Source organism: Arthrobacter sp. CAN_A1 (assembly GCF_015751665.1).
GTDB lineage: Bacteria > Actinomycetota > Actinomycetes > Actinomycetales > Micrococcaceae > Arthrobacter_D.
The window spans coordinates 1-57,199 of record NZ_JADOUR010000001.1; the positions used below are offsets into that span (position 1 = coordinate 1).

Annotated in this window: 53 protein-coding genes and 3 tRNA genes (1 of these 56 cut by a window edge); 13 read left to right on the forward strand and 43 right to left on the reverse strand. The window is 64.8% G+C overall.

Translation table 11 applies throughout. The features are described 5' to 3' along the window. The 31 genes from IWX62_RS00005 to IWX62_RS00155 form a co-directional block, all read right to left on the reverse strand. The coding region (locus IWX62_RS00005; protein WP_196839810.1) for an S-layer homology domain-containing protein at positions 1–563 on the reverse strand (563 nt) is incomplete at its 3' end. Between the two features lie 1,374 nt (positions 564–1,937). After that, complete coding sequence (gene csrA / locus IWX62_RS00010) at positions 1,938–2,240, reverse strand: carbon storage regulator CsrA (protein WP_196839312.1); 303 nt, start codon at positions 2,238–2,240, stop codon at positions 1,938–1,940. A gap of 57 nt (positions 2,241–2,297) precedes the next feature. Continuing rightward, a complete protein-coding gene (locus tag IWX62_RS00015) occupies positions 2,298–3,272 on the reverse strand; it encodes a hypothetical protein (RefSeq protein WP_196839313.1) in 975 nt (324 codons plus the stop codon). Beyond that, positions 3,247–5,298 (reverse strand): flagellar biosynthesis protein FlhA, encoded by a 2,052-nt coding sequence (locus tag IWX62_RS00020; RefSeq protein WP_196839314.1) that lies wholly within the window; start codon positions 5,296–5,298, stop codon positions 3,247–3,249. The genes IWX62_RS00015 and IWX62_RS00020 overlap by 26 nt, the downstream gene beginning before the upstream one ends. Further along, entirely contained in the window at positions 5,298–6,404 is a 1,107-nt protein-coding gene (locus tag IWX62_RS00025) for an EscU/YscU/HrcU family type III secretion system export apparatus switch protein (RefSeq protein ID WP_196839315.1), read from the reverse strand. The genes IWX62_RS00020 and IWX62_RS00025 overlap by 1 nt, the downstream gene beginning before the upstream one ends. Then, positions 6,404–7,162, reverse strand: coding sequence for a flagellar biosynthetic protein FliR (locus IWX62_RS00030; RefSeq protein ID WP_196839316.1), 759 nt, complete (start codon positions 7,160–7,162; stop codon positions 6,404–6,406). Before IWX62_RS00030 ends, IWX62_RS00025 begins: the two co-directional genes overlap by 1 nt. Before the next feature lie 2 nt (positions 7,163–7,164). Then, positions 7,165–7,440 carry a flagellar biosynthesis protein FliQ gene (fliQ, locus tag IWX62_RS00035; protein ID WP_026551948.1) on the reverse strand — a complete coding sequence of 92 codons (276 nt, stop codon included), beginning with the start codon at positions 7,438–7,440 and terminating at the stop codon, positions 7,165–7,167. Beyond that, complete coding sequence (gene fliP / locus IWX62_RS00040) at positions 7,437–8,258, reverse strand: flagellar type III secretion system pore protein FliP (protein ID WP_196839811.1); 822 nt, start codon at positions 8,256–8,258, stop codon at positions 7,437–7,439. The genes fliQ and fliP overlap by 4 nt, the downstream gene beginning before the upstream one ends. A 71-nt stretch (positions 8,259–8,329) precedes the next feature. Further along, a complete protein-coding gene (locus IWX62_RS00045) occupies positions 8,330–8,884 on the reverse strand; it encodes a FliO/MopB family protein (protein WP_196839317.1) in 555 nt (184 codons plus the stop codon). Then, positions 8,885–9,589, reverse strand: coding sequence for a flagellar motor switch protein FliN (fliN, locus tag IWX62_RS00050; protein ID WP_196839318.1), 705 nt, complete (start codon positions 9,587–9,589; stop codon positions 8,885–8,887). It lies immediately after the preceding gene. Continuing rightward, a complete protein-coding gene (locus tag IWX62_RS00055; RefSeq protein WP_333483115.1) occupies positions 9,586–10,494 on the reverse strand; it encodes a flagellar motor switch protein FliM in 909 nt (302 codons plus the stop codon). The genes fliN and IWX62_RS00055 overlap by 4 nt, the downstream gene beginning before the upstream one ends. A 199-nt stretch (positions 10,495–10,693) precedes the next feature. Beyond that, positions 10,694–11,485 carry an OmpA/MotB family protein gene (locus IWX62_RS00060; RefSeq protein WP_196839319.1) on the reverse strand — a complete coding sequence of 264 codons (792 nt, stop codon included), beginning with the start codon at positions 11,483–11,485 and terminating at the stop codon, positions 10,694–10,696. After that, positions 11,482–12,273, reverse strand: coding sequence for a motility protein A (locus tag IWX62_RS00065; RefSeq protein WP_196839320.1), 792 nt, complete (start codon positions 12,271–12,273; stop codon positions 11,482–11,484). The genes IWX62_RS00060 and IWX62_RS00065 overlap by 4 nt, the downstream gene beginning before the upstream one ends. Before the next feature lie 3 nt (positions 12,274–12,276). Continuing rightward, complete coding sequence (locus IWX62_RS00070) at positions 12,277–12,534, reverse strand: flagellar FlbD family protein (RefSeq protein ID WP_196839321.1); 258 nt, start codon at positions 12,532–12,534, stop codon at positions 12,277–12,279. 124 nt (positions 12,535–12,658) lie between these two features. Beyond that, positions 12,659–13,828, reverse strand: a complete 1,170-nt coding sequence (locus IWX62_RS00075; protein ID WP_196839322.1) for a flagellar hook protein FlgE — start codon at positions 13,826–13,828, stop codon at positions 12,659–12,661. A gap of 27 nt (positions 13,829–13,855) precedes the next feature. Continuing rightward, entirely contained in the window at positions 13,856–14,284 is a 429-nt protein-coding gene (locus IWX62_RS00080) for a flagellar hook assembly protein FlgD (RefSeq protein ID WP_196839323.1), read from the reverse strand. A 48-nt stretch (positions 14,285–14,332) separates the two neighbouring features. Continuing rightward, positions 14,333–15,865 carry a flagellar hook-length control protein FliK gene (locus tag IWX62_RS00085; protein WP_333483116.1) on the reverse strand — a complete coding sequence of 511 codons (1,533 nt, stop codon included), beginning with the start codon at positions 15,863–15,865 and terminating at the stop codon, positions 14,333–14,335. Continuing rightward, positions 15,865–16,602: a C40 family peptidase gene (locus IWX62_RS00090; protein WP_196839325.1), complete on the reverse strand. Its 738-nt coding sequence runs from the start codon at positions 16,600–16,602 to the stop codon at positions 15,865–15,867. Before IWX62_RS00090 ends, IWX62_RS00085 begins: the two co-directional genes overlap by 1 nt. Beyond that, complete coding sequence (locus tag IWX62_RS00095; protein ID WP_333483117.1) at positions 16,599–17,030, reverse strand: hypothetical protein; 432 nt, start codon at positions 17,028–17,030, stop codon at positions 16,599–16,601. The genes IWX62_RS00090 and IWX62_RS00095 overlap by 4 nt, the downstream gene beginning before the upstream one ends. After that, positions 17,027–18,352, reverse strand: a complete 1,326-nt coding sequence (locus tag IWX62_RS00100; RefSeq protein ID WP_196839326.1) for a FliI/YscN family ATPase — start codon at positions 18,350–18,352, stop codon at positions 17,027–17,029. The genes IWX62_RS00095 and IWX62_RS00100 overlap by 4 nt, the downstream gene beginning before the upstream one ends. Continuing rightward, a complete protein-coding gene (locus tag IWX62_RS00105) occupies positions 18,349–18,948 on the reverse strand; it encodes a FliH/SctL family protein (RefSeq protein WP_196839327.1) in 600 nt (199 codons plus the stop codon). Before IWX62_RS00105 ends, IWX62_RS00100 begins: the two co-directional genes overlap by 4 nt. After that, positions 18,938–19,981: a flagellar motor switch protein FliG gene (fliG, locus tag IWX62_RS00110; protein ID WP_333483118.1), complete on the reverse strand. Its 1,044-nt coding sequence runs from the start codon at positions 19,979–19,981 to the stop codon at positions 18,938–18,940. The genes IWX62_RS00105 and fliG overlap by 11 nt, the downstream gene beginning before the upstream one ends. Next, a complete protein-coding gene (gene fliF / locus IWX62_RS00115) occupies positions 19,978–21,603 on the reverse strand; it encodes a flagellar basal-body MS-ring/collar protein FliF (protein ID WP_196839328.1) in 1,626 nt (541 codons plus the stop codon). Before fliF ends, fliG begins: the two co-directional genes overlap by 4 nt. Beyond that, complete coding sequence (fliE, locus tag IWX62_RS00120; protein ID WP_196839329.1) at positions 21,603–21,917, reverse strand: flagellar hook-basal body complex protein FliE; 315 nt, start codon at positions 21,915–21,917, stop codon at positions 21,603–21,605. The genes fliF and fliE overlap by 1 nt, the downstream gene beginning before the upstream one ends. Beyond that, entirely contained in the window at positions 21,917–22,309 is a 393-nt protein-coding gene (locus IWX62_RS00125; RefSeq protein WP_196839330.1) for a flagellar basal body rod protein FlgC, read from the reverse strand. Before IWX62_RS00125 ends, fliE begins: the two co-directional genes overlap by 1 nt. Next, positions 22,309–22,650: a flagellar basal body rod protein FlgB gene (locus tag IWX62_RS00130; RefSeq protein ID WP_196839331.1), complete on the reverse strand. Its 342-nt coding sequence runs from the start codon at positions 22,648–22,650 to the stop codon at positions 22,309–22,311. Before IWX62_RS00130 ends, IWX62_RS00125 begins: the two co-directional genes overlap by 1 nt. 139 nt (positions 22,651–22,789) lie before the next feature. Next, the gene (locus tag IWX62_RS00135) at positions 22,790–23,095 is read right to left on the reverse strand and encodes a hypothetical protein (RefSeq protein ID WP_196839332.1); all 306 of its coding nucleotides are present in this window, start codon (positions 23,093–23,095) and stop codon (positions 22,790–22,792) included. Next, on the reverse strand, positions 23,088–23,516 hold the full coding sequence (gene fliS / locus IWX62_RS00140; protein ID WP_333483119.1) for a flagellar export chaperone FliS: 429 nt from the start codon (positions 23,514–23,516) through the stop codon (positions 23,088–23,090). Before fliS ends, IWX62_RS00135 begins: the two co-directional genes overlap by 8 nt. After that, positions 23,513–24,901, reverse strand: coding sequence for a flagellar filament capping protein FliD (gene fliD / locus IWX62_RS00145; RefSeq protein ID WP_196839334.1), 1,389 nt, complete (start codon positions 24,899–24,901; stop codon positions 23,513–23,515). The genes fliS and fliD overlap by 4 nt, the downstream gene beginning before the upstream one ends. 145 nt (positions 24,902–25,046) lie before the next feature. Then, positions 25,047–26,240 (reverse strand): flagellin N-terminal helical domain-containing protein, encoded by a 1,194-nt coding sequence (locus tag IWX62_RS00150; protein WP_196839335.1) that lies wholly within the window; start codon positions 26,238–26,240, stop codon positions 25,047–25,049. Between the two features lie 128 nt (positions 26,241–26,368). Beyond that, positions 26,369–27,184, reverse strand: coding sequence for a sigma-70 family RNA polymerase sigma factor (locus tag IWX62_RS00155; protein ID WP_196839336.1), 816 nt, complete (start codon positions 27,182–27,184; stop codon positions 26,369–26,371). Positions 27,185–27,364: 180 nt separating this feature from the next. On the opposite strand from IWX62_RS00155, the gene IWX62_RS00160 reads away from it, so the two are divergent. The 4 genes from IWX62_RS00160 to IWX62_RS00175 are packed head-to-tail and all read left to right on the forward strand — an operon-like array spanning position 27,365 to position 30,529. Further along, the gene (locus IWX62_RS00160) at positions 27,365–27,850 is read left to right on the forward strand and encodes a flagellar protein FlgN (protein WP_196839337.1); all 486 of its coding nucleotides are present in this window, start codon (positions 27,365–27,367) and stop codon (positions 27,848–27,850) included. An 8-nt stretch (positions 27,851–27,858) separates the two neighbouring features. Beyond that, entirely contained in the window at positions 27,859–29,265 is a 1,407-nt protein-coding gene (gene flgK / locus IWX62_RS00165) for a flagellar hook-associated protein FlgK (protein WP_196839338.1), read from the forward strand. Positions 29,266–29,270: 5 nt separating this feature from the next. Beyond that, entirely contained in the window at positions 29,271–30,146 is an 876-nt protein-coding gene (gene flgL / locus IWX62_RS00170) for a flagellar hook-associated protein FlgL (protein WP_196839339.1), read from the forward strand. Further along, the gene (locus tag IWX62_RS00175) at positions 30,143–30,529 is read left to right on the forward strand and encodes a flagellar assembly protein FliW (RefSeq protein ID WP_196839340.1); all 387 of its coding nucleotides are present in this window, start codon (positions 30,143–30,145) and stop codon (positions 30,527–30,529) included. The genes flgL and IWX62_RS00175 overlap by 4 nt, the downstream gene beginning before the upstream one ends. Positions 30,530–30,619: 90 nt before the next feature. On the opposite strand, the gene IWX62_RS00180 is transcribed toward IWX62_RS00175, so the two are convergent. The 3 genes from IWX62_RS00180 to IWX62_RS00190 all read right to left on the reverse strand — a co-directional run bounded on the left by IWX62_RS00180 (position 30,620) and on the right by IWX62_RS00190 (position 32,341). Then, a complete protein-coding gene (locus tag IWX62_RS00180) occupies positions 30,620–31,456 on the reverse strand; it encodes an aldo/keto reductase (protein WP_196839341.1) in 837 nt (278 codons plus the stop codon). A 98-nt stretch (positions 31,457–31,554) separates the two neighbouring features. Next, a complete protein-coding gene (locus tag IWX62_RS00185; protein ID WP_196839342.1) occupies positions 31,555–32,007 on the reverse strand; it encodes a hypothetical protein in 453 nt (150 codons plus the stop codon). An 88-nt stretch (positions 32,008–32,095) separates the two neighbouring features. Then, positions 32,096–32,341, reverse strand: a complete 246-nt coding sequence (locus tag IWX62_RS00190) for a hypothetical protein (protein ID WP_196839343.1) — start codon at positions 32,339–32,341, stop codon at positions 32,096–32,098. A gap of 395 nt (positions 32,342–32,736) precedes the next feature. Here IWX62_RS00190 and IWX62_RS00195 point away from each other — a divergent pair, with 395 nt between their 5' ends. Further along, positions 32,737–33,477 (forward strand): GAF and ANTAR domain-containing protein, encoded by a 741-nt coding sequence (locus IWX62_RS00195; protein ID WP_196839344.1) that lies wholly within the window; start codon positions 32,737–32,739, stop codon positions 33,475–33,477. A gap of 110 nt (positions 33,478–33,587) precedes the next feature. On the opposite strand, the gene IWX62_RS00200 is transcribed toward IWX62_RS00195, so the two are convergent. From IWX62_RS00200 to IWX62_RS00210, 3 genes are all read right to left on the reverse strand, one after another. Continuing rightward, entirely contained in the window at positions 33,588–33,776 is a 189-nt protein-coding gene (locus tag IWX62_RS00200; protein ID WP_196839345.1) for a YbdD/YjiX family protein, read from the reverse strand. Continuing rightward, the gene (locus IWX62_RS00205; protein ID WP_196839346.1) at positions 33,776–36,085 is read right to left on the reverse strand and encodes a carbon starvation CstA family protein; all 2,310 of its coding nucleotides are present in this window, start codon (positions 36,083–36,085) and stop codon (positions 33,776–33,778) included. Before IWX62_RS00205 ends, IWX62_RS00200 begins: the two co-directional genes overlap by 1 nt. Before the next feature lie 201 nt (positions 36,086–36,286). Then, the gene (locus IWX62_RS00210; protein WP_196839347.1) at positions 36,287–37,270 is read right to left on the reverse strand and encodes an NAD(P)H-quinone oxidoreductase; all 984 of its coding nucleotides are present in this window, start codon (positions 37,268–37,270) and stop codon (positions 36,287–36,289) included. A 62-nt stretch (positions 37,271–37,332) separates the two neighbouring features. Between IWX62_RS00210 and IWX62_RS00215 the strand changes: the two genes are divergently transcribed. From IWX62_RS00215 to IWX62_RS00225, 3 genes are all read left to right on the forward strand, one after another. Next, positions 37,333–37,420, forward strand: a tRNA-Ser gene (locus tag IWX62_RS00215). 237 nt (positions 37,421–37,657) lie between these two features. Further along, complete coding sequence (locus IWX62_RS00220; RefSeq protein ID WP_333483120.1) at positions 37,658–40,756, forward strand: ExeM/NucH family extracellular endonuclease; 3,099 nt, start codon at positions 37,658–37,660, stop codon at positions 40,754–40,756. 249 nt (positions 40,757–41,005) lie between these two features. Then, a complete protein-coding gene (locus IWX62_RS00225) occupies positions 41,006–43,591 on the forward strand; it encodes a 5'-nucleotidase C-terminal domain-containing protein (protein WP_196839348.1) in 2,586 nt (861 codons plus the stop codon). 58 nt (positions 43,592–43,649) lie between these two features. Here the strand turns inward: IWX62_RS00225 and IWX62_RS00230 are convergent, their stop codons facing one another. Continuing rightward, a complete protein-coding gene (locus tag IWX62_RS00230) occupies positions 43,650–45,578 on the reverse strand; it encodes an FAD/NAD(P)-binding protein (protein WP_196839349.1) in 1,929 nt (642 codons plus the stop codon). 105 nt (positions 45,579–45,683) lie between these two features. On the opposite strand from IWX62_RS00230, the gene IWX62_RS00235 reads away from it, so the two are divergent. Both IWX62_RS00235 and IWX62_RS00240 read left to right on the forward strand, forming a co-directional pair. Then, positions 45,684–47,777: a prolyl oligopeptidase family serine peptidase gene (locus tag IWX62_RS00235; protein ID WP_196839350.1), complete on the forward strand. Its 2,094-nt coding sequence runs from the start codon at positions 45,684–45,686 to the stop codon at positions 47,775–47,777. Between the two features lie 64 nt (positions 47,778–47,841). Continuing rightward, positions 47,842–47,929 (forward strand) — tRNA-Ser (locus tag IWX62_RS00240). Positions 47,930–48,103: 174 nt separating this feature from the next. Here IWX62_RS00240 and IWX62_RS00245 read toward each other — a convergent pair. Continuing rightward, positions 48,104–50,218, reverse strand: coding sequence for a RecQ family ATP-dependent DNA helicase (locus tag IWX62_RS00245; RefSeq protein ID WP_196839351.1), 2,115 nt, complete (start codon positions 50,216–50,218; stop codon positions 48,104–48,106). A gap of 120 nt (positions 50,219–50,338) precedes the next feature. Between IWX62_RS00245 and IWX62_RS00250 the strand changes: the two genes are divergently transcribed. Beyond that, the gene (locus tag IWX62_RS00250; protein ID WP_196839352.1) at positions 50,339–51,745 is read left to right on the forward strand and encodes a phosphomannomutase/phosphoglucomutase; all 1,407 of its coding nucleotides are present in this window, start codon (positions 50,339–50,341) and stop codon (positions 51,743–51,745) included. Between the two features lie 6 nt (positions 51,746–51,751). On the opposite strand, the gene IWX62_RS00255 is transcribed toward IWX62_RS00250, so the two are convergent. The 3 genes from IWX62_RS00255 to IWX62_RS00265 are packed head-to-tail and all read right to left on the reverse strand — an operon-like array spanning position 51,752 to position 54,951. Continuing rightward, entirely contained in the window at positions 51,752–52,540 is a 789-nt protein-coding gene (locus IWX62_RS00255) for an alpha/beta fold hydrolase (protein WP_196839353.1), read from the reverse strand. Next, a complete protein-coding gene (locus IWX62_RS00260) occupies positions 52,537–53,064 on the reverse strand; it encodes a PadR family transcriptional regulator (RefSeq protein WP_196839354.1) in 528 nt (175 codons plus the stop codon). Before IWX62_RS00260 ends, IWX62_RS00255 begins: the two co-directional genes overlap by 4 nt. A gap of 57 nt (positions 53,065–53,121) precedes the next feature. After that, positions 53,122–54,951, reverse strand: coding sequence for a phosphoenolpyruvate carboxykinase (GTP) (locus tag IWX62_RS00265; protein WP_196839816.1), 1,830 nt, complete (start codon positions 54,949–54,951; stop codon positions 53,122–53,124). Between the two features lie 396 nt (positions 54,952–55,347). On the opposite strand from IWX62_RS00265, the gene IWX62_RS00270 reads away from it, so the two are divergent. Together IWX62_RS00270 and IWX62_RS00275 are read left to right on the forward strand one after the other, a co-directional pair. Beyond that, positions 55,348–55,420 (forward strand) — tRNA-Arg (locus tag IWX62_RS00270). 107 nt (positions 55,421–55,527) lie between these two features. Beyond that, the gene (locus IWX62_RS00275) at positions 55,528–56,943 is read left to right on the forward strand and encodes a dihydrolipoyl dehydrogenase family protein (protein ID WP_196839355.1); all 1,416 of its coding nucleotides are present in this window, start codon (positions 55,528–55,530) and stop codon (positions 56,941–56,943) included. Here IWX62_RS00275 and IWX62_RS00280 read toward each other — a convergent pair. Then, positions 56,940–57,199, reverse strand: the 3' end of a protein-coding gene (locus tag IWX62_RS00280; RefSeq protein ID WP_196839356.1) for a SixA phosphatase family protein. 265 nt of this gene lie beyond the right edge of the window; only the last 260 of its 525 coding nucleotides appear in the window; its start codon lies off the right edge, out of view; it ends in the stop codon at positions 56,940–56,942. The genes IWX62_RS00275 and IWX62_RS00280 overlap by 4 nt on opposite strands.

The window sequence follows — 57,199 nt, forward strand, 5'->3', positions numbered from 1 at the left end:
GTCGAAATACCCTGGGCCGAGAGCCAGGCCATTTCCTTATAGAACTGCTGCTTCGTGGACACATCGGTGAACGGCGACCTCGCCGGCGGAACGTAGGCAGGAGAGCCAGCAGCCCGGTAGAGGAAGGCGGCCATGGCATCACGGTTGATCGGCGTCAGAGGCTTGTAGGAACGGGTGCCATTGCCGTTGTCCCAACCGGTCGAAATACCCTGGGCCGAGAGCCAGGCCATTTCCTTATAGAACTGCTGCTTCGTGGACACATCGGTGAACGGCGACCTCGCCGGCGGAACGTACTCAGCACCCTTGGTGCTGAACGTCGTCTGCCAGCTGGCGGTAGCGCCTTCGGCGAGTGAGTAGCCCTGCTTCGCCCGAGCCGTGACGCTAATCAAACCCGTCACGGTAACCGTGCCGGTGGTCGGGTACGTGCCGGCACTCCGGACCGAGCCGTTGACCAGATACTCCACGTTGGGGGTCGCCGGAATGGTGTAGGTGTCTCCTGCGGTACCGTCCATGTCCAAGAAGGTGGGAGGCGTAGGAACCAGTTCGTTCGCGGTGAAGGTCATCGTCCACGTAGCCGTGGCTCCGGTGGTGATCTCATAGTCGATCATGGGCTTAGCGATAACAGTGACACTGCCCTGAGCGCTATGTGTTCCAGAGGTTTTCACGGAGTCCCCGACCCAGTACTCCACACCAGGAGTGGTTGGGATGATGTAGACGCCCCGGCCGTTGTCAAAGAAGTCGACGAATGTCACAGGCAAAGGAATCACCTGGTACGGGGGATGCGCATCGCTGAACCGGTGATCCCAGCCGGTACGCGGACCTCCCGGTGAATATCCGCTATGGGCCTGAGCCCGAAAATAATGGGTGTCGTCCCCTTGGCGGGGGTACCTTCCCGGGGCTAGAACCACCTCTTGTGACTCACCGTCTTTCCGAAACATATAGTCCAGATGAGGAGTAGACGGGATAACGAACGCGTCTTCGGCACTGCCAGGCCGATCCTCAATGACAACCGGCTCCGCGATGGCTGTCCAGTAAACCACCATGAAATCCAGCTGGGACAGGTTGGACAGTGGAGGAGGCGGGGTCAGAGTCGCAGGTTTAGTGGACCTGACGCTTCCAGTGCGGCCATAAACCGTTTCAGTGCCGTCCTGCCCAACCACTACGACCTGGGTGAGAATGTGGTCCCCCGGGGACAACTGATCTGGCGTGACTTGAAAGCTCGCTTCGCGCCCCGGGTATATCGTGAAGAAAAGATCTCTCGAGTTATAGTCATTTACGAAATGGACCTGGATTTCAGTAATGGGAGCATCGCCAGCAGTTTCCCACTCGAAAGTAATATATTCACCAGGTTTGGCCACATCGGGGCTGGGACGCACAAGTCGAGACAATCCCGGAGCCTGCCCTTCCGCCTCTGGAGTGAACGCCTCGGACACATGCGACAGGCTTGCCGCCTCCGTTGATGCCGTGGCGGTAGTAATAGTTTCAGTTTCTTGCGCCGGCACCGGGGGTAAGTTCTCGTTCGCCACAGCTGCGATTGGGATGCTTAAGGCAAGGACGCTGGCCGTAAACACGGCGAGTAAAAGGTGGCGAAGTGACGTTCTCATGTGAGTCTCTGTTCTCTAACGCCCTATGGGCTTTCCCCGATAATACTAAGCTTTCTGGAACTGCATCCGAGTACGAATTATCGCGCTATGTTTTCCGCGTGAAGGACGGAAGCCGCTAAACGATTGAGTTGGCGCTCGGGTTTACCAACTCGGACCAGCCGGACGAAAAAGATGCTCAATAGCGTCACGTGGCTGTGTCTCGTAGTAGTCCAGCAGCCATCACCGAATCGTCAGGGACAGTCCGTCCTTGGGCATACCGGACACCCGTCAGCGAACTGGGTATGGGGCTGGGAGTTTCCCTACCATCGTCTAGGTTCCTCACCGAGACGCTGATTAGGCGGGGTCGGCAGGCTTCGAGGGGGCAGACAGTCCAGGCGCGGCAGGCTTCGCGGGTTCAGCGGGCGTCGTCGGCAGGCCCAGCAGGGCCTTGATCCGCGCCTCGGCTTCGGGGTCGGGCTGGGCGGCTGCGAGGTTGGCCTCGACGACCGCGCGCAGCACTTCCTCCCGCTGGATCTTCACGCCGCGCGGCGCGTCAATGCCGATCCTGATCCCTTCGCCACGGGAATCGAGCACGGTGACAACAATGTCGTCCCCGATCAGGATCTGTTCCCCAATTTTGCGTGTAAGCACCAGCACCCGCTTACTCTATCCCAGCTATCGGGCGTCTTTCGGGACCGGGCATCGGTTCGGCGCTCACAGCACCGGCGAGGTGGCTCGCCGCCCGTCCACCCAACCCACCGGGATGCCGAGCGTGTTGACGCTCTCCGGTGACGACGTCGTTGCCGCACCGACCACCGCCACAGCGGTGACGGGCAACTCCCGCGTCACCTCCGCCACCCACGCGGCCGTGTCCATCGGCTTGCGGCCCGCGTCCACGACAATCCAGACCTGATCCGCACCCAGCCCGGCAATGGTCGCAACACCTCCCGCCAACTCAGCGCCAAGGCGGGCACCATTCAGCCCGACGGCGGCGAACACCGGGAAGCCGCCCTCGACTCCCCCAGCCCGCAGCGCCGCCGCGGCCAGCCGGTCGGTCACCGGAGCACCCGAATCCCGTGTACCGGCCGCACCGGGATGGGCCGCACGGCGCCCGTTGACCTCCCCCTCACCAATCGCCCGCACCGCTGCACGACGATGCCTGTCGCTCACCAACTCCTCAGCCATCGAGCGTGCCACTGCCAGCGGATCCGTTCCCAGCCCGACGACGACCGTCAGGTCCCCGGGTCGGGTGGCCGGTGCGGGCACCGGGACAGCGGCGGGCTGCTGCGCCACCGTCTTGGATGCGGCATCCGTGTTGAAGATCAGGTTGTCCATCAGGGCAGCGAACAGGTCGGAGTCGGTGGACACCAACGGCTCAGCGACCTCCACCCCGTGCAGGGAGGCCTCGGCGTCGTCGGCCTCAGCGAGCAGTGCGGCTATCCCCGATCCCCTCCGCTGCGGCGTCACCGGATGTCCAGCACTGCGCCGCCCAGTGGGCGGGACGATGGGCATCGCCGCAGGAACCTCGACTGTCACCTCATAGTGCCGTTGGGCAAAGAAACCCCGGATCCCGCCCACGGTGACCAACTCGGCAGCGGTGATCCGCGCCCGCGGACCATGCTCGGCGAACGCCTGCGAGCGCAGAGCCTCCAGCGAAGGGCCCCTAAGACGAAATCTTTGCGGTTCCACGCACCACCCCTACTGTCTCAATGTTCACGTTCGCACTGGTGACTTCCTGGTAGGAGAGGACCGGCAGCCCACCGGATTGGGCGGAGACCAGCCGCCTGATCGCGGGGCGCAGCGCCGGAGCGCACACCAGCACCGCGGAGTGCCCGTTGGCTTCCGCCGACGCGACGGCGTCCTTCACCGAGGTCAACACGGCCTCGGTGCGAGCCGCATCCAGGAGGATCTGGCTGCCCTGGTCAGAAGGGCGCAAACCCTCAAGCATCGACTGTTCCAGCAGCGGGTCAATCATGATCACGCGGAGCAGGTTGCCGTCCTGGTACTGAGCGGTCAAGGCCGGGCCGAGGGCGTGCCGTGCGGCTTCGATGAGTCCTTCGGGGTCCACCGACACCTTGGCCCGCAACGTGAGGGACTCGTAGATCCGCGGAAGATCGTTGATGGGGATCTGCTCGGCGAGGAGGCCCTGAAGCACCCGCTGCACTTCGGCGAGGGACAGCATCCCCGGGATCAGCTCCTCCACAGCTGAGGGACTGACCTCGCGGACGCCGTCGGTCAGCACCCGCACATCCTCGCGGGTCAGCAGCCGGGCGGCGTTCCCCGTGATGATGGATGAGAGGTGGGTGACCAGCACCGAAACCCTGTCGATCACCGTGGCGCCGGTCATCTCGGCGTTGTGCCGCAGCTCAGCGGGGATCCATTTCCCGGCCAACCCAAACACGGGCTCCACCGTGGTGACCCCGGGCAGCGACGCCAGGTTCTCGCCCAGGGCAAGGACCTTCCCCCGGGGTGCTTCTCCGCGGCCCGCCTCCACCCCGGCAATCCTGATCACGTAGGTGGCCGGCGGCAGGTCGAGGCTGTCGCGGGTGCGGACGGGTGGCACCACCATCCCCAGGTCCAGGGCGATTTTCCGGCGCAGGGCCCGGACCCGGCCCAGCAGGTCATCCGATGATCCGGTCACCACGTCCACCAGGTCCGGTGCCAACAGGATCTCGAGCGCGTGGACCCTCATCTGTTCGATCAGGTCCTCGGTGCTGTCGGTGCTGCTTGGGGCAGCGAGCTCAGCGGCGGCGGCGTCGTCGCTGGCGCGCTTGGCGTCGTCGTCCTTCTTGATGCGCTGGGCGATGAAGATCAGTCCGGCGCCTACCAGGATGAATGGCAGCACCGGCATACCCGGAATCAGGGCCATCACGACGGCGGCACCACCGGCGATGCGCAGCGCGGTGCGTGACTGGCCCAGCTGGGCCGAGGCGGTGGAGCCCATGTCGGACTCGGCGTTGGACCGGGTAACGATCATGCCGGTGGAGACGGCCATCAGCAGCGCCGGGATCTGGGTGACCAGGCCGTCTCCGATGGTCAGGAGGCTGTAGGTGTTGACCGCATCACCGATGGACATGCCGCGCTGCAGCATGCCGATGGCAATCCCGCCGATCAGGTTGATGATGATGATGATCAGCCCGGCGATCGCGTCGCCCTTGACGAATTTGGAGGCGCCGTCCATGGCACCGTAGAAGTCCGCTTCGGCGGACACCTCGGCCCGTCGTTCACGTGCCTGGGTGTCGGTGATCAGGCCGGCGTTGAGGTCGGCGTCAATGGCCATCTGCTTACCGGGCATGGCATCGAGGGTGAAACGGGCCCCCACTTCGGCGACGCGCTCGGCACCCTTGGTGACCACCACGAACTGGATGACGACGAGGATCAGGAAGATGACCGCACCGATGATCAGCGACCCGCCCACTGCCACATGCCCGAACGCCTCGATCACCTGGCCCGCGTAGCCGTCGCCGAGGACCAGCCGGGTGGAGGCGACGTTGAGGCCCAGCCTGAACAGCGTCGCGACCAGGAGCAGGGACGGGAACACCGAGAAGTCCAGCGGCTTGCGCACAAACATGCTGGTCAGCAGGATCACCAGGGCGAGCAGGATGTTGACGATGATCAGCACGTCCAGCATGGGCGCCGGGATAGGCACCACCAGGAGCATAATGATCCCCACCACGCCGATGGGCACAAAGAGTTTTGATAGTGACCGGTTCATCAGTACGCTCCGCTGGAGGTGGAAGTGGCTACGGGGGGCAGTGTGTGTTGGCCCAGCACGGAGCCTCTGGTTTTCAGTGACATGACAAAGGCAAGGACCCGGGCGACGGCGTTGTAGTGGTCGGCGGGGATCTCCTGCCCCAGCTCGCAGGCGGCGTGCAACGCACGGGTCAGGGGAACGTCGCGGACGAGAGGTACGCGGCGCGTTTCGGCTTCCTCACGGATTCGCGCGGCGATGAGCCCTGCTCCCTTCGCCACGACGCGGGGCGCCGACTTCCCCGGCTCGTATTTGAGGGCGACCGCGAAGTGGGTGGGGTTGACCAGTACGACGTCGGCATCGCCGACGGCGGCAATCATCCGGTTCCTGCTCATCGCGAACTGGCGGGCGCGCCGCTGGGATTTGATCAATGGGTCGCCCTCGGAGCTTTTGTTCTCGTCCTTGACCTCTTTTTTGGTCATCCGGGTCTTCTTGCGGTTCCGCCGCTGCACCACCAGGACGTCGAGCGCGGCCAGGGCGAGACCGGCGACGACGGCGGACTGCAGCAACGTGACGGCGCCGCCGCTTCCGGCCGCGAGCAGGGCGGAGACGGGCAGTCCCCCTGATGACATGAGCACGGGCAGCAGCGACTGCACCACCAGCCATAGGACGGCGCCGACGACGGCAGTCTTCAGGAGTGCTTTGGTCCCCTGCCATAGGGCCTGGCCGCCGAAAGTCCGCTTGACTCCCGCCAGGACGTTGAACTGCTCAAACTTGCCACGGAACTTTTTGAAGTTGATGCCACCCTGCAGCGCTGCGGTCCCGAGGACGGCCACCACGACGACGGTGAAAAACGGGGTAAGGATGTAGGCGAGGGAGTCGAGGCCGTCAACGAGCGCCTTGACGGCCAGGGCCGGTTCGGGGCTGGCGATGATCGCCCTGAAGGTGAAGATCTGGTCGGTGCCGGCCTCGGCTGCGCGGGTAATGGTGGCCGGTATCATGACGGCGGCCGCGCCGACGCCCATCCACGCGGTGAAATCCTCCGATTTGGAGAGTTGGCCCTTGGAACGGACCTCCTTCATCCGCTTCGGTGTGGCGTCCTCGGTTTTTTCTTCAGCGCTGTCGGCCATTACCCCACCCCCATCACAAGCCGGACCGCGTTGTCGACCAGGGTCGAGACAATCCGGGGCAGGGCAACAAACAGGGTGGCAGCCAGGAGCAGCGTCACCAGGATCTTCAGCGGGAACCCGAGGGCGAACGCGTTGAGGGCCGGCGCCACCCGGGTCAGGAGGCCCAGCCCGACGTCGGCGAGAAACAGGATGACGATCAGCGGACCGGCGATCTGCACGGAGGCAAGGAACATGTTGGTGACCGAACCGGTGATCGCCTCGACGGGAGAGGACAGGTCAAGCCCGCCGCCGATCGGCAACGCCGAGAAGGTCCGGACCAGGCCGGCGATGATCAGTTGGTACCCATCGGAGGCAAACAGCAGGGCGAGGGCGGTCATCTGGAAGAGACGGGTGAACTGGGCGCCGTTGACCATGGACTGCGGGTCGAACCCCTGGGCCAGGGAGAACCCGCCGAAGAGGTCGATCAGGCTACCGGCCGCCTGGATGGCGGAGAACACCACCAGCACCAGGAAACCCAGCGCGGCCCCGACCACCAGTTCGAGGACCAGCGCGGTGATGTACCCGGCAGTACCAGGCGATTCGTAACCGGCGGCGACCTGCGGTGAAACGGCCAGGGCCAGGCCGATCGCCAGCATCGCCTTGATCCGTGCGGGGATGGCGTTGTAGGAAAACGGTGGGGCGATCACCAGGAATGCGATCATCCGCACCCCCGCCAGCATGGTCGCCTCGATGCGGCCCTGGTCCAGGACCACTTCCATGGTCAGCCGCCCATCAGAAGGCCGGGGATTTTCTCGAACATCTCCTGGGTGAAGGACACCATTTCGGAGATCATCCAGTGCCCGCAAACCAGTAGGGCAACCGCCACTGCGGCAGCCTTCGGCACGAAGGAGAGGGTCACCTCCTGGATCTGGGTGATCGACTGCAGCAGCGAAATGGCGAAACCGACCACCAGGGCGGTAATCAGAATCGGTGCGGAGAGCTTCGCGGCGAGCCAGATGGCCTGGAGTCCAATGTCGAGGACGGCGCTGGTATTCATCCGGACACCTGATAGCTGCCGATCAACGAGGTGATGATCAGCCCCCACCCATCCACGAGCACGAACAGCAGGATCTTGAATGGGAGGGAAATCATGACGGGCGGAAGCATCATCATGCCCATGGACATCAGGGCCGCAGAGACCACCAGGTCGATGACCAGGAACGGCACAAAGATGACGAATCCGATGATGAACGCCGCCCGCAGCTCAGAAATCATGAACGCCGGGATGAGGGTGGCGAGCGAAACGGAGGTCGGGTCCTCCGGGTTTTCCTGGCCCGCGGCACGGGTCATCAGGGCCAGATCCTCTTCCCGGGTGTTGCCGAGCATGAAGGTCCGGAGTGGTCCCGACCCGACGTCGGCCGCTTCGCCGAGCAGCAGATCGCCGTTGAGGAAGGGCTGGACAGCGAGGTTGTTAATCTCGCTGAGGACGGGCGCCATGATGAAGATCGAGAGGAAGAGGGCCAACCCGGCCAGCACCTGGTTGGGCGGGATGGACGGCAGCGACAGGGCGTTCCGGGTCATGGCGAGCACTACGAAGATCTTCGTGAAGGAGGTCATCATGAGCAGCAGCGCCGGGGCCACCGAGAGCAGGGTGATCCCCAGCAGCGTGACGATGGCCCCGCTGGGGCCACCGTTGACGCCGTTGATCTCCACTGACAGGCCGTCCGCGTCCTCGGGCGCTACCGGGTCGAGCGGGTCGGTGGGCGGCAATGGGTCGATGGGGGTCGCGAACGCGGCCAGCGAGGTCAGCAGCGGGATCAGGCCCGCAAGCAGCACGGTCAGCACCACGATCGCTGCGACGGCGCGTCCGCTCAGGCGGGAGTGCGTCGTCGTGCGGGGCGTGGGTGCTGCGTGGTGTGAGGACCGCCCAGTGTGGACGGAACGGTTCACCCCGTCCGTCCCTGGCGGAGTGCTGCGGCGGTCTGTTTCCAGGTGTCCGGGGACAGGATTGATCCGGCCAGCGGCGACGGCCCCTGGGCCGCGGGGGTGCGCGCGGCCCGGCGCCCGGACCGTTTGGCGTCGGTGCGGGAGGCCGCAGGACGGGATACGGCGGCACGGGTGGCATCGGGTGCCGAATGCCGGGCGTGGGGAGCCCCGGTAGCTGTGGCAAGGCTCAGCACGCGGGCAAAGGTGGCGCCGTCGACGTCGGTGCGGCCGTCGTCGTCGGACAATGCGGGCACCGAGGTGAGTCCGGGGGCGGCGCTGGTGTGGAGGACGTTCACTGACTGGTCGGTCACGCCGAGGAGGAAGCGCCGGCCGTCGGCTTCAATCATGACGACCGATGCCTTGGGGCTGATGCCCTGGCGGGTGACGACGGTGACCGGGTCGGCTTTGTTGCCGGTCCGGTTGAACCGGGAGATTTTGCGGTGCAGGTACCAGAGCAGTCCAAGCACGACAGCGAGGGAGAGAATGACCCTCAGCCCGAGGACCACGGCGTCCATTTAGAAGGATCCCTCAGCGACGTCGAGGATCCGGGTGATGCGGACGGCGTAGTCCTGGTCGACGACGACCACCTCGCCGTGGGCGATCAGCCGTCCGTTGAGGAGGACATCGGCGGGTGCACCGGCCGAGCGGTCTAGTTCAATGACGCCGCCCGGTTCCAGGTCGAGCACGTCGCGCACTGACATCCGGGTGCGGCCAATCTCCACGGTCATGGACATTTCGACGTTGTTGATCCGACCCAGTTTCCCGGCTGCGGAGCTGCTGGCGAACGGTCCGCCGAAGGATTTGGTAGCGCCGCTGCGGATACGGATGGCGAACCAGCCCTGCGCCCGGCCGTTTCCGGTGAGCTCGAAAATGGTGGCCTCGGGGTCGGCGAAGAGCGCCGTCGCGTCCCCGGTCAGGGTGGCCCCCAGAACTCCGGCGCCGAGGACAGCCGTTGCGGCCTCCAGCGCGGGGCGGAGGATGTCCGATGGGGACACCAGCGGAGAGTCGGTTCCTGCGGCCTCAACCGGGACGCTGCCATCGGCGAGGATGAGGGCGACGTCGGCCGACGTTGCCCCAACAAAGGACCCGGACAGTGCCGACGCTGCCAGACCGGACGGCATCTGCCGGGTGGTGCTGAGACTGGCCCGCGCGGGAACCGAGGTGGGTAGCAGTTCGACGAGCGCGTCGGCTGCCGCCTGGGAAAGGTTGGTGGTGATCATGTCGTTTTCTCCTCGGTGTTCACAACAACACAAGCCAGGCGAGAGCCGTTGACTCCTGCCGCCGCGTGGGCCAGCCAGTTGCCGTTGACCATGACGTTCAGCGGTCGGTGCTGCGGGTGGGGCAGGGGCAGAACATCCCCGACGGCGAGGTCGAGGATGCGGCCGGGTTTAACGGTCACCGGGGCGAGCTGGAGTGCAACCTCGACCGGCACGTTGGCGAGCTGAGCCTGCACCAGCTCGCGGGCGTTGCCGCGGTCGGACGCCGGATTCGCCTCGCCGAGCTGGGGGATCAGGAGATCGGCGGGGATGGCGACAGTTGCCTTGGAGGTGCGCTCCCCTACCCGGATCTCAAAGCCAGCGACGATCATCAGGTCGGCCGTCGGAGCTGCCTGCGCGAACTGTGAGTTGTAGTGGATTGAGTCGACGGTCATGTGCTTGGTCAGCAGGGACCCCAGGGAGTAGTGCAGCCCCTCCAGCCCGTCATCCATCAGCCGGTGGACCAGTGCCTGCTCAATCTGCGTGAATTTACGGTCGCGAGCTGCTGTGGTGCCGTGGCCGCCGAGCATGTGGTCGACCCAGTACAGGGCCGCCGACGTCGGGAACTGGATGACCGCTTTCGCGGCCAGCCCCTCGATGGAGCACAACACCATGGCTGTGGTGTGCGGCAGGGACGCGGCGTACTCGTTGTAGGACTGCATCAGGACGTGATCGGACGCGACCTGGCAGATCACCCGCACCTTGGCGGTCAACTGGGTGGCCCACTGGCGCGCGAACGTCTCGAAGGCCAGTTCAAGCACCCGGGAATGCTCACGTGCCAGTGTGGTGGGGCGGCGGAAGTCATAGACATCCACCTGACGTCCCGCTGCTGCGGGCACGCCAATATTAAGGTGTTCCTGGACCGTCACAGCAGCAACTATCGGCACCCGCCGATGGTGCGTTAGGAGAACCCAGGTAACGGTTGGGCGTCAGCCCCACCCCCTGTCGCCGAACCGTCAGATACGGCGGGCCCGGGGCCCCTGGACCCACCACACCTCACCGTTCGGCGGGAGGCGTGGAGGGGTGGGAAGGATCAGGGAGAGCCGGGAGTCGGGAGGGGTGCAGGGGTCAGGTGCTGGCGGCGACCTCGGGGATCAGTTCCCGGACGGCTTCGGACTCATCAGACAGCACCACGATGTCAACCCGTCGGTTCAGCTTCAGCTCTTCCTCGGTGATCCCCGGCGCCAGCGGCCGGGTTTCGCCGTGGCCCACCGCAGCGATTCGCGGGCCTGGCACCCCACCCTTCTCCACGAGGTGGCGCAGCACGTTGACCGACCGTTCGGTGGACAGCTCCCAGTCTCGGGGCGCAAGGAAGGTTTCCGGCAGCTTCGCCGTATGGCCCTCGACCGAGACCTGCCGCTCGGTACTGGCCAGGACGGGACCGACCGAGTCGAGCACCTGACCGGTCCGTTCGGTGAGTTCGGCCCGGTCCGGGAGGAAGAACGTTTCGGAGCTGACCAACCGGATGGTGAGGCCCCGTTCGTCCAGCTCAAAGCGCACCGAGTCCTGCAGTTGGTCCTCGAGGAGTCCCTCCTCGATTTTGCGCTGGACCTCGCGGAGATCGTCCACTTCCTGCAGCGCCAACTCCATGTCGGTGAACCCTTCGAGGCCCTCGTCGATCATGTCGGCCGGGACCACCACGCCCTCGGCGGTATCCACGGCCCCCACCTCGACCTGCCCGAATCCGGTGGCCAGTGAATTGCGCAGCTGCTCAAACTTTGCCTGGTCCACGGTGGACATGGCGAAGAGCACGATGAACAGGCACATCAAGACTGTGACCATGTCGGCGTAGGAGACGGCCCAGCGTTCGTCGACGTGGAACTCTTCAGGCGGCTCGGCCTTCCTGCGGGGCCTGCTCATGCTGCTTTGTTCTCGGCCTTCTCTTTGACGCCCTTGGCCGCCTTGCCCGGAGGTACCAAGGCGGTAAGGCGTTCAGTGAGCAGCATCGGCTGAGCACCTTCCTGGATGGCCATGATTCCTTCGAGCTGAAGGTTCATCCGGTCAACCTCTAGTTCGTTCAGGCGACCGATGCGGCTGCTTATCGGCAGCCAGATGAAGTTCGAAGACAATAGGCCCCAGAGGGTTGCGACGAAGGCTGCCGCGATCATGTGGCCGAGTTCGTCCGGCTTGTTGAGGTTCTCCAGGACATGGGTCAGGGACACCACGGTGCCGACGATGCCGACTGTCGGGGCGTATCCGCCCAGGGCTGCGAAGAACTTCGAGTTGCCCCTGCCTGTCTTGTTCTTGGTGGCAATCTCGTCTTCCATCATGGTCCGAAGGTCATCTCCTTCGGTGCCGTCCGCGATGTTCTGCAGTGCCTTCTTCAGAAACGGGTCCTTGGCCTCGTTGGCGTTTTGCTCCAGGGCGAGCAGACCTTCGGACCGGGCTGTCTCAGCGAACCCAACCAGCTCCTGGACAGTCTCCTCAAGTTTGATCTTGCTGCCTTTGACCGCGGGGCCCACGGCTTTGAACGCCGAGATGGTGTCCTTCATGGTGAACGAGGCCAGGCCGATGGCAATGGTGGCGCCGAACACAAGGATCATGGGGGCCGGCAGCAGGACGGACTGAACGTGAGCGCCCTCCAGGAAAATCATCGCGTAGAGGGATCCAAACGCGAGCAGAATGCCGATGATTGTTGCCGGATCCATGGGCTACTTTCCTGCCGGGTGACGAGGGATGGCGGCGAGCTTGGCAACCGGCTGCGGGGTATCCGCCAGATCCCAGGCCATGCGTAGGACGGAGGCGCGATACCCGCGGATGATCTCGATCACATCTTCGAGAGGCTCGCACACGATCACGAAGGATCCATCCACCATGGACAAGGTGGTGTCCGGGTTGGCATGGATCTTCTCGATCAGATCCGGGTTGATCGCGAACTGCGACCCATTCAGGTGCGTGACGACGATCATCGGCCGGTTCCTCAAGGTTGGGGGCCGTCGCCGGCCGTTTGTAGTACATATCGACGGCCCCGGCCCTTTCGTAAGGGTTCGGGGCCGTCGTTGGTGCTGTTTCAGCTCAGTGGGGGCGAAAAGACTACCGCTTCAGGTTGGACAGTTCCTGCAGGACCTCATCCGAAGTGGTGATAATCCGGGCGTTCGCCTGGAAACCACGCTGCGCCACAATCAGGTTGGTGAACTCCTGGGACAGGTCGACGTTGGACATTTCCAGCATCCCTCCTGCCACTGATCCGAGCCCGTCGGCACCGGGTGCGCCGACCGCTGGGTCGCCGGAGTTTACGGTGGCCCGGTAGGAGGACCCGCCGGTCTTTTCCAGCCCGCCCGGGTTCACGAAGTTGGCCAGGGCAATCCGGCCGAGGGGTTCACGTCCGCCGTTGCTGAAGGCGCCGATCAGGGTGCCGTCCGGCGAGAGGGTGAACGATTCGAGGGTGCCAGCTGACCGGCCGTTCTGTTCCGCCAGGGAGATGGTGGAGAGTTGGGCCACCCCGGTGACTTCGGTCAGGTCGACGGCGATGCCACCGACGTTCAGCGTGCCGCCGGTGGCGACGTTTCCGTCGGCGTCGAACGTCAGTGCGCTGTTCCCGGTTTGGGCGCCATCGGCACCCGCAACATCCCAGCCAGCGCCGGTCTTCGTGAAGGTCAGGGTCAGGGTGCGTGCCTCGCCGGTGGCGTTGAAGACCTCAACGTCCTGGATGATCTCGGTGCCATCAGCGGCGTCCGAGGGAAGGTTCCCGACGGCGCCTGCCGTGGTGGTTTGCGCGGGAGCCGACACGGCCTCCCGTGGCACGGTGATGTCGCCGATCGCACCGCCGGCCACCTCACCGTTGACGGCACCCCAGCCCTGGACGATCGCCCCGTCGGGTGAGACCAGCCGGCCGGCGGCGTCGAAGTCGAAGGACCCGGCCCGCGTGTAGGTGGTTTCACCGCCGGACTGGGTGACGAAGAACCCCTCACCGGCCACCATCATGTCCGTGGCCCGGCCGGTGGCCTGCGCCGACCCCTGGGCGAAGTTGGTGGAGATGCCGGCCACCTGGACGCCGAGCCCGATCTGCGCCGGGTTGGTTCCGCCGACCGCCTGCTGGGGGCCGCCGGCTCCCTGGGTGAGCTGGGACAGGGTGTCCTGGAATTGGGCGGAGGACGCCTTGAACCCGGTGGTGTTGACGTTGGCGATGTTGTTGCCGGTGACGTCGAGCATGGTCTGGTGTGAGCGGAGGCCGGAAATTCCGGAGTAGAGCGAGCGCAGCATGGGATGGCCTTTCGGAGGGAGGGGGTGTCAGAGGGTTTCGGCTGCCGGCATGACTACACCGGAAATCTGGTCGAGCGGAATGGTGGCGTCCCCGACGGTGACGGTGGGGACGGGTCCGGCGAAGGAGACGGCAGTGGCCGAGCCGACGATGGTGTCGCCGGCGTCGTCGGTGTAGCTGATCTCTTTACCCAGCAGGGTTGACGCTGACGTCCGCATTTCGAGGAAGAAGTTCTCCTCGATGGTGCCGGTCATCTCAGTGATTTTCTCCATCATGGCCAGCTGAGTGGTTTGCGAGATCATCTGGTTGGTGTCCATCGGCGAGCTGGGGTCCTGGTTGCGGAGCTGGCTGACCAGCAGTGACATGAACACCTCGCTGTCCATGGCCTGCTTGGGGGTGCGCTGAACCTGCTCCCCCTGGAACGTGGGTGTTGCGGCTTCAACCGCTTCAATTGGCACGGGATGTTGTCCTTTGTTCTGGGCGAGAGGGGCGTACGGGGAGAGCGTCTAGGCGAGCAGGTCGAGAGTTGACTGATTCCACCACAACCGTCCGGACCGGGTGGCCGGGTCATCGGGCGGGATCCCACCCGATGACCCGGGTGGCACTGGCAGGTGGTGGCTGCGGTCCCGTCGCGCCGGGTCCTGCCAGTCCGGGTCACCGCCGGCCGGGCCGCCGTCAGACGGATCTTTGGTGGAGACATCAAGGCTGGCGTTCAGGCCGGGGGTGGCGAGGTCTCTGCGCAGGTCCGGGAGCATGCCCCGTAGTGCCTCCCGCGCGGTGTCGGTGGGTGCGAATAGTTCCACCCGCATGCCCTCGGCGGTGACGACCGCCCGCACAGTGACCGGGCCGAGCTCGTCCGGCGCGACCCGGACCGTGATGAGGTGTTCGCCCGGCGCAGCGGAGGTCAGGCTGAAAACCGGTTTGTACAGCTGCGTAGCGAGCGGCGCGTGCTGCGGTGCGGGCACCGATGGTACGGGAACTGCGGGGGCAGCGGTCAGGGTGGCTGGTGCCTGCTGCACCGGGAGCGCCCCAGCAACCTGGGCGGGCTGAAGCTGAGCGCCCGACGACGACGCCTCCCGATCAATCCCTGCGCCGCGCACTGTCGCAGGCTGAGCCACGGCAACAGCCCCGGGCAGAGATCCGGTGCCGGCCCCGACCGGAGTGGTTGCTGAGGATGCCGGGGTTACTGGGGTTGCTTGAGTTGCCGGACCTGCTTGAGGTTCCGTCGTGGTACCCGGCACTTGCCCGGACGAGGCCGGTTGGATGGCCGGTGCAGTCGTAGACTGGACGACCGGTGCGCCCGATGCGGGCACACGGGCGGCGTCCGCGACCGCGGGGACTCCTACTGATGGTGCGGGGGTGGCTCCGGCGGTGTTTGTCGCACCCGCGGCCACGACACCCGGCGTGTTTGCGGGGATGGTATCGGTTGGAGTGGCGGCGCCCGGCGTATTTGCGGCGGTGATCGCGGATCCGGCACCTGCCAGCGCAATCCGGGGTGCGGTGCCGGCTGTCGTCGTCCCGTCACCTGCCGAGCCTGCAACGGCCGGTGTGGTGACCGGGCCCGGGATCTGCGCATGGGCTGACGGTGTCAGGCGCACGCCGGTCTTGCCCAGGAGGTCGGTCCCGCCGTTCACCGGCAGCCCAGCGGCCAGGCCGATGGTACTGATCTCGGGCGTCGCCCCGCCGGCGTCCGCCGTCGGGAGGAGCGCTTCACCCGTGCAGGCGGAGTCCGGGGCAGTCACTGTCGCGATGGTCCCAGCAGGCGGGGACACCACGGGGCACGTCTGGCCCAGCATCAGGCTCAGCGAGGGAATCGGGGTCAGTTCGTCAACCGATCCCCACGCGTTCGGGTCAGTTGGAGGGGTGGGACCGGGCATGCCACGGGGCCCTGCCCCGGGCCGGGACAACGTCCCCTCCAGCACATCGCGGGCCAGCTGAAGCGCTGGCGCGAAGGAGGCGCCGCTGTCGGCGGTCGGCTTCGCTGGCATGACCGCACCCTTCAACGCGGGCCCGCCTACCGCCGCCAGCGCGCCGCTCATTACGCCCGCCCCGAAACGAAGGCTGCCTGCGCCGCGGCAACCAGGTCTCCGAGCGCTGCACCGTCAGCCGGAGGAGCCGAGTCCGATGCCCCGGCCGAATCCGAGGGCACAATACGGCGGATGGTGTCGATGTTTCCGTCGTTCTCCCACGCGTCACGGACCTGGATGGTCTTCCCCGGCTGGGGCGCGTCAATTACCTTGTTGTTGCCCAGGTAGATGGACACATGCCCGCCATCGAGGCTGAACAGCAGGTCACCCGGTTGTGCCTCCGCCAGGGACGGCACCTCGGTGCCCATCTTCATCTGGTCCCACGTCACGCGGGGCAATTCAATGCCGAGGTCGCGGTACACCCGCTGGGTGAAGCCCGAGCAGTCCATTCCCACCGCAGGATCGGTGCCGCCCCAGACATAGGGAACGCCGACGTAGCGGTTGGCGGCCGCGACGACGTCGGAACTGGTTGCTTCGCCGGTGGCCATCGGTTGCGCGGGCGCTGCCACCGACACCGGCGCAGCCGCGGCTGATGGGGCGGGGCTGGAAGCGGTCGACGACGTCGGCGTGCCTGCTGCAGCGGCGGCCAGCGCATCGGCGAACGCGCGGCTGGGCCCGGTGGAGCTGTCGGACGCCGCAGACCCGGCGGCCGGTGCAGCCGGGGCCGCCGGCGCTGTAACAGGTGTGGACAGACGGCTCAGAGTCGACTGGATCTGCTGGATCCGGCCCACTGTGTCAACGATGGTCATGGCTGATGTCCTTTCGGGCGCCGCGCGTTGGTGGCAATTTCGTCGAGCACCAATTGCTCGACACGTAGGTCTTCCGCGTGCACCGCTGCGGTGTGGCGTTCCTCAAGCTTTTCCAGGCTGATGGTGCGGGCACGCGCAGCGCTGAAATCCGCCTGCGCCCGATCCTGGTCCACCCGGGACCGGGTTTCGAGCGCCTCCAGCTCGCGCAGCATGCTCCGTGATGAGGAGCGCGCTGCGGCGACGGCGGCGAGCGCCTGGGCGGAATCGACCCGGCTGAGGGACCGGTCGAGGGACGCCACCGCGGTCCCGCGATCCGCTGTACGGGCCCGCAGCGCAGCGTTGGCCGCGGCGAGCTCCCCCGCCGCCTGATCCTGGTGGATCCGGCGCAGCCTCAGCAGCCCCGCCAGGGGAAAGGACCTGGCCATCATGGGGCACCCAGCAACCGGATCAGCCGGTCGAGCTGGTCCCAGGTGTGGTCTGCGGGAGTCTGCTGCGTCATCGACTGCTGGAGAAAGGCGTTGATGGCGGTTTCGTGGTCAATGGCGGCGTCGACAAGCGGATTGGAGCCGCGCTGATAGGCGCCGACGTCGAGCAGGTCCTGCACCGACCGGCGTGCGGACAGCACCTTCCGGAGGAAAGCGGCGGCCCTGTTTCGTTCGGGGGTATTAACCCGTGAGGCGACCCGTGAAATGGACGCCAGCGCGTCCACGGAGGGGAAGTGCCCAGCAACAGCGAGCTTCCGGTCCAGGACCACGTGGCCGTCGAGGAAGGACCGGGCAGAATCGGCGATGGGTTCATTGTGATCGTCGCCGTCCACCAGGACGGTATAGAGGCCGGTCACCGACCCCCGCTCCCCGGTCCCCGCCCGTTCCAGGAGTTGCGCCAACAGGGAGAAGGTCGACGGCGGGTACCCACGCGTCGCGGGGGGTTCGCCGGCGGACAGGCCGATCTCGCGCTGCGCCATGGCGACCCGGGTCAGCGAGTCCATCATCAGCACCACGTCGGTTCCCTCGTCGCGGAACGCTTCAGCGATCCGGGTGGCCACAAAGGCGGCACGCAGTCGCATCAGCGCCGGTTCGTCAGAGGTGGAGACCACCACGATCGAGCGTTTCAGCCCCTCGGGGCCGAGGTCGTCCTCCAGGAACTCCCTGACTTCCCTGCCCCGCTCACCGACGAGCGCAATTACTGAGACGGCGGCGTCGGTGCCCCGGGCGATCATGGACAGCAAAGACGACTTTCCCACACCGCTCCCGGCGAACAGGCCCATCCGCTGCCCCTTGCCGACGGTGGTCAGGCTGTCCATCACCCTGACGCCCACCTGCAACGGTTCGGTGATGCGGGCCCGCTTCATTGATGACGGCGTCGGGTTGTCCAGTGGCACCATGCGCGCCGACTGGAGCGGGCCCAGGTTGTCGATCGGCCGGCCCAGCCCGTCGAGGACCCGCCCGAGGAGGCCGACACCGGTTGGCACCAGCAGCGGCTTACCCGCTGAGCTGACCGGGGTTCCCGCGTTCACTCCGACCAGTCGGCCCAACGGCATGCAGTGCACACCGCTGCGTGACGCTGCCACCACTTCAGCGTCCACCCCGGGGTTCTCCCCAATGGTCACCAGATCGCCGATGCCGCAGTCGAGGCCGGCCACTTCGACGCCGAGCCCCACTACCGAGGACACCATCCCGAGCCGGACGGGGGCAGCTGCGGACAGGGCAGCCGTCAGCCGCGGCGGGCGGGGCTTGAGGAGGGTGCTCATGACGGATCCTCCAGCGACTGCTTCGCGCGGGCCAGGGCAGACCCAATCCGGGCGTCAAGGTACCCGTCGGTGAGATCAACCATGGCGTCGCCTGTCGCCAGTGCCGAGTCGGGCACAATCGCGACGCCGGTCGCCGCCCGGGTCTCGTCGTCAAGGCTGTCCCAATCGGCCGGAGACAGGCGGATCCGCCTGACGTCGTCGGGATCGGTGGCCTGCAACGCGCGGGAGAGCGCCAACCGTGCGGGGTCTCCCGCACTCAACTGCGCGCCGACCACTGCCTCGGCCAGCTCAAGTGCCGCCGAATGCACCAGGTGTTCCGACGCGGAGTCCACCGTTGCCACCTTCGCGGCGAACGCCCGCGCTGCCGCGTCAAGTCCGCGCACCGCCTGATCAATCCGGGCCTGCTCGCGCTGCCGGAACGCTGCGTGCTCGGCCTGTTGCGCTGCAGCGGTCCGCCGCAGCTCCTCAGCGGCAGCGCGCATTCCCGCGGCGTACCCGGCGGCGTGCCCCTGGGCATGACTGCGGTCGGCACTGCCCGACTCCTGGAGGGTCAGGGCAGGGAACGCGTGGGCGAAAACCGGCGTCTCAGTAGACATACTCGTCCTCGTCGCCGCGCTGGACGGTGATGCTGCCCTGCGCCTCGAGGTCGCGGATAGCGCGGACCACCAGGGCGCGGGCCTCCTCCACCTGGGACATCCGCACGGGTCCAACCGCCCGGATTTCGTCGTCGAGAAGTTCGCGGTTACGTTCGGAGACGTTGCTGCGGATCATTTCGGTGACCGGCCCGGAGGCGCCCTTCATGGCGCACGCGAGCACAGCCGAATCGATGCCGCGCAACACCTGCTGGACGTCACGGCGGTCGAGGTTAACAATGTCGGCGAAGGTCAGCATCCGGGCGCGCACCTCATCGGCGAGCTCCGGGTCCCTGTCCTCGAGCCCGGCGAGCAGCGCCCGCTCCGTGGACACGTCGGAGCGGTTGATGATGTCGACGAGCGGCTGGATCCCGCCGATCGCCGCAGCGGTCTGGTGCGGCGTCCCGATCGCACCGGCCCGCAGCTTCAGGGTTTCGGCTACCACGCCCACAGCCTCCGGTGTAGCAGTTCCCATGGTCGCAATGCACTGGGCGACGTCGGTACGCAGCACGTCGTCGAGGGCCATCACCACCGCTGAGGCATGTTCAGGACGGAGGTGGGCCAGCACCAGCGCCGTGGTCTGCGGCAGTTCGCCGTCGAGGAGGGTCTGGATTTGTCGCGGATCCACGGCGTCGAGGAACTCGAAAGCCTTACCCGCCATGGATGACGCCAGCCGATCCATCACCCCCGCGGCCCGGTCTGCCCCAAACGATGCCTCCAGCAGCCCGGCGGCTACGTCCTTACCACCGCGCGGCCGACGTCGGCCGCTGGTGCTCAGTTCATGGAATTCGGACAGGGCATCGTCGGCCACCGACGGGTCAACCCGGCGCAACCGGACAATCTCGGCGACAATCTCCTCGGCCTCGGTGTCGGAGAACTGGCGGAGCACAATGGCGGCGTGGTCCGGATCGAGCTGCATCAGCACCATGGCTGCCTTCTGCGTACCGCTCATGACCTCGGTCGAGACCGGGGCTGCTGTAGCGACGAGCTCGCTCATACCGGCTGCCGGTCATCCATGAGGCTGCGCAGGTGTTCGGCGGTTTTCGCCGGGTCCCTGAGGGCCATCGCCTCAACGTCGGCCCGTTTGCGGGACATGGCGTCGTCGTGGCGAAGACCGGCAATAGCGCCGATGTCGATGGAGGTGGTTTCGGGTGCCGGGTCCATCATGCGGGTGGCACCCAGGTCGACCAGCGCTGGTGAGCCTGGGCCACCAATGGCGGGGATGACCTCCTGCAGTTCGCCCAGGTCAACGGGTTCGCGGCGCTGGCGGCGTGACCGGCGCGCGTAGATGACCAGGGTGATGATGATGGCCAGCAACGTCAGTGCGGCAACAATGCCGACCTGGAGCAGGAGCTTGGCCCGCTCCTCGGCGGCTGCTGCCGCATCGGCGGCTGCGAGCGCGTCAGCCGCTTCGGCGGCGCCGGCGTTGTTGAACGGCAGCACCTCGACGGTGACCTGGTCCCCGCGGTCGACGTCGATCCCGGCGGCCGTCGTCACGAGCCCGGTCAGCCCGGCAAGGTCCAGCGCACCGGCTGCTTCCTCGTCGAGCGCCACCGAGACGGTCTGCCGGTTGATGGCACCGGCGGGGATGGTGGTCGATTCGGTGATCTTGTTGACCGCGTTGTTCCGGGTGCTGGTCTCCGAGTTGAAGTTCCCGTCACCGGCGGCCTCGTCGGGACCTGCAATGTTATCCGGGCCGAGCACTCCCGCGGCGCCTCCACCGGCGCCCTCGTACTCTTCGGTGCTGGTCGATTCGTTCAGTGCCGGGGCGCCGTCGGGCGTCGTGAAGGACTCTTCGACCCGTTCAGCGAATTCGGTATTCATGTCTGCGGCTACCACCACCGAGGCGTTTCCCGGCCCGACGACGCGGTCCAGCATGGTCTGGACGTTTGCCCGCACCGTCTCCTCGTAGTCGGAGGACTGCTGGTTGACGGTCCCGGTGGCCCCCACGCCCACGGCGGACAGCACGTTGCCGTCGGCGTCGATCACTGCCACATTCTCGGGGGTCATGCCGTCGATCGACGCCGAGGTGAGGTGTGCCACGGCCTGCACCTGTTCGGATGACAGTGAAACACCGCTGTCCGTCTCAATGAACACGGAGGCGGTGGGAGTTCCCGCCTCGGAGACGAATACCGACTCCTCGGGGATCGCGAGCCGGACCGAAGCGTTCTTTACGCCCTCCAACGCTGACACGGTCGCCGCCAGTTCGCCTTCGAGCGCCCGCTTGTAAGTGACCGATTCCTGGAATTCGGAGGATGTGACACCCATGTCGTCGAGGAGCGAATAGCCAGCAGTCGACGACGACGGCAGCCCTGCGGCAGCCGCCTTCAGCCGCTGGTCATAGACACTTTCTTCGGGAACGAGGATGGTTCCCCCGCCGGCCGAAAGCTCATACGGGATGTTGTCGGTGCGCAACTGCTCGACAATGATGGAGGCGTCCTCACCGTTCAGCCCGGAGAACAGCGGCGTGTAGCTGGGTTTCATGGACCAGGTGACAAGTGCTGCGATACCCAGCGCGAGCACTGCCACACCAATGATCGCGATGGTGCGCTGGGCGATGGTGAAGGCCTTGACCGCGTCACCTAGGCGGGTCAGGACGGAATTGAATGACTGTGCCATCAGGCCTGCATCCTCATGATCTCGTTGAAGGCGTCGACGCCCTTGTTGCGGACGGCGGCGACCAGTTCAAGGGTCACCTGGGCGCGGGTGGAGGCGAGCGTTGCATTGTGGATGTCACTCAGGTCACCGGTGACAGCCTGGACAGCGAGCGCGCTCGACGTCGACTGCAGCGACTGGAGGTTTTCGACGGCGCCGGTCAGTGCCGTGGCGAACCCGGCACCCTGGCCGGGTGCGGCGGGCTGCGTCTGTGCCAGGTACCCGGTGCCCGTCACCTGCTGGACGGAGCCCACTGTGGGGAGAGCGGAGATGGGCATCAGGAGCGTCCGATCTGCAGGGCAGCTTCGTAGGTGGCTTTCGCCCGGTCGACGACGGCGGCGTTGGCTTGATAGCCACGCTGGGCCATGATGAGGTGGCCCATCTGGGCTGACATATCGATGTCCGGGTAACGGACGTTACCGTCAGCGTCGGCGAGGGGGTGGCCCGGTTCGTTGACCACCCGGCCTTCGGCGTCGCCGAACTGGGCGCCAGCCACGTACACGCCGCTGACTCCCTGGCCCTCCTGGGCGGTGACATAGCGCTCCTGGAAGGCGGCGCCGTCGGTGGCAGTCACGGTGTTGGCGTTGGCCATGTTGTCGGCGACAGTGTCGAGCCATTTGCGGTGCACGGTGAGCCCGGTGCCGGCGATGCCGATCGCGTCGAAGGTCATCAGTTGCTCCTCATCGCGGTGCGCACACTGGTGAACTGGCCTTCAACGGCGCGCGCCGCGAACTGGTAGCGCAGTACGGTGTCGATGTTGGACAGCGTTTCGGTGTCCAGGTTGACGTTGCTGCCGTTCAGGCGGGTCGGTTCGAGGGAGCGGTCGGTGGAGCTCGCGACCTGGCCGTCGCCGTTCGCCACCGAACGCTTCAGTGCGTCTTCGAAGCTCACCCGCTGGGCATGGTAGCCGGGGGTGTTGACGTTGGCGATGTTGTTGGCGGTCACGCGCTGTCGCAGGGACAGCCCATCCAAAGCGCTGTTCAGTGCAACCGAGGTCACGGAATCGAACACGGCGGAAACCCTCTTCGTGATGATGAGGCGAATGCGGCCGGTCCATGGCCTGTTGGGTGAGCGATCCATGCTCAAACCCCACTATCGGCCAGAGGCTTCCGGTTGGTTAGCGGTTCGGCGGATTAAGTTTTTTCAGAGGTCAGCCTGCGACGTCGAGGTACACGGCTCCGGGCCGGGCGGTGGAGGCGTTGACCGCGCTGACCATCGCGTAGTGCTGCCGGTTCTCCCGCACCGCTGCCTGTAGAGCATCAATGGCGTGGCGTTGGGCGTCCTGGATCCGTTGGGCCCGGCCGACCAGGTCCGCCGGGATCGGGCCCAGGTTCACCGGGCGGTGCCACTGGGGATGCGTCAGGATGCCGTCGTCGTGAGTGTCGGTCGCCGCGGCAATTCCCGCTTCGAGCGCATCGAGGGCGGCCAGCCACTCCCGTTGACCAGAATCAGGCAAAACCACGCGCTCCTGTAGCGGCGGCCGGGACGGGAACCGGAATTTGCGCTGCCGCTTCGTGCCAGGCCTGCCGGACGGGTTCCAGGAGTGCGATGCACTCGCGGGTCCGGTTCACGTCGCGGCTGATGTTCGCGTCGATCAGGGTAGTCATGACATAGGAGTACAGCGATTTGAGGCCGTGCGCGCCATCCCATTTGTCGGTGTTGAGGGAGAGATTGAGCTCGGTGATGATGGCCTGGGAGTGGATCAGGTTCTCCGAGGCCACCGCCCACTCGGCACCCTGCTGGGCAGTTTCGGCGCGGGCCAGGTCCAACATCAGCCGGTCGTAGAGCATAGTCAGCAGGCGGGCGGGCGATGCGGACAGGACGGCGTCGCGGTTATACGCCGCGCGTTTCGCCGAGGCGCTGGTCAGGGTGGTCACGATCTTGAGCTCTCCATCCGTGGCAGGTTTGCTAGCTGCGAGGTCAGCCATGTCCCTTGGGACTGCAACTGATTCAGCTGCAACTCCAGGTTGGTGTAGGTGCGTTCGAGCGTTGAGCGGCGGGTTTCCAGCCGGCGGTCCCATTCGGCGACCTGCGTGTTGAGTTCCTTGACCTCTGACTCCTGGCCCTGAATCCGCAGCGTGATGGCGCCGTCGAACTTGTCAGAAGTGTCCTTGGCCACGCCAGCTACCCGTGACGCAATCTCCTTGAGCATGGATTGCACGGCGGCCGGGTCGGCGGCCAGGGCCTTGCCGAACTTCTCGGAGTCGAACTCGACGGTGCCGGTGCGGGTCAGGGTGATACCGATGTCCGAGGGGGATCGCCCATCCACCGGCGCGGTGGCGGCAGACAGAATGCGGGCGGAGATGCCCCGCACCCCGCTGTCACCGGTGAAGAGACCGGCGGTGGCCACTGAACTGCCGGTGGATTCGGAGGTGGTGACCGACGAGTTGGTTGCAATATAGCCGAGGGCACCCGCCACCGCGTCAACGAGGTCCTTGGCGGTCTTCGTCGTGGCTGCCTGATCGCGGGCAACGGTGATGGTGACCGGGTCAGTTGACACCTTCGCCGCTGTGACATCCACGCCCGGCAGCAGGTTGGTGAACGTGTTCGACGACGACGTCACGGACTGAGCTGCTGCGGTCCCCGCCCACAGGGTGACCTGTGAGTCCTGGGCGGTTTTCACTTCGGCCGCGCCTGGCTCGGTGAGGAGATTGGCGGCGGTCCCGGTTGTGGTGTCGGCCGCCGTGCCCCGGTGAACGGTGAATCCGCCATCGGCACCTGCAGCTTCGGAGGAGAGCTGCAACCGGTACTGGGGTTCGTTGGCGGCGTTCACGCCAGAGGCGACCTTGACTGCAGTGATCCCCGAGTCGGAGGCGTTGATGGCCGAGACCAGGTCGTCCAGCGAGGTGGTGGCCGCGGTGATCTCGGTGGCGGTACCGTCCGCTGTGGTGACAGTGATGACCGGTGGGGAATCCGGCCAGGCTGTCATCGCTGCGGTGACTGACACCTGGTTCTGCGCGAGGCGGTCGACGGTGATATCCAAAGAGCCCGCGCTGGCTGCACTTCCCGCCGTCGTCGTGACGTTCGTGGAGCTTGCCGTGGCCTTGAAAACGTTGAATGCTGCGGGGAGGGCTGCCTTCTCGGCAGCGGCACCAAGGCTCGCGACCCGCGTATTCAGCTGCTGCAACGCGGTGACCAGGGTCTGCGTTTCGCCGACCCGGTTTTTCAGGAGGACCTGGGGACGGCCTTCCAACTGCATCAACTGGTTGATCAGGGTGGTGGTGTCGAGGCCGCTAGCCAGGCCGTCAATGCCAAGTGCCATGGTCTAGTCCTCCCTGGGATGTGCTGTGGATTGCGGTGGTGGTTTCGTAGTGGTGCTGGGCAAAGGAATGCAGGGCGGTGGGAGGGTGTGAGGTCCAAGTCGTTCCCTCTCACCGCCCTGCACCTTTAGCCTTTAGCGCTGCGGACTAGCCGAGAAGCTGCAGGACACCCTGGTTCATCTGGTTGGCCTGGGCCAGCATCGCGGTGCCGGCCTGGGAAAGAATGCTGGACCTGGTGAAGTCGGACATCTCCTTCGCCATGTCGGTGTCGCGGATGCGGGACTCGGCCGCAGACAGGTTTTCGATGGAGACGTTGACGTTCTTGATCGTCGACTCGAAGCGGTTCTGCACAGCACCGAGCTCGGAGCGTGCGGATGAGATCGTCTTGATCTGCTCGTCGATCAGGTTGATTGCATCCTGTGCTGAGCTGGCTGTGGTGAAGTCGAGGCCAGCCACACCGGTGCTGGCAACTGCGGTGCCCGCACCAAGTCCACCACCTGCGGGATCGGTAACGTCCACGGTTCCGCCGTCGTTGGCCTTGACCAGGATGCCAGTTCCGGTGCCGTTCTCATTCTTGACTACGGTTGCAGTGAAGTTCGAGGAGAAGTCGGCATCTGAGTTGAGGGCAGATGCAAACTCCTCGACACTAGTGAAAGCTGAATCAGCTCCGGCATCGGGGGTGACCGCAACCGAGGTGGTCACGCCGTCCTTGACAGAGCTGAACGTGTACGCAGCTTCGGCCAGAGCAGTCGGAGCGCCTGTCGTTGCGTCGAATGCAGCAACGTCGAAGCGGGTTCCGCCGCCCGTGGAGGCCCCAAGGGTATCGGCTACTGACTTCACATTGGCACCGGAGAGGTTAACAGCGATCTGGCTGCTGAGGTCACCCTCAGCACCAACCTGGAAGTTCATCTCCGGCTTTGATCCGTTGAGCAGCTTGTTGCCGTTGAAGTTGGTGTTCTCCGAAATGCGGTCAAGCTCAGCGACAAGTCCATCAACCTCGGTCTTGATTGCACCGCGGGACTCAGCGTTGTTGGAATCGTTGCCCGCCTGCACAGCAAGGTCACGCATACGCTGCAGGATCGACTGGACCTCGGTCAGCGCGCCTTCAGCAGTCTGAACCACACCGATGCCGTCCTGAGCGTTACGTGATGCAACGGTCAGGCCACCCACCTGCGACTTCAGGCCTTCAGCGAGAGCCAACCCGGCGGCGTCGTCGGCTGCACGGTTGATGCGCAGGCCACTGGAAAGCTTCTCCAGTGACTTGGACATGTCGTTCTGCGTCATCGACAGGTTGCGGTAAGCATTCATTGCCGAGACGTTGGTGTTGATCTGAAAACCCATGATGTATTCCTCCGTGAGTGGGTAAAAGCGCCGGCCCATCCATGGGCTGGCAACCTTAGCTATCGGAAGAAGTAATCGGGGCGTTAGCGAAAATGTCGAAGAAAATGCCGACTATTTTGCTGCGGTTGTCATGAAGCAGCTGAATTCGCTACCGAGACCAAGTGGGCACGGGTGATTCCCCCGGATGTCTGGTCGGCCAAAGCCGCGAGATAGGCGGTCCGGCGGTTAGGTGAAATCCTCGATCGTGGCACATGGCGCACAGCCGTTTCATCCGCGTAGTGGGTGCCAAGCCCGTCCTGCAGCAACCTCACGGCCTCGGAGCGCTGCTGGGAGACGGCCGAGTGCGTGGAGCCCAACTCCTCGGCGATCTCCTTGACTGAGCGGTCCTCGAAGTAGATCTGTTCAATGATCCAGCGCATCCGTTCGGGTAAGGCTGCGACCGCTGCCCGCAGGTAGACCAGGCGTTCGGACGCGAGGAGAGAGGCCTCCGGCGAGGACCCATCCGCGACCAGCAGGTCCACCATGGTGTCATCGAGGGCCGACACGGTGCGGGAAGCGTCGCTAAGAGCTGCGTCAGCAACCGCGCGCTCGACGCCCAACACTGCGGCGATCTCATCGACTGTCGGGCTGCGGGCGAGAGACGCTGTCAGCGTCTCCTGCACCGCCAACGTTTCCCGGATCCGGCGGCGGGCTGAACGCGGCGCCCAGTCAATGGACCGCAGCTCGTCGGCGAACGCGCCGGTGATCCGACGGCGCGCGTACGCGCCAAAGGGGACCCCTAACGTAGGATCGAATGACTCTGCTGAAGTGATCAGCGCAATAGCACCAACCGACGCCAGATCATCCCTTGATAAATGAGTTGCTTTAGCACACAACTCTGAAACGAGATACCCCACCAGTGGTAGATTATCCACAACAATTTTATTACGGTCAGACCGATTCATGCCGAGTTCCCCAACTCTTGCGTGCGAGAGTCGCCGGCGCACTTTGACTGAGGCAATGAAACCTGTTACCCCGTGCGCGGACGGTTACAAGATGAAAGATACCACTAACATTGCGGTTAGCAATGCCGATAGTAATGAGCGACCACGCTGAACGCGGGTTTCATAGGGAAAGGCGGCAGTGTGGGAGCGCATGAACTATCCGCGCTGCTCTGGCAGGAACGCGAACTACTTGAACTTTTGGTGTTTAAATTGGAGGAAGAACAGTTACTTCTGACAACCGGCAAAACCCGATGGCTGCAGCACGCCACCCGTGAAGTTGAATCAGTGTTGGAGCGCCTGCGCTCGGCAGGCCTCGCCCGCACCGTCGAGGTCGCCTCGCTGTCCGGAGAGTGGGGCACTGCCGACGACGCCACACTCCGCGAACTTGCTGGCCGGGCACCAGATGGCCCCTGGGGGGACATCTTCAGTTCCCACCTCGCCGCGATGACCGAACTCACCGTCGAGATCCGCACCCTCCGTGATGCCAACCAGCAGTTCCTGCGGGCCGCAGCCCGCTCCACCCAGGAGACGCTGTCCCGACTCAATCCCGACGCCGGACTGTACGACTCCCGCGGCACCTCGGATGCACCCTCCGAAAACGCCCACCTCTTCGATAAGGATCTGTGAGGCACCAGATGAGCACCTTTAGTGGACTGAACACCGCCTATAGCGGCCTGGTTGCTGCCCGCCACGGACTCGACGTCGTCGGCCAGAACATTTCCAACGCAAACACCGAGGGCTACACCCGCCAGCGGGTGACCACCGGCGCGGTCGGAGCACCAGCAACAGGACTGTTCTCCACCGGTGTCCGCGCCGGCCAGGGCGTGGTGGTCAACGGCGTCGCCCGTTTGGGCGACGCCCACCTGGACGCGCAGGTTCGGGTTTCCCTTGCGGGGTCTGGGTTTTCATCTGTCCAGGCGGCAACACTGTCCACCCTCGAAGGCTCCTTGAACGAACCCGGTGACAACGGGATGTCCGCGAGTCTGCAGAATTTTTGGTCCGCATGGCAGGGCCTGTCCAACGACGCCGGTGGTGGCGCCCCCTCAGCGGTGCTGCTGCGGGAAGCCAACGCACTATCGGCCCACCTGGCTCAGGGCTATCAGGCCGCCGCTGGCCAGTGGTCGCAACTGCGTCAGGAAACGACCACCATGGTTGCCGAAGTCAACACCGCAGCAACCCAGGTTGCCGACCTGAACAACCAGGTGCGGAAGGTCCTCGCCGCCGGCGGTTCCGCCAATGAACTCATCGATCAGCGGAACACACTGGTCGCGACGATCTCGGCCCTGACGGGTGCCAGCATGCGGCAACGCGAGGACGGCACAGTCGACGTCGTGATGGGCGGGAATTCGCTCGTCACCGGGGATTCGGTGCGTACCCTCGCCGTCGCCGGACCGGGACGGCTGGACGCCGCTGGCACCGACGCGGTTCGCGTTGAGTTCACGCATCGCCCCGGCACCTCAGCGGGGCTCGACGGCGGCGAGATCGCCGGCGCACTCTCTGCTCTGGCACCGGCAGCCACCGGCGGGGCGCTCGCGGAAGCCGCAACCTTCTACAACGACTTCGCGTCATCACTGGCGGCGAAGGTCAACGCGGTGCACTCACAGGGCGCCACCACCGACGGCACCACCGGGATTGACTTCTTCGCCATCGGCGACCCAGCCGCGCTCAACCTGACCGTTGTTCCGGTCGACGCCTCGGGAATTGCCGCCGGCACCCCCGGCGGGGGCGGGCTCAACGGGGGCAACGCCGACGCCATATCGCAGCTCGGTTCGGGGGCGGATTCCCCCGACGTCGCGTGGGCAGGATTCGTGACGCAGTTGGGGCTTGAAACCAAAGCCGCACGGCAAACCGCTGTCCTCGCGGACCTGGCGGCGTCGTCTTCCATTGGACGCCAGCTGTCCAACTCGTCGGTCGATATGGACGAGGAAAACCTGAACCTCCTCGCCCACCAGCACGCTTACCAGGGGGCGGCACGGGTCATCACCGCGATTGACGAGATGCTCGATACCCTGATCAACCGCACCGGCGTAGTGGGAAGGTAATCCAAATGATCACCCGTGTTACCAACCAGACCATGATGCAGAGCGCTGAGCGCAACCTGCAGACCAACCTCGCCCGGATGGCCGAGCTGCAGGACAAGGCCTCGGGGCAGAAGGCGTTCACCAGGGCATCGGACAATCCGGCGGCAGCGGCGGAGTCGTTGCGTGTCCGGGCGGAGCTGCGGGCCGTCGATCAGTACAGCAGGAACATTGCCGACGGCGACGGGTGGCTGACCGCAGTGGACGCCTCATTGACCGCAGCAAGCGCCACCCTGAACAAGGTCCGCGACCTCACGGTGCAGGGCGGCAACGGATCGCTGTCGACGTCGGGACGGGAAGCGTTGGCTATTGAGGTCGCAGCGCTGCGCGACCAGTTGCTGTCCCAGGCCAACACCAAGCATCAGGGCCGCACCATTTACGCCGGCAATTCCGATGCCGGGGTGGCGTTCACGGACGCCCTGGACCATACCGGCGGCAGCCCGGTGGAGCGGCGCATCGATGCCGGGGTGACGGTGCGTGTGGACATGGACGGCGCGGCGGTCTTCGGCACCGGGGACGCCTCGGTGTTCAAACTGCTCGACACCATTGAAGCTGACCTGCGATCGGGCGCTGATGTGTCCCGGAACCTTGGGGCGCTGGACACCCGGCTGGCGGCGGTCCGCACCCACCATGCCGAAGCCGGCACCCGCCATGCCCAGATCCTGCAATCCCAGGAGGTCAACGTGGAAAAGTCAGCGTCACTCGAATCGCAGCGTTCCCGGGTGGAAGATGTTGACCTGGCGGCAGTCATCCTGGAGATGAAGCTGCAAGAGGTCACCTACCAGTCGGCGCTCGCGGTGACGGCACGGGTACTTCAGCCCACCCTCATGGATTTCCTGCGGTGAGTGCGGCTCTAACCTTCACGGTTCCCCCGCCCGGACTCGACCCACTCGTCGACTTTTCGCTGGACAGGATCGACGGCGCCGATGGTCTGTATGCGCTGCAGTCCAGCGACAACGCGGCGCTGCGGTTGTTCGTGCTCGACGCCGCCGTGTACCTGCCGAACTACCAACCGGCCGTTTCGTCGTCGCACATCGATGCGCTGGACCTTCCGGAAGCTGACCCGCTCACTTTCCTGGTGGTCGCTAACCCTGGTGAAAAGGGCACCACTGTGAACCTGCTGGCGCCCATCCTGGTCAACCAGGCGACGGGCCGGTGCACCCAGGTGATCCTGGAGCGGGGCGAATGGCCCGTGCGGGCCGAACTGGCCGACTATGCCCAGCAGTAAGCCAAGTTAACCAAGACATCGGCAGGGGAAATTTCCCCTGCCGATGTCTAGGTTAACCACCGGAATGCGTCCGGCTGTCGCTTGTCGCGGTTAGGCGAAGTCGGCAGTCGCCGGATCCGCACCAATACGTCCATCGGCCTTGTCGAGTGCGTTAATGGCATCAATGTCGCCCGCGTCGAGGGTGACATCGAGAGCGTCCCAGTTCTCGACGATCCGGGACTCGGTGACTGACTTCGGGATCACTACATTGCCGACTGCGAGGTGCCAGGCGAGGACAACCTGTGCCGGGGTGGCGTTGTGCTTGGAGGCAATTTCCACCAGGGCTGGATCGTCAAGGAGACCCTTGCCCGAGCCCAGCGGCGACCAGGACTCGTGCAGGATGCCCTTTTCCTGGTGGAAGGCCTTCAGCTCAGTCTGGTTGAAAAACGGGTGCGTCTCCACCTGGTTGATCACGGGAACAACCCCGGTAGCGTCGATGATTTCCTGAAGCGCCTCAACGGTGAAGTTCGAGACCCCGATGGAGGTCACCCGACCCTGCTTCTGCAGCTCGATAAGAGCCTTCCAGGTGTCGAGGTACTTGCCCTGCTTGGGCTGCAGCCAGTGGATCAGGTACAGGTCAAGCTTCTCCAGGCCCAGCTTCTCCATCGAGACGTCAAAGGCCTTCAGGGTGCTTTCGTAGCCCTGATCGGCGTTCCACAGCTTCGTGGTGATGAACAGCTCGCTACGGTCGAGGCCGGAAGCAGCGATGGCCCGGCCCACACCCGCCTCATTTTGGTAGGCGGCCGCGGTATCGATGTGGCGGTAACCGGCCTTGAAAGCGCGCCCGACGACGTCTTCCGCTGTCGTGTCGTCAACTTGCCACACTCCATAGCCAAGCTGAGGAATGGTGGCGCCGTCATGGAACGTAAGATTCGGTGAGGTAGTCATAAATGCCTTTCGCCGTATTCACTAAATGCGATGTCGTTAAGTGAACTGCCGCCTACGCCGAATTATTTCGTCAGTCCACTTTTTATCGGCGGGAGTGTCTACGAGGCCGCCAACTGGCGCTCGGCTTCGGCGATATCCTCTTCCACCAGTTCGGCCCGCCGTCGCACGTTTTCCAGACCGGCGGACGCCAGTCCCCACCGTTCGCCGTCGAGCCGTGCCATCGCGGCGGCCTCCGCCGTCGTCGCGAGAGAGTTCCCAGCCCTCGACAGGGCTCGGTGCACCGGGGTGAGGGCCCCAGGTATGTCCATCCCCTCGCTCGGCGAGGAGGCCTGCGCGGCGACGCAGACCACGCGGACGCGCTCCAGCAGCGGCCCGAGTTCGTTGGCGAGGACCGCAAGCTGGTTGTAGACGTCGTCGTCACCGACCCCTTCGAGGATCTGGTGATAGCGGTCCAGGCCACGCCTGAAACGGTCGTGCGCGCGCCGCCAGACGCCAGTGCCCAGCTCCGCGTCATCCTTCCGCCCTTGACGGGCAGCGGTGAAGAATCCCATGACGATCATCGTCTCACGGCGTGCTCATGGGAAAAGCCGGGTAATCCCCCCATCGGGTCACCCGGCTCTTCCCTTTTTCAAGACCCGGCTATTCGCCGGTGCTTTCCTTCGGTGCCGCATCGGTCAGGTGAAGCTCGCTGTCACGCCGATCCAACTCTTCGGTGATCTCTTCGAGCCGCCCTTCAGTCTCGGGATCCGGCAACCCGTACCTGACATACTCGGCGTCGAGCTCGCGGTGAATTTTGCTATTGAGGATCTCAACCTCAAAGCTGGCAAGTTTCGTGAGGTCGTCGGGGAATGCCTCATCGGGCGCTAGGCGGGTGCTGTCGTTCATGGGGTCCTTCCAAAAGCCTAAGTGCTAGGAGTTCTACATAGGTCACTGCGACAACTGGGTAAAGTCACCAGACGACCGGACGCGACGGCGGTGTCTTCGGGCACGGCGGCGCGGGGGGACAGCGGGCGTGGAGGGCACTAGCGGTGTGGAAGGAAGTGGTTGTGTTGAACGGAGCCCAGAGAGGCAATCCGTGCGGAGTCATTGCCATCGAAATCCTACTTAAAGAAGAAGTTCCCGTGGCTGGCTGCTCAACCTGACTACGACTATATCCCATTCGGGCCTATCGGGTCCTGTTCCCACACTTGGCCGTTCACCCCCGCTGGCCGCGTGCACCGATTACAGTTGGGTCCGTCAGGTAACGGGGAGTCTAGCGACTCCCAGAAGTAGAGGACATCATGTCAGAAATCTCGCGCACGGAATCGGATATTCATAACGTACTGCTGGACATGGTGATGGACAGCGATGATGTGAGTACCTTCCTCACCGGGCTCACCCAGCTCGCCGCCGAAACGCTGACGTCCCAGGCCGCCGGCGAGGTGCTCTGCGGGCTAACCTTGCTCCGTCCACGCACGATGGGGACCGTCGCCAGCAGCAGCGAGCTGGCCCAAGCAACCGACGAAATTCAGTACGCGTTTGATGATGGTCCGTGCCTGCGGGCGGCGCGGGAGAACGTCACCATCCACGTGCGGGATATCCCCACGGACACGCGGTTCCCCGACTACCGGGACGCGGTCGCCGAGCATGGCATCCGCTCAGCTTTAGGGATCCCGGTTCCCTTGGGTGGCGAAGCGCGAGCAGGCTTGGACTTCTATTCGACGGTCTCACATGCATTCGACGACGACGCCGTAGCTTCAGCTGAGGCGTTTGCCCTCGAAGCCTCAAAATCGTTACGCCTGGCGGTCCGGATGGCCCAGCTCAGCGACGCCAGCAAGCACCTGGAAGCCGCCATGCGGTCCCGCACGGTGATTGACCTCGCTGCGGGAATCATCATGGCCCAGAACCGGTGTTCACAGGACGAGGCAGTGGAAATCCTGAAGGCCGCGTCCAGCGCCCGGAACATCAAGTTGCGCGACGTCGCCAGCGCAGTAGTGGCCTCGGCACACCAGGCACCCACCACCACCCACTTCGACAAATAGCCCGTCATTGACTACACAACTGCCCACTAGCTGGGGTGGTTCGCTGAGCATAGACGTTCATGCTCGGTAAACAATTCCTGCTAGTGGGCAGTTGTGCACCGGTGGGGCTGCTAGCAGCAGCGGCCCTCCGGATTGGTGTCCTGACGGTCGGCTTTCTCCCGCCAGAACGCTTTCTCGGTCATCGGCGGTTCAGCATTGTGGGTGGCGGCGTGGTGGTCAAGGTAGGACTGATAGGCGTTCTCGCCCATCACTCCCTTGAACAGCCACACTGCCTGCCGAGCCCGCTCCAGGACGCTCATCAGTGGCCGGTCCTCGCCGGCAACTTGTCAGCGGGAAGTGCTGCCCACTGCTTCTCCAGGTCCTTCTCGGCAGGAGTAGCCAGCATGCCGGACGGGGCGTAGATCCGTGACGGAACTGCCTTGTCCTCGGTGTTGGGCCCACCGCCGTTGCGGTACGCCTTGATCGTGGCAACGATCGCCGTCGTGATCACGATCAGTGCGAGCGTGACGAACACGATTGACAGCACGCCCTGAATGAAGGTGTTGCGGACCACCGCTTCCATCGCGGCGACTGACTGCGCGGCACCGAAGCTCTCTTCGCCGGCTGCAAGCGCGTTGCGGAAGGCGAAGTGGTTCGCCCAGTAGCCTACTGAGGGTACCGGCGAGAAGATCTTCAGGAACGACGCCGAGATGGTTACCACCGCTGCGAAGGCCAACGGGAGCGCCGGGATCCAGAGGAACTTGAAGGCTCCCTTCCGGGCGCAAATCGCCATACACACGGCGAGCGCGATCGCCGCCAGCAGTTGGTTGGCGATACCGAAGAGCGGGAACAGTGTGTTGATTCCGCCCAACGGGTCAGTGACCCCCATGATCAGGATCGCCCCCCAGCCGGCCACCATGATGCCCGTGCAAATCCAGGCTCCGGTCCTCCAGGAGGTGTCGCGGAACTTGGGGATGAAGTTACCAATGCTGTCCTGCAGCATGAACCGGGCAACGCGGGTTCCGGCGTCGACGGCGGTGAGGATGAACAGGGCCTCAAACATGATGGCGAAGTGATACCAGAACGCCATCATCCCGGAGCCGCCGATGAAGGACTGCATGATTTGAGCGATACCGACGGCCAGCGTCGGTGCGCCACCCGTGCGGGACACAATGGATTCCTCGCCCACGTTATTGGCCAGCTGACTCAGCATTTCGGGGGTGAGGTTCACCCCCGCCAGTCCCAGGCCATTGACGAACGCGACGGCACCCTCGATGGTTCCGCCGGTGGCAGCCATCGAAGAGTTCATCGCAAAGTAGATGCCACGGTCGATCGACAGGGCGGCGACGAGAGCCATGATCGCGACGAAGGACTCCATCAGCATGCCGCCGTACCCGATGAAGCGGGTCTGGCGTTCCTTCTGGATCATTTTCGGGGTGGTCCCGGAGGCGATCAGCGCGTGGAAGCCGGAGAGCGCACCACAGGCGATGGTGACAAACAGGAAGGGGAAGAGCGTACCTGGGACAACCGGACCGTCCGAGCGGCTGGCGAATTCGCTGACCGCGGGGACGCTGATTTCAGGGCGGGTGATGATGATGGCGACCGCCAGCATCACGATGGTGCCGATCTTCATGAAGGTTGAGAGGTAGTCGCGGGGTGCTAGCAGGAGCCAGACCGGGAGCACTGCGGCGATGAAACCGTAGATGATGATGCCCCAGGCGATGGCCACGCGGTCGAGGCCGAAAATGGCGACGCCCCACTCGGTTTCGCCGATCCAGCCGCCGGCGATGATTGCAGCCATCAGCAGCACAAAGCCGATAACCGACACTTCGGTGACCTTGCCCGGGCGGATGAACCGGAGGTAGACACCCATGAAAAGCGCAATGGGGATGGTCATCGCAACGGAGAAGACGCCCCAGGGGCTTTCGCCGAGGGCGTTGACAACCACCAGCGCGAGGATGGCGACAATGATGATCATGATGGCGAGAGTCGCGATCAGGGCAGCGGTGCCGCCGATCAGTCCGAGCTCTTCGCGGGCCATCTGCCCAAGGGAGCGGCCGCCGCGACGCATCGAGAAGAACATCACCAGGTAGTCCTGGACGGCGCCTGCGGCGATGACACCGAAGATGATCCACAGTGTGCCCGGAAGGTAGCCCATCTGGGCTGCGAGGACCGGGCCGACCAGTGGACCGGCGCCGGCGATGGCGGCGAAGTGGTGTCCGTAGAGGACCCTGCGGTCTGTCGCTGCGTAGTCCTTCCCGTCCGCCTTGTACTCGGCGGGGGTTGCCCTGCGATCGTCGGGCTTTAGGAGGTTGCGCTCGATGAACTTCGAGTAGAAGCGGTAGGCGATGAAGTAGGTACATACCGCGGCGAAGACGAACCAGATGGCATTGACGGTTTCGCCCCGCACAATTGCCAGCATGGTCCAGCTGAATCCGCCGAGGAGGGCGATACCTACCCAGAGGGCGATCTTGGCTGGGGTCCAGCGGCCTTCCTCGGCCTCGGCGATGGCCGGATCGAGGGCGGTGGGCGGAAGATCAGGATCCTGCACCAGGACGTCAGCGTCCTGGTCGCCGCCGTCGGCTGGGTTGTGCCCAGCGCGTCCGCGACTATTGTGATGCTCACTCATGGTGCTCCCTTGGATTTGAGTGTTTGAACCTGCCGAAGTTAGCAATGTGATGGCCGTTACGCCACAGTGTAACCACCAGCCACACCGACCAGTCGGCAAGTGGGTACTATTTTGCGCCCAAGGGTAGTGCGCACGCCGAAAGTCCCACTGGCTCAGACCTGTCGGCGGGAATATCTAGACAGTCCCACTCATCACTGCTGATCAGTGGGAGGGATTGACCGTGAGGAGGATCTTCCCGGTGTGCTCGCCAGAGTCGAAGTACCGGTGCGCTGCGGCCGCATCCTCAAGCGGGAAGGTCCGGTCCACCAGCGCCTTGACCGCCCCTGATGTGACCAGCGGCCAGACGTGATCCTTCACCGCCGCCATGATGGACGATTTCTCAGCCACCGGGCGGCCCCGGAGCGTGGTGCCGGCCACCGACGCGCGCTTGGTCATCAGCGCCCCGAGGTTCAACTCCGCCTTCGCGCCACCCTGTAACCCGATCACCACCAGCCGGCCCCCGACGGCGAGCGCAGCCACATTCTGCGCCAGGTACTTGGCCCCGACGACGTCGAGAATTACGTTGGCACCCTCTCCCGACGTTGCTGCCGCCACCTCAGCGACGAAGTCCTGCTCCCGATAGTTGATGCAAGTGACGGCGCCGAGGCTTCGGGCGACTTCGAGTTTCGCCGCGGATCCTGCCGTGACGAGGGGGACCGCCCCGAATGCCACAGCCAGCTGGATGGCCATGGTGCCGATGCCCCCGGATCCCCCATGGATGAGGACCCGTTCCCCCGGCTGAAGGCGCGCGGTCATGAAGAGGTTCGAGTAAACGGTGGCGGCCACTTCAGGCAACGCGGCAGCAGTAACCAGGTCAACTCCCGCCGGAGCGAGGAGGACCTGACCTGCTGGCACGGCCACCTGTTCCGCATAGCCTCCTCCGGACAGCAGGGCCACCACTTCGTCACCGACGGAGAAGTCTGACTCGCCCGCGTCGGCGATCCGCCCGGAGACTTCCAGACCCGGGTACTCTGAGGCACCCGCCGGTGGAGGGTAGTGGCCTTCTCGCTGCTGCACGTCCGCACGGTTCAGCCCGGCCGCGACGACGTCGATCAGTACCTCTCCCGGCCTGGCCGTGGGCGCGGCCTCCTGGGACACAGCGAGCACGTCAGGCCCGCCTGGTCGGGTGATGACTACTGCTTTCACGCGGTCCTCCACGGGGTTGGTTTTTGGTTGAACTGCAAGCTACGTGAAACACTACTCACTTGGGAAGGTTGTCCGAGCGGCCGATGGAGCTGGTCTTGAAAACCAGTGTGCGGTAACCCCGTACCAAGAGTTCGAATCTCTTACCTTCCGCCCGTAATAAATAGTTGGCCCCGGTAGTTACCGGGGCCAACTTTTTGTTTACCGCAAACTCCTGGCCCCTTCACTTTCCGTAATCTCTCGTTCACTATTGTCTGGTTGGCTCAATACCGACCCAAAAGTTATCTGGATCACCATGACCAGAATCTTGGGCCAAAACCGTCTGTGCTTTTCCCTTCGGGCGGTCTCACTCGCGGCTGTCAACAGCCAAAAGCCAAGGAGGACTAGCGGATGAAACATTCGTCATGGAAGGGCGGGCTGGGGGCGGTGATCACCGTGGGGCTCCTCGCCTCACCGATCGCCGCGCTGCCTGCCTTTGCGGCGCCGAACGGCGTTGTCATCAATGAGGCCTACGTCAACGGGGGAAGCACGAACGCCCCATATCTGAACAAGTTTGTCGAACTCCACAACACCACCGACCAGCCGGTCGACATCAGCGGCTGGTCGCTCCAGTACCGCGCAGCGGGCAGCACCAACGCCCCGACCGGAGTGTCAACGCTCAGTGGAATCATTCCGGCAAACGGCCACTACCTCATTGGTGGTTCCAGCAACGCTGACAACGGGGTTGCCCTTCCTGGCACGGATGCCACCATCGGCGCCAGTTTCGCCGGCGGCGGGGGCACGCTGATCCTGTCGAACGAAGCCGCGGCAATTGACCCGCTGGCCACCGGGTCAATTGTCAACAACGCGGCCGTCGAGGATCTGCTGGGTTATGGCTCCTCGAATACCTTCGAAACGGCTGTTGCCACCAAACCGGATAGCAACACCGATCCCCGTTCGTTGAACCGCACCGACTTCGTCGACACCGACAACAACTCCGCCGACTTCACGCTCAGCGAAGCGGTCACCCCGACCAACGCCGACGGCGAGACCGGCAGCGTTGAGCCTGAGCCCGAACCGGAGCCCCCGGTTGCCGGCGAAGTAGTCCCGATCGCGGAGATTCAGGGCACCGGAAACGTCTCGCCCGTTGCGGGAGAGACTGTCACCACCCGCGGGGTCGTCACCGCTACCTATCCCACGGGAGGCATTGACGGTTACGTGCTCCAGACCGAAGGAACCGGGCTATCGGCTTCGGAAGCTCGCACCGCGTCGGACGGCATCTTCATCTACTCCCCCGGGACCGTCGCCGACGTCGTAATTGGGGACCATGTTGAGGTCACGGGCCAGGTCGGGGAAAACTTCGGCGTCACCCAGATTGAGGTGGTGGCCGGCGCCGCCACCGTCCTCACCGAGCCCGCCGAGGAGGTCAAGTCCCTCAGCACGCCGTGGCCCGCCACCGAGGCTGAGCGTGAAGTGCTGGAGAACATGCTCATCCGGCCGACCGGCGACTTCACCGTCTCCGACAACTATGACCTGAACCGGTACGGCGAGATTGACCTGGCCTTCGGCACCGAAGCCCTCGTCCAGCCCACCGAGATCGCTCCCCCTGGCACCGAAGAGAACGCGGCCGTGCAGGCCGACAACCAGGCACGCGGCGTCACCCTCGACGACGGTGCCACGGTGGACTTCGTCCAGAACACCGACCAGGAACTGCCGTACCTGACGGTGGAGAATCCGGTCCGGGTCAACGGGTCGGCGACCTTCACCTCCGACGTCATCGTTGACTTCGACTTCGGCGTGTGGCGCTTCCAACCGGTCACCCATCTCACTGCGGTGAATGCGGACGAAGTACAGCCAGTCACCTTCGCCGGCGAGCGGCCAGCAACCCCCATAGATGTGGGCGGCGACATCAAGATCGCCTCGTTCAACGTCCTGAACTACTTCAGCACCACCGGCGATGAGCTGACCGGATGCACATATTTCAACGACCGCGCGGGCAACCCGATCACCGTCCGCGGCGGGTGCGACGCACGTGGCGCAGCCAACACCGACAGCTTCGAACGGCAGGAAGCCAAAATTGTCGACGCGCTGACCAACCTCGACGCCGACATGGTGTCCCTCGAAGAGATTGAGAACTCGGCCGCCTTCGGCAAGGACCGTGACGAGGCCCTCGCCACCCTGACCACTGCGCTCAACGAAGCCGAGCCGGGCGTCTGGGACTTTGTCCCCTCCCCCGCCGAGATTCCCGCCAATGAGGACGTCATCCGCAACGCCTTCATCTACAAGACCGCTGCAGTCGAGACCGTTGGCGACTCGGTGATCCTCGACGACGACATCGCTTTCTCCAACGCGCGCAAGCCGTTGGCCCAGGCCTTCCAGGCTGCCGACGGTGACGAGTCAACGAAATTCCTCGCGATCGTGAACCACTTCAAGTCGAAGGGCTCAGGCTCCGGAGAGAACGAGGACCAGGGCGACGGGCAAGGCGCCTCAAACCCTGACCGGGTCAGGCAGGCAACCGCTCTCGTGGACTTCGCCGACACCATGCAGGAGGAAGCAGGCACTGAGAAGGTCTTCCTGACCGGTGACTTCAACTCCTACACGGCAGAGGACCCCATGCAGGTCTTCTACGAGGCCGGGTACATCAACCAGGGCGTCGAAACCGGGAAGTACTCCTACGTCTTCGGCGGACAGTCCGGATCGCTCGACCATATCCTCGCCTCGCCCGAGGCGGACGCCATCGTAACCGGCGTCGACATCTGGAACATCAACGCTGTCGAGTCGCTGGCGCTTGAGTACAGCCGGTTCAACTACACCCCGGTGAACTACTACACGGCTGACCAGTACCGTGCCAGCGATCACGACCCGGTGATCGTCGGCCTGGATCTCGACGAAACCATCGAGTTCACCGATATCGCGGGCAACGAACACCAGGACCACATCGAATGGATGGCCGAGAATGGTCTGTCCACCGGGTGGCTGGAAGCCGACGGCACCCGGACGTACCGCCCCCTGGCGAACATCAACCGCGACGCGATGGCAGCGTTCCTCTACCGGCTCGCCGGGGAACCGGACTTCGAACTGCCCGAGGAATCGCCCTTCAGCGACGTTGCGTTCCCCGCCAATGAAGCGGACCGCGTGGAGCACTTCGACGCGATCATGTGGATGCACGAATCAGGTCTCTCCACCGGATGGCCCGAAGCCGACGGCACCCGCACCTTCCGTCCGGTCACCCCGGTCAACCGGGACGCCATGGCAGCTTTCCTGAAGCGCTTCGCCGGGCAGGCCTGCCTCAATGAGGAAGCCATCGAGTATGTGGACCCCAGTGGAGCCCCCTTCCCCGACGTGCCGGAGGGCATGATGTTCGAGAAGGAAATCTCCTGGCTCAAGGACGCCGGGATCACTCAGGGCTGGGGGGACGGCACCTACCGTCCAGTCACCCCCGTAGCCCGCGACGCGATGGCAGCATTCGTCAACCGGTTCGACGACATGTTTGGGAACTGCGGAAGGTAACCGCTCCAGCGGGCTCCGCCCATACAAACGAGTTGGCCCCGGCAATGAGCCGGGGCCAACATTCGTTAACGGGCAGCTCCCCTCCTCTTCACTTTTGGTCACCTCTCGTTCACGATGGTCTGGTTGGCTCGGTTTGACCCACAAAGTCAGGTGGATCACATTCAGCACTATTCCGAGCCACCATGCCCGTGTTTTCATGGGCGGACTCACTCGCGGCTGTCATCAGCCAAAGCCAAGGAGAACTAGCGAATGAAACATTCGTCATGGAAGGGCGGGCTCGGTGCCGCGCTAACGGTGGGGCTACTCGCCTCACCCGTAGCCGTGCTGCCCGCCTACGCAACGCAGCAGACCGACGTGGACGTCGCGGCGCCTGGGACCACCACCGAGATCAATCTGCTCAACATCAACGATTTCCACGGGCGCATCAACGACAACACGGTGAAGTTCGCGGGAACTGTCGAGCAGTTGCGCGCGGCAGCCGGGGACGGGAACACCCTCTTCCTGTCGGCCGGCGACAACATCGGTGCGTCGCTCTACGCGTCGTCGTCGCAGCGCGATGTGCCAACGATCGACGTGCTCAACGCACTGGAGTTGGACACCGCGGCTGTCGGTAATCACGAGTTCGACGGCGGTTTCGCCGACCTCACGGACCGCGTTGAACCGATCGCCGATTTCTCCTACCTTGGAGCCAATGTCTATCTGAAGGGCACCGAAGATCCGGCGCTGGACGAATACGACATCTTCACCATTGACGGAATCGACGTCGCTGTCATCGGTGCTGTCACCCAGGAAACGCCGACCCTGGTCAGCCCGGGCGGTATCTCGAACCTCGACTTCGGCGATCCCGTGGAAGCCGTCAACCGGGTGGCGCAGGAAATTGAGGACGGCGGCCTGGCCGACGTCATCGTCGCCGAGTTCCACGCTGGCGCCGACGGGTCAAGCGAAGACTCCGCGGCCCTCCCGGAGATCATTGCGGGTAGCGAATTCGATGCAATTGTCAACGGGACCACCCCCCTGGTCGATGCGATCTTCAACGGGCACACCCACTCGTTCTACGCGTCAAGCGCACCTGTGCCCGGCGAGGAGGGCGAAACCCGTCCGATCGTCCAGACCGGCTCCTACGGCGAGTTCATCGGTCAGGTTGAGCTGACCGTTGATAACGCCTCCGGTGACGTCCTCGACTACGAGGCACGCAACGTTGCGCGCACCGAGGTCGACGACGCCGAGCTGGTGGCCGCTTACCCGCGAGTCGCCGAGGTCCAGACGATCGTCACCGAAGCGCTGGAGACTGCCGAAGAGCTGGGCAGTGTTGTCCTCGGGAAGGTCACCGAGGACATCACCACAGCGTTCATTGGTGATGCCCGGGATGACCGCGGTTCGGAATCCACCCTCGGTAACCTGGTTGCCGACTCGCTGTTGTCCTCACTGGAGCCAGCAGAGCGCGGCGGCGCCGAAATCGGCGTCACCAACCCGGGCGGTCTCCGTGCCGAGTTGTACTACGACGAGAACGGTGACGTGACAGTTGCTGAAGCCAACGCGGTGTTGCCATTCCTGAACAACCTGGCCACCACCACGCTGACCGGCGCGCAGTTCGCTGAACTCCTGGAGCAGCAGTGGCCCCGCACAGGTGGTGTCCGCACCAACTTCCTGCACCTGGGACTCTCCGACAATGTGACCTACACCTACGATTCCGAGGCAACTGAAGGCTCACGGATCACCTCGGTCACGGTCAACGGGGAACCGTTGGACCCCAGCCGGGACTACCGGGTCGGCACGTTCAACTTCCTGATCCAGGGCGGCGACGACTTCGCAGTCTTCAACGAGGGCGCCAACACCCTTGACTCCGGTCTGGTTGACCGGGAGGCCTGGTTCGATTACATCGAAGCCAACAGCCCGCTTTCCCCAACCTTCGACCGCCGTGCCGTTCAGGTCCAGGACGCGCCGGCAACGGTTGTGCTCGGCCAGGAAGTCGGCTTCGACGTGTCCAAGCTGGATCTGACCTCATTGGGTAGCCCCGTCAACACCAGCATTGTCCTGTCCTACGCAGTGGGCGACAACGAGCCGGTGGAGATCGACACCTTCGACGTCACCGACGGCGCGGTGCGTATCGCGTTCACCGTTCCGGCCGACGCTGTGGGTGCCACCTTCCAGCTGAACGCTCCCGACTCGGGGACCACCGTCAACCTGCCGATCGGCGTCGAACTCGCTGAGTTCACCGATATCGCGGGCAACGAACACCAGGACCACATCGAATGGATGGCCGAGAATGGTCTGTCCACCGGGTGGCTGGAAGCCGACGGCACCCGGTCATACCGCCCGCTGGCGAACATCAACCGCGACGCGATGGCAGCATTCCTCTACCGGCTCGCCGGGGAACCGGACTTCGAACTGCCCGAGGAATCGCCCTTCAGCGACGTTGCGTTCCCCGCCAATGAAGCGGACCGCGTGGAGCACTTCGACGCGATCATGTGGATGCACGAATCAGGTCTCTCCACCGGATGGCCCGAAGCCGACGGCACCCGGACCTTCCGTCCGGTCACCCCGGTCAACCGGGACGCCATGGCAGCCTTCATGATGCGTCTCGCCGCCGAGGTATGCCTCGACGCGGAAGCGATCAGCTATGTGAACCCGAACGGTGCGCCCTTCTCGGACGTGCCGGAGGGCATGATGTTCGAGAAGGAAATCTCCTGGCTGAAGGACGCCGGGATCTCTGAGGGCTGGGGCGACGGCACCTACCGTCCGGTCGCACCCGTGGCCCGCGACGCGATGGCAGCCTTCGTCAACCGGTTCGACGACCAGGTTGGCTCCTGCGGCAGGTACGCGGAAGGTCTCTAGACCGATACCCTAGCTGGACCGACGGCGGGCCCCTGCGGGGGTCCGCCGTTTCGGTTAACTACCGGCCGGAGAGGATCGCCGCGGCAATGTCGTCCGCGTCGCGGAGCGTCCGCCCACCGGCATCGACCGGCGTGTGCGCCTGGGCTGCAATCGCGGTCCCCCACTGGGCCGAGGCGAGCTGCAGACCCAGCACATACAGGTGCGGATGGGGGCGGCCGGAGCCGTCGAGCGCCCGGTAGGGCGGCGGCGTGACGTCCAATCCGGGCGAGCTGACGGGCACACCGTCGGAAGCCATCATCATCCTGGCGCGGACCAGCCCGTCGTCGAGCAGCTGGCGCAGCAGCGGCGATTTGGTGGTCACAGCCCGGTTGGGCGGCATCATCGCGTCCACCAGGTGGCTGGCGGAAACCCCGGGGCTCTTCACCCACGGGGAGGAAGCCCGGAACCGCTCGGTGTCCTCATCAACCACGAACGCAGGGTTGGGTCCCACGAACCGGACCACACCCGCGCGTGCCAGCGCCGCCAGCTGGGCGATCCTGATCGCCGGGGGTCCGCTGGCCAACCCTTCCACCAACGGTTCAAACCAGCCGCGCAGCTCAGCCATCCACGACTGGTCGGTCAGCCCGCCGTCGGCCACCACCTGTTTGATGACGGTCCGGCCGGCGTTCATCGCACCGATCGCCATTTTGAGCGGGCTGTCCTCGCCGCGGGCGGATTCGGCAACATCCTCCTCAAGGTACGCCAGCACCGCGTCCTGATAGTCCAGGGTGGAGGCGAACCGGCGGCCAGCGAAAGGGTGCGCGAGTGCCTCGACTGTGAGGTGGAGTTCTGCTGGCACCTCGGTGGTGAGGAGCGTCGCGAGCGCCGCCTCCCAGCCCGGACCGCTGACCGCTATCGCCGTGTGAAGCCGGGCCAGGAATCCGTCCGGGTCGGCCAGGAGGAGTTCCCCTGACACCCTGGCCAGGGTGGTGTAGTAGGCGGTCATCACGTCGCGGTGCAGGAGCGGCCAGATGTCGTGGTCGAAGCCCGGTTGGATTCCCTGGTCAGCAAACGACCGCAGGGCGGGCAGAGTGCAGTAGGTCAGGGACACGCTCCGCGGGAGGTAACTATCCAACTGCGCTTTCGCCCGGTAGGGCACGCCCCGCCGGGATGCCGCAACAATTCCAGGTTCCCTGCCGGACAGTTGATACTCCAGCCTCCCGCCCTCGCCGGTGACAAAACGCCCTCCACGGCCCGCGGTCAGCTGGATCATGACGTCGAAGAAGTTTAGGCCCAACCCCCGGATGAGGACCGGCTTGGTCGCCGGAAGCCTGTTCCAGTCGATGTCGGCGGGGACGGCCGGCGGCCAGTAGGCGAGACTGTACCGACCGGCACCATCGCGGAGGGCCACCTGTTCTGGGCTCAGCTGCGCCGGAACATGGCCCAGGGCCAACACGACGGCGTCCACGGCTAGCTCCGACCCGTCGCCCAGGCTCAACCGGTAGCCGACGCCCTCGGGTGTGAGCGCCAGCGCTTCGGCGGGGTGGTGAGTGACGACGACGTCGGCCGGGCAACGGTCAAGGAGTTGCTGGTAAGTCCACTCCAGATATCTCCCGTACAACGCACGGCTGGGAAAGTCCGAGCTGCCGAGCCGATACAGCTCCTCTTGGTCGGCAGTGGAAAGCGACCCGGCGGGCTGGTCAGTCATGGCGACCCGCCAGTCATCGAACGAGTGATCCACTACCGACGGAGCGAGTCCGTCGGTGCGCACCCCGACGGGGACCACCGTGGGGAAGAGGGACGGCGTGTTCATCAGGAAGAGCCGCGACTGGCTGGGCCGCCAGACGTGGCCGGGGCCGGGGCTTTCAGGGTCAACCAGGTGGATGTCCAGGTGGCCGCGCTGCCCGGCCGGGACCGCGTCCCACTGGGAAATGAGCCGTTCCAGGACTGAGGTGCCGCGGGGGCCGGCGCCCACCACAGCTACCCGTTGGTTAGGCCCCGTGTTCATCAGCTAAGGGTATCCGCTGGGTCCGGGCGCGAAGGAACCGGGCTGACCGGAGCCGGTCCTGTCGGCTGGTTCGGCGGTCCTGACGGGCGTGCATAGGATGGAAATATGACCTCCACCACAGACCAGCGCCCCGGCGCGACCCCCGACGACGAGTTCCTCTGGCTCGAAGACATCTACGGCGATTCGCCCCTCGAGTGGGTTCGCGCCGAGAACGCCGTCACCGAGCGGCTACTCGTTACCGGCGAATTCCAGGAGATGGAGCGGGACGTCCTTGAGGTTCTCGATTCCACCGACCGCATCCCGATGGTCTCCAAACGGGGCGAGCACTTCTACAACTTCTGGCGCGATGAAGCACATCCGAAAGGATTGTGGCGTCGGACCGGCTGGGACAGCTACAACTCGGCGCACACGGAGTGGGAGGTCCTGCTGGACCTCGATGCACTCAGCGCTGACGAGGGCATCGAGTGGGTGTGGGGCGGCGCGATGTTCCTGCGTCCCGCCGAGGGCGCGCCCTACCGGCATGCCCTGATCGCGCTCTCCCCCGACGGCGGCGACGCCCGGCGGTTCCGGGAATTCGACGTCGTCTCTAGGACGTTCGTTGCCGGTGGCTTCGACATTCCGGCAGCCAAGAGCCGGATCAGCTGGGCTGGACCCGATGCTCTTCACGTGGCTACCGACTTCGGCCCCGGATCAATCACCTCCAGTTCCTATCCGCGGACGGTGCGCACCGTCCGCCGGGGCGGGTCGCTGGACGACGCCGAGCTCTACTTTGAGATTCCCGAGGATCACATGATGGCGGTCGTGATGCGGGACCAGACGCCCGGGTTCGAGCGGGACATCGCCATCGACACCATTGACTTCTACTCCAGCCGCACCCATCTGCGCCGCGACAACGCGTGGGTCCAGCTGGACGTCCCCGACGATGTCAATGTTTCGCTCCACCGGCAGTGGCTGACCCTGCGGCCCCGCACCGACTGGGCCGTGGACGGCACCGTGTTCACGGCCGGGTCGCTGCTCGGCATCGACCTTGACTCTTTCCTGGCGGGCAGCCGCGCGCTGACCACACTGTTCCAACCCAATGCGCAGACCTCGCTGCAATCCTGGAGCTGGACGAGGGACTACCTTCTGGTCAACCTCCTCAACGACGTGTCCTCCGAGATCAGGATCCTGGAACCGTCCCGGCAGTGGCGGATGGAGACCCTCGACGCCTGCCCTCCGCTGCACTCGGTCGACGCGTTTGCTGTGGACGATGAAGACGACGACGCCGGGAACGACTACTGGCTCCTGGCCAGCGGATTTCTGACGCCGACCACCCTGCTCCGCGGAACCGTGGGCGGGACGCATACCCCAGTGAAAGCGTCGCCGTCGTTCTTCAATGACGACCAGTTCACCGTTGAGCAGCACTTCGCGGTATCCAAGGACGGGACGCGGGTCCCGTACTTCCAGGTCGCGGCGACTGATCTGGTGCTCGACGGCGAGAACCCCACCCTGCTCTCCGGCTACGGCGGGTTTGAGCACGCCATGACCCCCGCCTACTCGGGAGTCATTGGCCGGGGCTGGTTGGAACGGACCACCGCAGCCGGGAGGCATGGCGTGTACGTGCTGGCGAATATCCGGGGCGGCGGCGAGTACGGTCCTGCCTGGCACCGCGCCGCGCTGCATGCCAACCGGCACCGCGCCTACGAGGACTTCGCAGCAATTGCCGAGGATCTGGTGACCCGCGGGGTCACCCGACCTGACCTGCTTGGTTGCACCGGACGGAGCAACGGTGGACTGCTGGTAGGCAACATGCTCACGCACTACCCGCACCTGTTCGGAGCCATCTCCTGCGGCGTCCCGCTGCTGGACATGCGCCGGTACACCAAACTGTCGGCTGGCTACTCGTGGATCGCCGAGTACGGCGATCCGGACAAGCCTGAGGAATGGGAGTACGTGCAGACCTTCTCCCCGTATCATCAGCTGCGCCCGGGCGTTGGCTACCCCCGGACCCTGATCTGGACGGCGACCAGTGACGACCGGGTGGGCCCAGTCCAGGCACGGAAGATGGCGGCCAGGATGAAGGCGCTCGGGATCGGCAATGTGTGGTTCCATGAGGCCCTGGAGGGCGGTCATGCGGGGGCGTCGGACAACCGGCAAGCAGCCCGCATGCACGTCATGTCCCACGAGTTTGTGTGGAAGGCGTTGAACGGCGGGCTGTAGCCTCAAGCGGTTTTGCTCTTGCCCGCTTCTTACAGGTAGCCTTGGGTGGCTAGTAATAGCCGCTGGAGACGTGCCAGAGCGGCCGAATGGGCTTCACTGCTAATGAAGTGTGGGCCTAAAGCCTACCGGGGGTTCAAATCCCCCCGTCTCCGCGTTTGCACCAAGCACCCCCAGCCTCGGTTGGGGGTGCTTTCTTTTGTCCGGTCGGGCCACTAAATCCCACTGATCGCGCGGAATGAGTGGGACTGTCTAGACGGTCCCACTGGTCGCCGCTGGCCAGTGGGAGACTTGGCCGCCGGGCTTCGTCGGGGAACGCCCTGGCCGCGTCAGGCCTTCAGCCCCAGCACAAACGGCAGTACTTCCTGCGCTCCCCCGTCGCGCAACGCCTTGCCCGCCACAGTGATCGTCCAGCGGCTGTCCGCAAGATCATCCACCAGCAGCACCGGGCCCGGGTTGGCGGCAAACCATTCCCGACCCTCGTCAGGGACAGCGAACCGGTCCCACACGGCCGCGAGGCGGAAGGCACTGTTGCCGCCGGGAGCACCCGTCGGCCAGCCTTGCGGCGTTTGCAGGGCGCCGAGGTAGGGAATGCGGCCAACCTTGGCAAGACTCTCAGCCAGTGACTGCACCAGCAGCGGTCGCCGCCGCGACGGGACACTGACCACAGCCACCGGCCGGGTATCCCAGCCCCACTGCGCCAGCACCGAGATGCACGCTTCGACGGCGAGCGGACCGAGTGGCTGATCCTCAGCCGTGTCAGCCAGTAGTTCCCTGAGCTGGTTGCCCCAACCCAGGTCGGTGAGCCTGGCCAGCGCGCGGCCGGATCCGTTCGCCTGGCCAGCGGGGATACGCCCCTTCGCTGACACGCCGAGCTTGTCCATCCCACTGGGCCACTGGCCCCTGGGGTCCAGCTCCACGCCCACCTTGCTCAGGGCCTTCTGGGCGCTGTCGGACGCGTCGTGGGCCACCTCGTCGGAATACCAGGGACTGACGCAGGTATCGCAGCGCCCACAGGGAGCAGCAGTGGGGTCGTCGAGGGCCGCGGCGAGGTACTCCATCCGGCACCGCGAGGTGTTTTCATAGTCCAGCATGGACTTCTGCTCGGCCACGCGGGCCTTGGCGATCCGCTCGTACCGTTCGCTGTCATATACCCAGGGGGTGCCGGTGGCTTCCCAGCCACCCTGCACCTTTCGCACGGCACCGTCCACGTCGAGAACCTTCAGCAGCAGCTCCAGCGGAGTTCGTTTGAGGTTCACCTGCGCTTCCAGGGCGGGCGTCGACATGATTCCACCAGAGCCGAGCGCGTCCAGGACCCGGGTCGCCTTCTCCTCCGACGGCATGGACGAGGTAGCAAAATACTCCCAGATCTCGCGGTCCTCCGTCCCGGGGAGCAGCAGTACGTCGGCGTTCGGCGTCCCGCGCCCGGCCCGACCCACCTGCTGGTAGTAGGCCACCGGTGACGAGGGTGCACCAAGGTGGACCACAAACCCGAGGTCCGGCTTGTCGAACCCCATCCCCAGCGCACTGGTGGCGACCAGCGCCTTGACCTCGTTGTTCTTCAGCGCCGCTTCAGCCGACTCACGATCGGCCGGGTCGGTGCGACCCGTATAGGCAAGCACCTGGTGCCCGTTGGCGCGGAGAAGGTGTGCGGTGTCCTCGGCCGCCGCGACGGTCAGCGCGTAGATGATCCCGCTACCCGGCAGGTCGTCAATATGGGTCAGCAGCCATGCCAGCCGCGATCGCGGGCTGGGTAACCGCAGCACACCCAACCGGAGGGACTCACGTGCCAGGGTGCCGCGCAGGGTGAACACTTCCGTGCCGTCGGTGCCCAACTGCTCCTCGACGTCGCTCACCACCCTGGAGTTGGCGGTCGCTGTGGTGGCCAGGACCGGGACTCCTGACGGTAGCTGGGTGATCAGGTCGCGGAGCCGCCGGTAGTCGGGGCGGAAGTCGTGGCCCCAGTCGGAGATGCAGTGGGCTTCATCGATCACCAGGAGTCCGGTCCTCCGGATCAGATCGGGGAGGTGTCGTTCCCGGAATGCCGGGTTGTTCAACCGTTCGGGAGAGACCAGCAGCACGTCAACCGAATTGTCGTCTAGTTTGGCGGTGATCTCCTGCCAGTCGGTCTGGTTGGCCGAGTTGATCGCTTCCGCTCGCACGCCAGCCCGCGCCGCGGCGGCCACCTGGTCCCGCATCAGGGCAAGCAGTGGGGAGACGATGAGGGTGGGCCCGGCACCCCGGGACCGCAGCAACAGGCTTGCGACGAAGTAGACGGCAGACTTCCCCCACCCGGTCCGCTGGACCACCAGCGCCCTGCGTCCGCCGCTTACCAGCGCCTCGATCGCCTCGAACTGGCCGTCGTGGAATGCGGCGTCGTCGCGACCCACAAGGGTGCGCAGAATCTCGGCTGCCTGATCATGAAGTGTGGTGGTATCAACCATGAGCCCAAGTATTGCAGCCCGCGCTGACAGCCGGGCCGGTGGATTCCCCACTGTGGACAACCCTTCCGTCCTTGCCTCCACACGCCTTGTCCAGCCGGGGTCAGCGGCTAGACTCTCTCCGTGAGTAAATCCTTTGATCTTTCAGCGTCCTTCAAGGCCTACGATGTGCGCGGCATCGTCGGCGAGAGCATCACCGCGGAAATTGTCGAAGCGGTGGGCGCTGCCTTCGTTGACGTCCTCGGGCTGGCTGGGACGACCGTCCTGGTGGGCGGCGATATGCGGCCATCCTCACCGAAGTTCAGTAAGGCCTTCGCCCAGGGCGCAACCCGCCGCGGCGCCGACGTCGTCCTCCTGGATCTCATCTCGACCGATGAGCTGTACTACGCAAGCGGCACTCTCGACGCTGCGGGGGTAACCTTCACCGCCAGCCACAATCCGGCCGAGTACAACGGGATGAAAATGTGCCGTCCCGGTGCTGTGCCCGTGTCATCGGAGACCGGGCTGGTGGAGATCCAGGCCCTCGCCGAGCAGTATCTGAATACCGGGGAAATACCCGCCGCCGAGCACACCGGCACCATCGGGGTCCGCGACGTGCTCCGCGGCTACGCCGAATATCTGCGCTCCCTGGTGAACCTGTCCGGTTCGCGCCCCCTCAAGGTGGTCGTCGACGCCGGCAATGGGATGGGCGGCCTCACCACTCCCGCGGTCCTGGGGGATTCGTTGCTGCCGAAGCTTCCCCTGGACATCATCGAGCTGTATTTCGAGCTCGACGGGTCTTTCCCCAACCACCCCGCCAACCCGCTGGAGCCTGAGAACCTCAGGGACCTCCAGGCAGCTGTGGTCAGCAACCAGGCGGACATCGGGATTGCCTTCGACGGCGACGCCGACCGCTGCTTCGTGATTGACGAGCTCGGGAATCCCGTCTCGCCCAGCGCTGTCACCGGGATGGTGGCCCGCCGCGAGATAGCCAGGGCGCAGGCCGCAGGTGAAGCCGCACCGGTGATCATTCACAACCTCATCACGTCGCGGGCCGTGCCCGAGCTGGTGGAGCGGCTGGGCGCGCGTCCCGTCCGCACCCGGGTGGGCCACTCTTTCATTAAGGCGGTAATGGCCGAGGAAGGCGCTGTCTTTGGCGGCGAGCACTCGGCGCACTACTATTTCAAGGATTTCTGGAACGCCGACACCGGCATGTTGGCCGCCATGCACGTGCTCGCCGCGCTGGGTGAGCAATCCGGGCCGTTGTCCGATCTGGGCCGCGAATACGAACCGTACTTTGCGTCGGGCGAGATCAATTCGCGGTTGGATGATGTTCCCGCCGCCGTTGCCCGGGTTCGCGAGGAATTTGCGAACGACGGCGTCACCGTGGATGAGCTCGATGGGCTCACTTTCACTGCTGACGACGGGTCGTGGTGGTTCAACCTTCGTGCGTCGAACACCGAGCCCTACCTGCGCCTGAACGCTGAGGCAACCGACCCCCAGATTCTGGGCACGCTGACCGACGAAGTCCTGGCACAGGTCCGGCAGTAGGAGCGCCTAGTCCGGGCGTGCCCGCGACACGTCGAGGCGGGGATGCACTGACCCGGTAATCCAGTGGCGCACCACCTCGTTGAACAATGCAGTGTCCTCGATATTCCAGACGTGGTGCATCCCGGGAACTATGGCCGCCACACTGTTGGGGACTGCTTCGGCAACCGCGGGCAAGGCATCCCTCACCGCGCGCGGCTCCTTACTCCCCGCCAGTACCAGCAGCCGGCCGGGGTATTCGCCCAGCCCGGAGGGCAGTCCCCCGGCGAACACCTGGGTCATCATGAGGCGGGCATTGGTGCTGTCCATCGCAAGTCCGTGTTCCACAAACACGCCGTAGCTGTCCGACGGTAGCTTGAAGGCCCTCGCCTGCAGTTGCCAGAACCAGGCGTAGTCCCACCACCGCAGCTGCAATCGGGCGAGGGCACCAGCGACGCCGTCGACGCCGAAAGCGGGCACACCACTGACAATCGTGCTGGCGACCAGCTGCGGATGCCTGGCCAGCAACCGCAACGCCACCACGCCACCCAGGGAGAGGCCCACCAGATGAACCGGGCCGTGCGCCTCGGCTCGGATCAGTGTGGCCACCCCCTCTGCTGCATCCTCCAGGCTGATCCAGCGCTCGGCCGTCCGGGCACCGAAACCCGGCAGATCGGGGGTGATCACCCGGTAGTCAGGCAGCGCCTCGACCTGGGGGTGCCACATCCAGTTGGCTACGTTTCCGCCGTGAAGGAAGACGACCGACCCAGGGGAAGCGCCCGATCCGGGATGCAGCACGGAGAACTGAAGGGTGTTCATGGCAGGTCCTTCTCGACCCCGTCAAGCCACCGCAGCTCGGCCTGGGCATGGGTGATGCCGTTGTCCAGCGTGGCAAATCTGAGGTACTGCTCACGGGTGGGTGCAGGGCCTTCCTCCACCGGTGCCGATTGGGCCCGCAGCTCCCCCAGCAACAATTCTGCCGCCTGCCTCCGCTCAGCAACCAGGGTGAGAACCTGCTGGCGCTCAAGCGTTCCGGCGAAGAAGATCCGCGCCAGAAAGGGATCCCGTTCCCGGTGCGGGTCCGGCGCGGAGACGAGCCATTCGGTGAGGGCAGCCCGTCCGGCGTCGGTGATGTGGTGCTCCTGCCGGTCCGGCAGGCCGATCTGGCGGACGGTCACCACCTCGGCGAGCCCGTCAGTGACCAGCCGGCTGAGGGTGCGGTAGATCTGCGCCTTGTCCGCCGACCAAAAGTGGTTGACGCTGGTATCAAAGCGCTTTTTGAGGTCGTACCCGGTCATGGGTGCTATGGCGAGCATTCCCAGAATCACAGAGGAAAGAATCATGCCAATAGTAGACCATGCACCTAGCAGATATGTCTACTAGGTGCATGGTCTCCACGACTAGACGGCGAATCGCTCCTTGAGGCCCGTCAGCTGATCCTCAAGCTCGGCCGGAAGTGATTCTCCAAACCGCGCATACCACTCCTCAATACCCTGGAGTTCGGCGGCCCACTCCTCGGGGTCGACCCGCACTGCAGCATCAACCTCCGCGGGTGTCATATCGAGCCCGGTCAGGTCGAGGGATTCACCGGTGGGTACAAAACCGATTGGCGTCTCCACGGCATCGGCAGTGCCTTCAAGGCGTTCAATGACCCATTTCATAACCCGCGAGTTCTCGCCGAAACCTGGCCAGGCGAACCCGCCGCCAGCGGTGCGCCGGAACCAGTTCACCAGGAAGATCTTCGGCAACCGCTCCTGATCTGCCTTGCTGCTCAGGGTGATCCAGTGACGTAGGTAGTCACCGGCGTCGTACCCGATGAACGGCAGCATGGCCATCGGATCGCGGCGCACCCGGCCCACCTCACCGGCGGCCGCAGCTGTTGTCTCGGAGGACAGGGTGGATCCCATGAAGATTCCGTTGGCCCAATCGCGCGACTGGGTGACCAGCGGAACCGTGGTCTTCCGGCGACCACCGAAGAGGATGGCTGAGATTTCGACACCGTCGGGGTTGTTGAATTCGTCGGCGAGCATGTCGATCTGGTCGATCGGCGTGCAGAACCGCGCGTTCGGGTGAGCCGCAGTCTTGTCCGACGACGGCGTCCAGTCGTTCCCCTGCCAATCGGTGAGGTGATCGGGCACTTCGGCGGTCATTCCTTCCCACCAGACGCCGCCGTCGTCAGTCAGCGCGACATTGGTGAAGATGGAATTGCCTTTCGCGATGGCGCGCATCGCATTGGGGTTGGTGAGCCAGCCAGTGCCGGGCGCGACGCCGAACAGGCCGGCCTCCGGGTTGATGGCACGCAGCTCGCCCTCAGCACCGAAGCGCATCCAGGTGATGTCGTCGCCAAGCGTCTCGACCTTCCAGCCCTCGATGGTTGGGTCCAGAAGCGCAAGGTTGGTCTTGCCGCAGGCGGACGGGAACGCTGCGGACACGTAGTAGGTCTTATTCTCGGGCGAGGTGAGCTTGAGGATGAGCATGTGCTCCGCGAGCCAGCCCTCGTCGCGTGCCATCACAGAGGCAATACGCAGGGCGTAGCACTTCTTGCCCAACAGGGCGTTGCCGCCATACCCGGACCCGAACGACCAGATGGATCGCTCTTCAGGGAAGTGCACAATCCACTTTTCCGCATTGCAGGGCCACGGCACATCAGTTTCACCCTCGGCCAGGGGGGCACCCAGGGAGTGCAGTGCCGGCACATAGTCGGCGTTGAGCTCGGTCATCCGCGCGAGCACCCCGGTGCCGATGTTGGCCATAATGCGCATGGAACTAACGACATAGGCGCTGTCGGTGATCTCCACCCCAAACTTGGGATTGGCTGCGTCCAGGTGACCCATCACGAAGGGAATCACATACATGGTGCGACCGCGCATGGCCCCGGTGAAGAGGCCCCGCAGTTTCTCCTTCATCTGGTCGGGGTCCATCCAGTTATTGGTGAACCCGGCGTCGCGCTCGTTGCGCGAGCAGATGAAGGTCTGCTCTTCAACCCGGGCCACGTCTGCCGGGTCTGAGAAGGCAGCGAAGGAGTTGGGGAAGGTCTCGGGGTTGAGCCGCCGAAGTGTTCCGGCGTCAACCAGTTCGTCGGTCAATGCCTTGTTCTCGGCTTCGGAGCCATCGACCCAATACACCCGGTCAGGCTGAACCATGTCGGCAACTTCCTGAACCCATGCCAGCAATCCTGCGTGGGTGGTCGGTGCCGGAGTCCGTGCCCCGCCGACTCCCTCAACAGGCATGCCGCCCTGATCGGCTGCGTCCAGGTTCTGGTTATCAACCAGTTGGCGTACGGGATCGCCCATAACATGTCCCTTCGTTGGGTGGGTGGTGTAACGATGCTATGGTCCCTGTCACTCCGGCCATGAGCACCACCACCGGGTCCGGGGCGGGGTTTGTGAAGGTATTCCCCTAGAATCCACGGTGACCGAATGCTGTCAAGAGGCAACAATGTGATTAAGGTCACGTAGACCGGTCTAGTCATTTCAGGGCAGCTGGGCCTGAACTCTGACGGTCAATCGTGGACCCTCGCGCCGAATTAGGCGTAGATCGGCAATAGCTGTAAAGTTATCCAAGGCCAATAAGAAGTCATGGAGCGTTCAGATGATGGACCCGACAGGACCAATTACACCGGCACTGCGTGCGTAGCTCAATGGATAGAGCACCTGACTACGGATCAGGAGGTTGGGGGTTCGAGTCCCTTCGCGCGCACAGTTGAGAGAAGTAAAGGAAATGCCCTTCCCATCAGGGGAGGGCATTTTTTTGCCCTACCGCCAGTAAAGGTTGCCCCGCCACACCGACAGTGAAAGGCTCAAGGCATGAGCAACTCAGAAGACTTCGACGTAATCGTGATCGGCGCCGGCGCTGTCGGCGAGAATGTGGCTGACCGCGTGGTGCAGGCAGGGCTGTCGGCCGCCCTGGTCGAGGCAGAATTGGTGGGCGGGGAATGCTCGTACTGGGCCTGCATGCCGTCCAAGGCTCTCCTCCGCCCGGGTACCGCGCTGAAAGCGGCCTCGACGGTGGCCGGGGCAAGGGAGGCGGTCATGGGCCCACTCGACATCCAGCAGGTACTGGATCGCCGCAACCAGTTCACGTCCAACTGGGACGACTCCTCGCAGGCTGACTGGGTCAACGCCAGTGGGATCACACTCGTCCGCGGAACCGCACGGCTGACCGGTGAGCGTTCGGTTGAGGTAACCCATGACGACGGCGTAATCCCCCTCCGGGCGCGGGTCGCCGTCGTCCTGGCCACCGGGTCCACGCCCACCATTCCTCCCCTTGCTGGTCTGGACGACGTCACCTTCTGGGGCACCCGGGAAGCGACGTCGGCAGCCCTGGTGCCGTCATCACTCGCGGTGCTGGGGGGCGGCGTAGCGGGCGCCGAACTGGCGCAGGCCTTCGCCCGCCTGGGCTCAAAGGTGACCATCATCGCGCGCGGCGGCCTGCTCTCGAACTACCCCAAACCCGCAGGGGAGCTGGTGCGGAAAGGGCTGGAAGACGACGGCGTCGACGTACTGACCGACACAGCCACCGAGTCGGTGCGGCAGTCGGCCGATGGCACGGTGACGGTCTCCCTCAACGGCGGCGAAACGGTAACCGCAGAGAAGCTCCTGGTCTCCACCGGGCGGCGCCCTGCCCTGGCCGGTCTAGGCCTTGAAGAGCTTGACCTCGACCCGGGGAAGCTTGTCACTGATTCGTCGGGCCGGGTACAGGGCGCCGACTGGCTATACGCGGTCGGCGACGCTGCGGGCAAGGTGTTACTCACCCACCAGGGAAAATATGAGGCACGAATTGCCGGGTCGGCAATTGCCGCGCGCGCCGCCGGAACCCTCGGGGACACGGTTCAGGACTGGAGCGCCTACTCCGCCACCGCCGACCAGTACGCGGTACCCCAGGCGGTCTTCACCGACCCGGAGATCGCCATGGCGGGGCGGACGCTGAAGCAGGGTCAGGATGCCGGCCTCAACGTCAGCGAAACGTCATTGGAAATTGCAGTGGCCGGATCGGCACTGCATTCCGACGGCTATCAGGGGTGGGCGCAGATGGTGGTCGATGAGGATCAGAAGGTCCTGATCGGTATGACGTTCGCCGGGCCTGACGTCGCTGAGATGTTGCACTCAGCGACCATCGCGATCGCCGGGGAAGTCCCCCTGGACCGGCTATGGCACGCGGTACCTGCCTACCCGACCATCAGCGAGGTCTGGTTGAGGCTCCTTGAGCAGTACGGCCTCTAGGCCCGCTGCACCACGAAGCCGGTCATCACGGCGTCGCGCCCGTCCAGTTCGGCCCAGCGTCGATCATGTTGGAAGACTGACAGGCCCGACGTTGGGTAGTGGGTCGCCATGTCCATTACCGCACCCTCGTCGGATTCCACCGAGGCCAGGCGCATCGCCAGTTCCTGGACTCCCGGCATGTGGGTGATGATCAGCAGGCTGGTGACCGTCTCCGGGACATGGTTGATCAGCGACAGGATGGCCGTTGCGGTAGCCG

Excerpts from the sequence above, each read along its gene's own strand:
- flgL (WP_196839339.1), top strand. The coding sequence starts at position 29,271 with ATGATCACCCGTGTTACCAACCAGACCATGATGCAGAGCGCTGAGCGC.
- IWX62_RS00190 (WP_196839343.1), bottom strand. The coding sequence starts at position 32,341 with ATGAACGACAGCACCCGCCTAGCGCCCGATGAGGCATTCCCCGACGAC.
- flgK (WP_196839338.1), top strand. The coding sequence starts at position 27,859 with ATGAGCACCTTTAGTGGACTGAACACCGCCTATAGCGGCCTGGTTGCT.
- IWX62_RS00125 (WP_196839330.1), bottom strand. The coding sequence starts at position 22,309 with ATGACCTTCGACGCGATCGGCATCGCCGGCACCGGGCTCACCGTGCAC.
- IWX62_RS00150 (WP_196839335.1), bottom strand. The coding sequence starts at position 26,240 with ATGGGTTTTCAGATCAACACCAACGTCTCGGCAATGAATGCTTACCGC.
- IWX62_RS00085 (WP_333483116.1), bottom strand. The coding sequence starts at position 15,865 with ATGAGCGGCGCGCTGGCGGCGGTAGGCGGGCCCGCGTTGAAGGGTGCG.
- IWX62_RS00065 (WP_196839320.1), bottom strand. The coding sequence starts at position 12,273 with ATGGATCCGGCAACAATCATCGGCATTCTGCTCGCGTTTGGATCCCTC.
- IWX62_RS00205 (WP_196839346.1), bottom strand. The coding sequence starts at position 36,085 with ATGAGTGAGCATCACAATAGTCGCGGACGCGCTGGGCACAACCCAGCC.
- IWX62_RS00090 (WP_196839325.1), bottom strand. The coding sequence starts at position 16,602 with ATGACCATCGTTGACACAGTGGGCCGGATCCAGCAGATCCAGTCGACT.
- IWX62_RS00260 (WP_196839354.1), bottom strand. The coding sequence starts at position 53,064 with ATGATTCTTTCCTCTGTGATTCTGGGAATGCTCGCCATAGCACCCATG.
- IWX62_RS00180 (WP_196839341.1), bottom strand. The coding sequence starts at position 31,456 with ATGACTACCTCACCGAATCTTACGTTCCATGACGGCGCCACCATTCCT.
- IWX62_RS00030 (WP_196839316.1), bottom strand. The coding sequence starts at position 7,162 with ATGGAAGTGGTCCTGGACCAGGGCCGCATCGAGGCGACCATGCTGGCG.
- fliD (WP_196839334.1), bottom strand. The coding sequence starts at position 24,901 with ATGGCACTTGGCATTGACGGCCTGGCTAGCGGCCTCGACACCACCACC.
- IWX62_RS00075 (WP_196839322.1), bottom strand. The coding sequence starts at position 13,828 with ATGCTGCGCTCGCTCTACTCCGGAATTTCCGGCCTCCGCTCACACCAG.
- IWX62_RS00100 (WP_196839326.1), bottom strand. The coding sequence starts at position 18,352 with ATGAGCACCCTCCTCAAGCCCCGCCCGCCGCGGCTGACGGCTGCCCTG.
- IWX62_RS00275 (WP_196839355.1), top strand. The coding sequence starts at position 55,528 with ATGAGCAACTCAGAAGACTTCGACGTAATCGTGATCGGCGCCGGCGCT.
- IWX62_RS00225 (WP_196839348.1), top strand. The coding sequence starts at position 41,006 with ATGAAACATTCGTCATGGAAGGGCGGGCTCGGTGCCGCGCTAACGGTG.
- IWX62_RS00025 (WP_196839315.1), bottom strand. The coding sequence starts at position 6,404 with ATGGCCGACAGCGCTGAAGAAAAAACCGAGGACGCCACACCGAAGCGG.
- fliG (WP_333483118.1), bottom strand. The coding sequence starts at position 19,981 with ATGAGCGAGCTCGTCGCTACAGCAGCCCCGGTCTCGACCGAGGTCATG.
- IWX62_RS00105 (WP_196839327.1), bottom strand. The coding sequence starts at position 18,948 with ATGTCTACTGAGACGCCGGTTTTCGCCCACGCGTTCCCTGCCCTGACC.
- IWX62_RS00200 (WP_196839345.1), bottom strand. The coding sequence starts at position 33,776 with ATGAGCGTCCTGGAGCGGGCTCGGCAGGCAGTGTGGCTGTTCAAGGGA.
- IWX62_RS00095 (WP_333483117.1), bottom strand. The coding sequence starts at position 17,030 with ATGATGGCCAGGTCCTTTCCCCTGGCGGGGCTGCTGAGGCTGCGCCGG.
- IWX62_RS00155 (WP_196839336.1), bottom strand. The coding sequence starts at position 27,184 with ATGAATCGGTCTGACCGTAATAAAATTGTTGTGGATAATCTACCACTG.
- IWX62_RS00070 (WP_196839321.1), bottom strand. The coding sequence starts at position 12,534 with ATGATCGTCGTCACGCACCTGAATGGGTCGCAGTTCGCGATCAACCCG.
- IWX62_RS00230 (WP_196839349.1), bottom strand. The coding sequence starts at position 45,578 with ATGAACACGGGGCCTAACCAACGGGTAGCTGTGGTGGGCGCCGGCCCC.
- fliQ (WP_026551948.1), bottom strand. The coding sequence starts at position 7,440 with ATGAATACCAGCGCCGTCCTCGACATTGGACTCCAGGCCATCTGGCTC.
- IWX62_RS00060 (WP_196839319.1), bottom strand. The coding sequence starts at position 11,485 with ATGAGCAGGCCCCGCAGGAAGGCCGAGCCGCCTGAAGAGTTCCACGTC.
- IWX62_RS00020 (WP_196839314.1), bottom strand. The coding sequence starts at position 5,298 with ATGAACCGGTCACTATCAAAACTCTTTGTGCCCATCGGCGTGGTGGGG.
- IWX62_RS00195 (WP_196839344.1), top strand. The coding sequence starts at position 32,737 with ATGTCAGAAATCTCGCGCACGGAATCGGATATTCATAACGTACTGCTG.
- fliE (WP_196839329.1), bottom strand. The coding sequence starts at position 21,917 with ATGCCCATCTCCGCTCTCCCCACAGTGGGCTCCGTCCAGCAGGTGACG.
- IWX62_RS00185 (WP_196839342.1), bottom strand. The coding sequence starts at position 32,007 with ATGGGATTCTTCACCGCTGCCCGTCAAGGGCGGAAGGATGACGCGGAG.
- IWX62_RS00220 (WP_333483120.1), top strand. The coding sequence starts at position 37,658 with ATGAAACATTCGTCATGGAAGGGCGGGCTGGGGGCGGTGATCACCGTG.
- IWX62_RS00235 (WP_196839350.1), top strand. The coding sequence starts at position 45,684 with ATGACCTCCACCACAGACCAGCGCCCCGGCGCGACCCCCGACGACGAG.
- IWX62_RS00265 (WP_196839816.1), bottom strand. The coding sequence starts at position 54,951 with ATGCCTGTTGAGGGAGTCGGCGGGGCACGGACTCCGGCACCGACCACC.
- IWX62_RS00255 (WP_196839353.1), bottom strand. The coding sequence starts at position 52,540 with ATGAACACCCTTCAGTTCTCCGTGCTGCATCCCGGATCGGGCGCTTCC.
- IWX62_RS00245 (WP_196839351.1), bottom strand. The coding sequence starts at position 50,218 with ATGGTTGATACCACCACACTTCATGATCAGGCAGCCGAGATTCTGCGC.
- fliN (WP_196839318.1), bottom strand. The coding sequence starts at position 9,589 with ATGATCACCACCAACCTTTCCCAGGCGGCAGCCGACGCGCTCGTCGAA.
- IWX62_RS00045 (WP_196839317.1), bottom strand. The coding sequence starts at position 8,884 with ATGGACGCCGTGGTCCTCGGGCTGAGGGTCATTCTCTCCCTCGCTGTC.
- fliF (WP_196839328.1), bottom strand. The coding sequence starts at position 21,603 with ATGGCACAGTCATTCAATTCCGTCCTGACCCGCCTAGGTGACGCGGTC.